The 57,671-nt window shown below is 68.4% G+C and carries 50 protein-coding genes (1 of these 50 running past the window's edge); 15 read left to right on the plus strand and 35 right to left on the minus strand.

The genetic code is table 11. From position 1 onward, the window contains the following. Positions 1-193: 193 nt before the first annotated feature. Entirely contained in the window at positions 194-2,332 is a 2,139-nt protein-coding gene (locus tag VFQ05_02055) for a glycosyltransferase family 39 protein (GenBank protein HET9325535.1), read from the minus strand. A gap of 170 nt (positions 2,333-2,502) precedes the next feature. Between VFQ05_02055 and mutM the strand changes: the two genes are divergently transcribed. Together mutM and VFQ05_02065 are read left to right on the plus strand one after the other, a co-directional pair. Then, positions 2,503-3,375, plus strand: a complete 873-nt coding sequence (gene mutM, locus VFQ05_02060; GenBank protein ID HET9325536.1) for a bifunctional DNA-formamidopyrimidine glycosylase/DNA-(apurinic or apyrimidinic site) lyase — start codon at positions 2,503-2,505, stop codon at positions 3,373-3,375. A gap of 49 nt (positions 3,376-3,424) precedes the next feature. Continuing rightward, positions 3,425-4,804 carry a DEAD/DEAH box helicase gene (locus tag VFQ05_02065; GenBank protein ID HET9325537.1) on the plus strand — a complete coding sequence of 460 codons (1,380 nt, stop codon included), beginning with the start codon at positions 3,425-3,427 and terminating at the stop codon, positions 4,802-4,804. Here VFQ05_02065 and VFQ05_02070 read toward each other — a convergent pair. The 3 genes from VFQ05_02070 to VFQ05_02080 all read right to left on the minus strand — a co-directional run bounded on the left by VFQ05_02070 (position 4,801) and on the right by VFQ05_02080 (position 8,115). Then, positions 4,801-6,000, minus strand: a complete 1,200-nt coding sequence (locus tag VFQ05_02070; GenBank protein HET9325538.1) for an alanyl-tRNA editing protein — start codon at positions 5,998-6,000, stop codon at positions 4,801-4,803. The two genes, VFQ05_02065 and VFQ05_02070, sit on opposite strands and share 4 nt — an antisense overlap. 19 nt (positions 6,001-6,019) lie before the next feature. Continuing rightward, positions 6,020-7,096 (minus strand): sigma-54 dependent transcriptional regulator, encoded by a 1,077-nt coding sequence (locus VFQ05_02075; GenBank protein HET9325539.1) that lies wholly within the window; start codon positions 7,094-7,096, stop codon positions 6,020-6,022. Positions 7,097-7,170: 74 nt separating this feature from the next. Next, positions 7,171-8,115 carry a hypothetical protein gene (locus VFQ05_02080; protein ID HET9325540.1) on the minus strand — a complete coding sequence of 315 codons (945 nt, stop codon included), beginning with the start codon at positions 8,113-8,115 and terminating at the stop codon, positions 7,171-7,173. 56 nt (positions 8,116-8,171) lie between these two features. On the opposite strand from VFQ05_02080, the gene moaC reads away from it, so the two are divergent. Genes moaC through VFQ05_02095 form a run of 3 tightly spaced genes read left to right on the plus strand, consistent with a single transcriptional unit; the run spans position 8,172 to position 11,957 of the window. Beyond that, complete coding sequence (gene moaC, locus VFQ05_02085) at positions 8,172-8,654, plus strand: cyclic pyranopterin monophosphate synthase MoaC (protein ID HET9325541.1); 483 nt, start codon at positions 8,172-8,174, stop codon at positions 8,652-8,654. Further along, complete coding sequence (gene glp / locus VFQ05_02090; GenBank protein HET9325542.1) at positions 8,632-9,882, plus strand: gephyrin-like molybdotransferase Glp; 1,251 nt, start codon at positions 8,632-8,634, stop codon at positions 9,880-9,882. Before moaC ends, glp begins: the two co-directional genes overlap by 23 nt. Beyond that, positions 9,879-11,957, plus strand: a complete 2,079-nt coding sequence (locus VFQ05_02095) for a tetratricopeptide repeat protein (GenBank protein HET9325543.1) — start codon at positions 9,879-9,881, stop codon at positions 11,955-11,957. Before glp ends, VFQ05_02095 begins: the two co-directional genes overlap by 4 nt. A 14-nt stretch (positions 11,958-11,971) precedes the next feature. Here VFQ05_02095 and VFQ05_02100 read toward each other — a convergent pair whose 3' ends face one another. The 18 genes from VFQ05_02100 to VFQ05_02185 form a co-directional block, all read right to left on the minus strand. Further along, positions 11,972-13,435 carry an NADH-quinone oxidoreductase subunit N gene (locus VFQ05_02100; GenBank protein ID HET9325544.1) on the minus strand — a complete coding sequence of 488 codons (1,464 nt, stop codon included), beginning with the start codon at positions 13,433-13,435 and terminating at the stop codon, positions 11,972-11,974. After that, complete coding sequence (locus VFQ05_02105) at positions 13,432-15,009, minus strand: NADH-quinone oxidoreductase subunit M (GenBank protein ID HET9325545.1); 1,578 nt, start codon at positions 15,007-15,009, stop codon at positions 13,432-13,434. Before VFQ05_02105 ends, VFQ05_02100 begins: the two co-directional genes overlap by 4 nt. Positions 15,010-15,013: 4 nt before the next feature. Then, a complete protein-coding gene (gene nuoL, locus VFQ05_02110) occupies positions 15,014-16,960 on the minus strand; it encodes an NADH-quinone oxidoreductase subunit L (protein ID HET9325546.1) in 1,947 nt (648 codons plus the stop codon). Next, positions 16,961-17,278, minus strand: a complete 318-nt coding sequence (nuoK, locus tag VFQ05_02115; GenBank protein ID HET9325547.1) for an NADH-quinone oxidoreductase subunit NuoK — start codon at positions 17,276-17,278, stop codon at positions 16,961-16,963. Further along, positions 17,275-17,805 (minus strand): NADH-quinone oxidoreductase subunit J, encoded by a 531-nt coding sequence (locus VFQ05_02120; GenBank protein HET9325548.1) that lies wholly within the window; start codon positions 17,803-17,805, stop codon positions 17,275-17,277. The genes nuoK and VFQ05_02120 overlap by 4 nt, the downstream gene beginning before the upstream one ends. Beyond that, positions 17,802-18,803, minus strand: coding sequence for an NADH-quinone oxidoreductase subunit NuoH (nuoH, locus tag VFQ05_02125; protein HET9325549.1), 1,002 nt, complete (start codon positions 18,801-18,803; stop codon positions 17,802-17,804). The genes VFQ05_02120 and nuoH overlap by 4 nt, the downstream gene beginning before the upstream one ends. A 5-nt stretch (positions 18,804-18,808) precedes the next feature. Further along, positions 18,809-21,490 carry an NADH-quinone oxidoreductase subunit NuoG gene (nuoG, locus tag VFQ05_02130; protein HET9325550.1) on the minus strand — a complete coding sequence of 894 codons (2,682 nt, stop codon included), beginning with the start codon at positions 21,488-21,490 and terminating at the stop codon, positions 18,809-18,811. Continuing rightward, positions 21,487-22,806, minus strand: coding sequence for an NADH-quinone oxidoreductase subunit NuoF (gene nuoF / locus VFQ05_02135; protein ID HET9325551.1), 1,320 nt, complete (start codon positions 22,804-22,806; stop codon positions 21,487-21,489). Before nuoF ends, nuoG begins: the two co-directional genes overlap by 4 nt. Continuing rightward, positions 22,803-23,312 carry an NADH-quinone oxidoreductase subunit NuoE gene (gene nuoE / locus VFQ05_02140; protein ID HET9325552.1) on the minus strand — a complete coding sequence of 170 codons (510 nt, stop codon included), beginning with the start codon at positions 23,310-23,312 and terminating at the stop codon, positions 22,803-22,805. The genes nuoF and nuoE overlap by 4 nt, the downstream gene beginning before the upstream one ends. After that, entirely contained in the window at positions 23,309-24,478 is a 1,170-nt protein-coding gene (gene nuoD / locus VFQ05_02145) for an NADH dehydrogenase (quinone) subunit D (GenBank protein HET9325553.1), read from the minus strand. The genes nuoE and nuoD overlap by 4 nt, the downstream gene beginning before the upstream one ends. A gap of 4 nt (positions 24,479-24,482) precedes the next feature. Further along, entirely contained in the window at positions 24,483-25,064 is a 582-nt protein-coding gene (locus VFQ05_02150; protein HET9325554.1) for an NADH-quinone oxidoreductase subunit C, read from the minus strand. Continuing rightward, positions 25,064-25,714: an NADH-quinone oxidoreductase subunit B family protein gene (locus VFQ05_02155; GenBank protein ID HET9325555.1), complete on the minus strand. Its 651-nt coding sequence runs from the start codon at positions 25,712-25,714 to the stop codon at positions 25,064-25,066. Before VFQ05_02155 ends, VFQ05_02150 begins: the two co-directional genes overlap by 1 nt. 37 nt (positions 25,715-25,751) lie before the next feature. Continuing rightward, positions 25,752-26,105 (minus strand): NADH-quinone oxidoreductase subunit A, encoded by a 354-nt coding sequence (ndhC, locus tag VFQ05_02160; protein ID HET9325556.1) that lies wholly within the window; start codon positions 26,103-26,105, stop codon positions 25,752-25,754. Positions 26,106-26,108: 3 nt separating this feature from the next. Next, entirely contained in the window at positions 26,109-27,089 is a 981-nt protein-coding gene (locus tag VFQ05_02165) for an electron transfer flavoprotein subunit alpha/FixB family protein (GenBank protein HET9325557.1), read from the minus strand. Continuing rightward, positions 27,089-27,841, minus strand: coding sequence for an electron transfer flavoprotein subunit beta/FixA family protein (locus VFQ05_02170; GenBank protein HET9325558.1), 753 nt, complete (start codon positions 27,839-27,841; stop codon positions 27,089-27,091). Before VFQ05_02170 ends, VFQ05_02165 begins: the two co-directional genes overlap by 1 nt. Before the next feature lie 235 nt (positions 27,842-28,076). After that, positions 28,077-29,345 (minus strand): diaminopimelate decarboxylase, encoded by a 1,269-nt coding sequence (gene lysA / locus VFQ05_02175; GenBank protein ID HET9325559.1) that lies wholly within the window; start codon positions 29,343-29,345, stop codon positions 28,077-28,079. After that, complete coding sequence (locus VFQ05_02180; protein ID HET9325560.1) at positions 29,342-29,959, minus strand: molybdenum cofactor guanylyltransferase; 618 nt, start codon at positions 29,957-29,959, stop codon at positions 29,342-29,344. Before VFQ05_02180 ends, lysA begins: the two co-directional genes overlap by 4 nt. After that, positions 29,960-30,949, minus strand: coding sequence for a D-2-hydroxyacid dehydrogenase (locus VFQ05_02185; GenBank protein HET9325561.1), 990 nt, complete (start codon positions 30,947-30,949; stop codon positions 29,960-29,962). 153 nt (positions 30,950-31,102) lie between these two features. On the opposite strand from VFQ05_02185, the gene VFQ05_02190 reads away from it, so the two are divergent. From VFQ05_02190 to VFQ05_02210, 5 genes are all read left to right on the plus strand, one after another. Continuing rightward, positions 31,103-32,047 carry a hypothetical protein gene (locus tag VFQ05_02190; GenBank protein ID HET9325562.1) on the plus strand — a complete coding sequence of 315 codons (945 nt, stop codon included), beginning with the start codon at positions 31,103-31,105 and terminating at the stop codon, positions 32,045-32,047. A 72-nt stretch (positions 32,048-32,119) separates the two neighbouring features. Beyond that, positions 32,120-33,841 (plus strand): ABC transporter ATP-binding protein, encoded by a 1,722-nt coding sequence (locus tag VFQ05_02195; protein HET9325563.1) that lies wholly within the window; start codon positions 32,120-32,122, stop codon positions 33,839-33,841. Further along, positions 33,838-35,697: an ABC transporter ATP-binding protein gene (locus VFQ05_02200; GenBank protein HET9325564.1), complete on the plus strand. Its 1,860-nt coding sequence runs from the start codon at positions 33,838-33,840 to the stop codon at positions 35,695-35,697. The genes VFQ05_02195 and VFQ05_02200 overlap by 4 nt, the downstream gene beginning before the upstream one ends. A gap of 162 nt (positions 35,698-35,859) precedes the next feature. Continuing rightward, entirely contained in the window at positions 35,860-37,155 is a 1,296-nt protein-coding gene (locus VFQ05_02205; protein HET9325565.1) for an MFS transporter, read from the plus strand. 130 nt (positions 37,156-37,285) lie between these two features. Further along, positions 37,286-37,651, plus strand: coding sequence for a hypothetical protein (locus tag VFQ05_02210; protein HET9325566.1), 366 nt, complete (start codon positions 37,286-37,288; stop codon positions 37,649-37,651). A 5-nt stretch (positions 37,652-37,656) separates the two neighbouring features. Here the strand turns inward: VFQ05_02210 and VFQ05_02215 are convergent, their stop codons facing one another. The 9 genes from VFQ05_02215 to VFQ05_02255 form a co-directional block, all read right to left on the minus strand. Continuing rightward, positions 37,657-39,396: an AMP-binding protein gene (locus VFQ05_02215; GenBank protein HET9325567.1), complete on the minus strand. Its 1,740-nt coding sequence runs from the start codon at positions 39,394-39,396 to the stop codon at positions 37,657-37,659. A gap of 55 nt (positions 39,397-39,451) precedes the next feature. After that, entirely contained in the window at positions 39,452-40,144 is a 693-nt protein-coding gene (locus VFQ05_02220; protein HET9325568.1) for a class I SAM-dependent methyltransferase, read from the minus strand. Next, on the minus strand, positions 40,141-41,403 hold the full coding sequence (locus tag VFQ05_02225; GenBank protein ID HET9325569.1) for a hypothetical protein: 1,263 nt from the start codon (positions 41,401-41,403) through the stop codon (positions 40,141-40,143). The genes VFQ05_02220 and VFQ05_02225 overlap by 4 nt, the downstream gene beginning before the upstream one ends. A 19-nt stretch (positions 41,404-41,422) precedes the next feature. Next, positions 41,423-42,073 carry an alpha/beta fold hydrolase gene (locus VFQ05_02230; protein HET9325570.1) on the minus strand — a complete coding sequence of 217 codons (651 nt, stop codon included), beginning with the start codon at positions 42,071-42,073 and terminating at the stop codon, positions 41,423-41,425. Positions 42,074-42,085: 12 nt separating this feature from the next. Next, entirely contained in the window at positions 42,086-42,574 is a 489-nt protein-coding gene (locus VFQ05_02235) for a hypothetical protein (protein HET9325571.1), read from the minus strand. A gap of 83 nt (positions 42,575-42,657) precedes the next feature. Then, a complete protein-coding gene (locus VFQ05_02240) occupies positions 42,658-44,739 on the minus strand; it encodes an Nramp family divalent metal transporter (protein ID HET9325572.1) in 2,082 nt (693 codons plus the stop codon). Continuing rightward, entirely contained in the window at positions 44,732-45,409 is a 678-nt protein-coding gene (locus VFQ05_02245) for a metal-dependent transcriptional regulator (GenBank protein ID HET9325573.1), read from the minus strand. Before VFQ05_02245 ends, VFQ05_02240 begins: the two co-directional genes overlap by 8 nt. 9 nt (positions 45,410-45,418) lie before the next feature. Beyond that, positions 45,419-46,597 carry a hypothetical protein gene (locus VFQ05_02250; GenBank protein HET9325574.1) on the minus strand — a complete coding sequence of 393 codons (1,179 nt, stop codon included), beginning with the start codon at positions 46,595-46,597 and terminating at the stop codon, positions 45,419-45,421. Continuing rightward, positions 46,594-48,450 (minus strand): di-heme oxidoredictase family protein, encoded by a 1,857-nt coding sequence (locus VFQ05_02255; GenBank protein HET9325575.1) that lies wholly within the window; start codon positions 48,448-48,450, stop codon positions 46,594-46,596. The genes VFQ05_02250 and VFQ05_02255 overlap by 4 nt, the downstream gene beginning before the upstream one ends. A gap of 157 nt (positions 48,451-48,607) precedes the next feature. On the opposite strand from VFQ05_02255, the gene VFQ05_02260 reads away from it, so the two are divergent. From VFQ05_02260 to VFQ05_02275, 4 genes are read left to right on the plus strand one after another with little or no spacing between them, the layout of a single operon-like run. After that, positions 48,608-49,582, plus strand: coding sequence for an alpha-ketoacid dehydrogenase subunit beta (locus VFQ05_02260; GenBank protein HET9325576.1), 975 nt, complete (start codon positions 48,608-48,610; stop codon positions 49,580-49,582). A 4-nt stretch (positions 49,583-49,586) separates the two neighbouring features. Continuing rightward, positions 49,587-49,889: an antibiotic biosynthesis monooxygenase gene (locus tag VFQ05_02265; GenBank protein ID HET9325577.1), complete on the plus strand. Its 303-nt coding sequence runs from the start codon at positions 49,587-49,589 to the stop codon at positions 49,887-49,889. Positions 49,890-49,920: 31 nt separating this feature from the next. Then, positions 49,921-51,144: a dihydrolipoamide acetyltransferase family protein gene (locus VFQ05_02270; protein HET9325578.1), complete on the plus strand. Its 1,224-nt coding sequence runs from the start codon at positions 49,921-49,923 to the stop codon at positions 51,142-51,144. Continuing rightward, a complete protein-coding gene (locus VFQ05_02275; GenBank protein HET9325579.1) occupies positions 51,141-52,241 on the plus strand; it encodes a thiamine pyrophosphate-dependent dehydrogenase E1 component subunit alpha in 1,101 nt (366 codons plus the stop codon). Before VFQ05_02270 ends, VFQ05_02275 begins: the two co-directional genes overlap by 4 nt. A gap of 14 nt (positions 52,242-52,255) precedes the next feature. Here VFQ05_02275 and VFQ05_02280 read toward each other — a convergent pair whose 3' ends face one another. The 4 genes from VFQ05_02280 to VFQ05_02295 form a co-directional block, all read right to left on the minus strand. Beyond that, positions 52,256-53,428: a glycosyltransferase family 9 protein gene (locus tag VFQ05_02280; GenBank protein HET9325580.1), complete on the minus strand. Its 1,173-nt coding sequence runs from the start codon at positions 53,426-53,428 to the stop codon at positions 52,256-52,258. 67 nt (positions 53,429-53,495) lie between these two features. Continuing rightward, a complete protein-coding gene (locus VFQ05_02285) occupies positions 53,496-54,563 on the minus strand; it encodes a PorV/PorQ family protein (protein ID HET9325581.1) in 1,068 nt (355 codons plus the stop codon). Continuing rightward, entirely contained in the window at positions 54,560-55,570 is a 1,011-nt protein-coding gene (locus VFQ05_02290) for a FlgD immunoglobulin-like domain containing protein (GenBank protein HET9325582.1), read from the minus strand. Before VFQ05_02290 ends, VFQ05_02285 begins: the two co-directional genes overlap by 4 nt. An 8-nt stretch (positions 55,571-55,578) precedes the next feature. Next, entirely contained in the window at positions 55,579-56,421 is an 843-nt protein-coding gene (locus VFQ05_02295; GenBank protein HET9325583.1) for a fibronectin type III domain-containing protein, read from the minus strand. Between the two features lie 886 nt (positions 56,422-57,307). Between VFQ05_02295 and VFQ05_02300 the strand changes: the two genes are divergently transcribed. Next, a protein-coding gene (locus VFQ05_02300) for a PilT/PilU family type 4a pilus ATPase (GenBank protein ID HET9325584.1) crosses the window boundary here: on the plus strand, positions 57,308-57,671 show its start. The gene runs 761 nt beyond the window's last position; only the first 364 of its 1,125 coding nucleotides appear in the window; it begins with the start codon at positions 57,308-57,310; its stop codon lies beyond the right edge, outside the window.

Consider the following 57,671-nt stretch of genomic DNA (forward strand, 5'->3'; position numbering starts at 1 on the left):
CTTGGCCAGGACGAGGAAACGACCGATCTTGCGACCGACCACGGCGCAACTCTCCGAGATGGGAGGCTGCAGATGACGGTCGGCCTGAAGACCGAGAACGCGACGCCGCCCACGAACGGATCGGGGGTGAATTCCAGGGCAGTGACGCTACTTCCGGCGTGCCGCGGGGTCAATATCCCTGGCGGGGCGGACCCTACAGCGGTCCCATGCGCCTCACGCGGGCCACGAGCGGGGCCTGGCGCTGGTGCGCCGGCGGGATACCAGCCGTTGGCCGGTCCTTCTCGAGCCGGGGCTCGCGCTCGATCCGCTGGATCTCGCTCCGAATGCTGCGAACACCCGAAGAGTCGGCCACGGCGCCGAGCAGCCGCGAGATTTCGTCCAGAGTCCGTACGTCCTCCGCCGCACGGGCGGCTGCGCGCCACAGGTGCATGGCCTCGACCGGATTGCCCGAAGCCAGCTCGATCCGTCCGAGTCCGATCTTGGCCGCGGGGTCCGACGGGTCGAGCTCGATCGCGCGCACGAAGGCAACCCGGGCTTCTTCGGCGCGCGAAAGGCGTCTCAGCGCTTCACCCCGGACCGCCCACGCCAGCGCGTGGCTTGGATCGGTCTCGGTGACACGGCTCGAGTGGTGGAGCGCGACGGTCCATTCCTTTCCCAGCAGAGCGTCGATCGCGAGCACGGCGAGATGAGACGCCGGTGTCCCCTCGCGCTGCACACGCTCGATCGCGCGCGCCAGGTGAACGGATCTCTGGAACTCGTTGGCGATCCAGTCGGGCGCGCGGCCGAAATCGGGTCCGATGCGGTAGAGGATCGCCGGCTTCTCGTCGCTGGAATGGATCACCGTCAGTCCGGGAATCGCGGCCGTCGGGTCGAGGAGATAGGCCAGCTCGGGCCGCATCTGAGTCTCGAACCACGAGAAGTAGATGTACTCCGCGCGCTGGCGCCGCGCGTAGTCGGCGAGCTCGCGCAGGCTGTGCACGCGGGGGAACGGCGCGACGGGATGGCCGGAGTAATAGCCGATGTGCCCCTTGCGTGCGATCACGGTGGAGCCTGACGCCGCGACTCGCTGAAGCGTCTGTCCAGCCGCGATCACCTCGCGCGGGGCTTCCCGGAGCAGCGCGAGCTGGGATTTCACGGCGGTGACGAGCGTGAGTCCAATGGCCGCGATCCCGATTCCGGCGACCGACCACCGCGCCGCTCCTGCGCTGCCCGCAAGCCTGAGCGCAGAGAGACCTGCAGCGGCGCTCGCGTAGAAGAGCACCATGGGCAGCGAGTAGCGTGTGCTGTGAAACGCCGCCAGCAACGAAACGAAGCAGAGGACGCCCGCGATCGCCAGAGGAAGCAGCCTTCGCTCGAGACGATGACGCCACAGCAGAGCGAGGCCGAGCAGGGCGGCGATCGCGGCCGGCCAGCCAAGCAGGTCTCGCGCGTCGCCGCGCAGGTGGACGGAAACCTGCCGCAGTCGATTCCACACGAAGGCCTTCGGGTCTCTCCCGATCACGGACCTCAAGCTGGGGATCGTCGCCGACGCATTTCCGAAATCACTCACGTCGTCCTGCACGTTCCAGTCGCCGTGATCATTTGCATAGAAGGCGTACCCGCGTACCAGCCCTTCGCCCGGGATCACTCCCTGCCCGACGGAGAAAGCTGCCCATGGCGCGACGACGAGCAGGAATCCCGCTGCGGAGGCCATCGCTCGTCTCACCCAGGATCCTGGCTCGTCACGCCGCCAGAGTTGGGCGACCACCAAGATGGGGACGAGATAGAGACTGCTGTAGCGCGTGAGCACGGCCGCGCCGGCCAGGGCGCCGGAGAGGAGCGGCGCCTGCCGCCCGCGGGCCCCCAGCGCCGTGAAGAGACAAACGGCCTGAAGGAAGACCGCGAGCATGTCGGTCGATGCGGCGGTGCCGTATCGGAGGAACGTGGGGTTGATCAGCACGAACGCCACGACCCAGAGGCCCGCAACCGGCCCGATCAGGCGAGTCAGCAGCGCGAACCAGAACGCCGCGGCCCCGGTCGCGGCCGCGACCGAGATCAGCTTGGCGCCGGTGAAGAAGTCCCGCGCCACGCCGCCGACCATCGCGAGAGCGACCTCGTAGCCGGGGCCCACGACGACGTAACGCCGGGCATCCCAAACGCCCTGCTGAATGCCCCGCGCGCCTTCGGCGTAGCCGCCGTAGAAGTCGCTTTCAGCCCCGTAGTCCCCGACGGTGTGGTGGAACAAGGAGAGCCAGGTGAGAACGAGGGCGAACAGGCCGATCGCCGTCCATCCGACGAGCGAGGCCTTGGAGAATGAGCGAGATGAGAGCGAGGTGCCGGGGGCGCGATTCATGCCTGGAGTGTTCGATCGTCCACGCCCGGCGCGTGTGGCATGAACCTTAGAGCCCGCGATGGACCGACCCAAGGCGCGCGGGACGAATGCGGAGTCGTGCGAGACGAATGCCCGATTTCGAGCGACGAAGCCGGGTGACGAGTTCCAGGCGGTGCCTGTAGGCTCGTCCGATGCCCGAGTTGCCAGAAGTGGAGACCGTTCGACGCAACCTGGAAGCCACGATCCTCAGGCGGACGATCACGAGCGCGCGTCTATCTGGAAAGAAGCTGCGCGATCCCATCTCCAGGCAACTCCCCCGCCGCATCCAGGGACGGCGGATTGAATCGGTCCACCGCCATGGGAAGTTCCTGCTGATCCACCTGGACCATGACCTGACGCTGATCTCGCACCTCGGGATGAGCGGCCGCTGGCTGTTCTTCGAGAGGGCCACGAGCTCGCTGCCTCATGTCCACGTGGTCGTCACCTTTCGGGATGGCTCCGAGCTGTGGTTCCAGGATCCGCGCCGCTTCGGATTGATTCGGCTGACTCCGACCTCGCGCTTGTCGCGGGACCCGGCTCTGATGGATCTGGGTCCGGACCCGGTGGCCACTCCGCTGCGCGGCGACTGGCTGTTCGAGCGGTCTCGCGGCGCGCGCGCTCCGATCAAGAGCTACCTGCTCGACCAGAAGCGCATCGCCGGGATCGGCAACATCTACGCGAGCGAGATCCTTCATCGAGCCGGCGTGAGCCCGCGCCGCCAGGCCGGCTCTTTGACTGCTCGCGAGTGGGACGCGGTCGCGGCCGAGACCTCGCGTGTTCTGGGCGAGGCCATCGACCGTATGGGGACGACGTTCAGCATGTACCGCACGCTGTGGAACGAACCGGGCACGTACGGAGACCAATTGCTCGTCTACGACCGGGCCGGCGAGCCCTGCCGCCGATGCGGCGGCGTCATCCGGCGCATCGTGCAGGGACAGCGCTCCACCTTCTATTGTCCCCGCTGCCAGAGCGTTCGCCGTCGTCGTCCCGCTTTATCCATTGCCCGCGGCCAGTCCGGCGCTTAATCTACCGGGCTCGATACGTCATTCACTGGTCACCGGGCGAGCCCGATCCATGCCGACTGATTCCGATCTTCGAAATTCCGTGCCGTTCGCGACCCTGGGGATCCCCCCGGTGTTGCTCAAAGGCGTGAGAGCCGCCGGCTTCGGCGAGCCCACTCCGCTCCAGCGCAAGGCCATCCCGATCATTCTCAAGGGCAACGACCTGATCGGCGTGGCGCAGTCCGGAACCGGCAAGACCGCCTCGTACCTCCTCCCCACGCTCACGCGTCTGCTCGAGGGTCCGCGTCGCCTGCGCGCCTTGGTCCTGGTTCCGACCCGCGAGCTGGCGACGCAGGTGGAGACGACCGCGAGGCTGTTCAGCCGGTTCACCGATCTGCGCGTCGCGGCGGTGTTCCCCGGGGTGCCGATGGCGCCGCAGGAGCGCGTGGTGCGCGAGGAAGGTGTCGGGCTCCTCATCGCCACGCCGATCCGCCTGCTCGAGCTTCACAGCCGCCAGGCGCTCAACTTCGAGGATGTCGAGATCCTGGTGCTCGACGAAGCCGACCGCATGGTCGACACCGGACTCGCCACGGATCTGCGTCGCATTCTCAAGGCGCTGCCCGAGACCCGCCAGACCCTGCTCTACTGCGCCACGCTTCCGCCCGAGCTCAACCGGCTCGCGAAGGAAGCGCTGGTCGAGCCGCTGCGCGTCGATCTCGCGCCGCCGAGCAAGCCGGCCGCGGGCATCCTGCAGGCGGTCTACCCGGTTCCGCGCGCGCTCAAGGCGGATCTCTTGAACGAGATCCTCACCCGCAACGAAGCGCGCAGCGTGATCGTTTACGCCAACACCCGCCACGCGGCGGACCAGCTCGCGCGCCAGCTCCAGAAGCGCGGCCACACGGTGGCGTCACTGCACGACAGCGACAATCAGATGCAGCGCGAGCGCGCGGTGAACGACCTGAAGCGCGGGCGCATCCACATCCTGGTCGCGACCGACGTGGCTTCGCGCGGCATCGGCATGGACGGGATTTCCCATGTCGTCAACTTCGACGTTCCGAGCCGACCGGAGGATTACCTCCACCGTATCGGGCACTCCACGCATGCCCACGCCGGCGGCGACGCGTTCACGCTGATGAGCCCGGAGGAGGGCATGCACGTCGCGGCCATCGAGCGCTATCTCGGACGCACCGTGCCGCGCGTGCTGCTGCCGGACTTCGACTACCGGATGAAGCCCACCGAGATCAAGCAGGTGGTCGGCTACCCCAATCGTGATCTCTCGATGCCCGTCAAGCCGCAGCACAAACCGGCGAGCAAGCCCGCCCCGAAGCCCGCGGCCAAGCCCGCCGCGAAGTCGGCCACGCGTCCCGGGAAGGCGAGCCGGCCATTGCGCCCGGGAACCCGAACGCGTCTCAAGCCGGCCCCGAAGCGCAAAGAGACCGCGAAGCGCCGCTAGAGGCTGCTGCCGATCTTCTCCACCGCCCACCGCCATGCGGCTTCGGCGCGCTGGGCATCGGCGGCCGAGGCCTGCACGAGGTCGGGGCTCCCGCCTCCCTTGCCGCCCGTGCGCTCGAGCAGATCGGGGACCATCGTCTTGAGATCGAGCGCCAGTGTCTTGGCTCGGCCGATCACCACCACCGGCTCGGGTGACCCGGCGGCAATCGCCACCCACGGCGCACCGGCCTCGAGGCACTTGATCGCGAATCGCCGCGCTTCCTCGCGCGTCCGCCGCTCCGCGAAGTCGGTCACTGGACGCGCGGGATCTCCGACTCGGTCCCGCGCCTCGGTGAGCAGCAGGCGCTCGGAGAGCTCGTCGAGCCGCTTGCGCAACTCGTCCCGCTCCGCAGCGGCCTTCTCGAGATGCGCCAGCAGCTCACGGTCCTTGAGCGTTCGCCGCTTAGCGCCTTCGACCAGCGCCTCGGTGCGCCACGCGTGATCCTCGAGCGCGCGCGCGCCGCAGACGAAATCGAACCGCAGGTTGCCGCGCACCTTCTCCCACCGCAGGACCTTGATGACCCCGACCTCGCCGGTGCGCCGCGTGTGAGTGCCTCCGCACGCCGATACGTCCCAGTCCGGAATCTCGACGATGCGGATGCGCCCACCGCTTCCCCGGCGCTCGGCCGGCGGAGGCTTGCGCAGCGAGAACCGCGCGAGGTCTCTCTCCTCCACCCAGTGCCGCTCGATCGGCCGGTCTTCCCACACGATGCGGTTGGCTGCGGCCTCGATCTCACCGACCCTCGGCCAGCCGATCTCGCCGAGCTCGACCTCGATGCTGCTGCGCTCCTCGCCCAGATGGGACGAGATGGTGGCCGCGCGGGCGGCACGCTCGAAGGCCGCGGACAGGATGTGCTGTCCGGTGTGCTGCTGCATGGAGTCGAAACGGCGGGTCCAGTCCACTTCGGCGGCCAGCGCGTCACCGCTCGGCTCCGCGTCGACCACGTGCCACACCCGGCCTTCGTCGTCGGCCTGGACGTCCACCACCCTCGAGCCGCCGAGGATGCCGCGGTCTGCGAGCTGCCCGCCGCTCTCTGGATAGAAGTAGGTGGATTGCAGCTCGACTGCGGGCCGGCCCTGATGCTCGCCGTGCCGCGCTGTGCTGGCCGTGAAATGCGTGGTGTACGAGTCGTCGTAGTAGAGGCGCTCGGAAGCCATGCGATGGATGTCGAGACGGCTACGTGGGACGGCGCTGGAGCCCGTACTGCCGGAGCTTGCGCCACAGCGTGGTGCGTGAAATGCCGAGCTGCTTCGCGGCGCTGGTCGCGTTCCCCTTGTGGAGCGTGAGCACGCGGCGGATGTGCTCCTTCTCGACGTCGGCGAGTGACCATGCATCACGGTTCTCCGAAAGCGCGGCGCTCGGATGGCCGACATCGCGGACCGTGCTGCCTCCCGCGGCCGATCCGGGCTCTCCGTGAGTCGGCAGCATGCGCGGCGTGCGCAGCGCGGTCGGCAGATCGGCGGGGCGGATGAGGCGGCCTTCGGAGAGGGCGACGGCGTGCTCGATGGCGTTCTCGAGCTCACGCACATTGCCGGGATAATCGTAGCGCTCCACGATCTCCATGGCCTCGGGCGAGAATTGGAGCCCGTTCCGGTCCATGCGCTCCGCGATGCGGGTGAGGAAATACGAGGCGAGCAGCCCGATGTCCTCACGCCGGTCGCGAAGCGGAGGCAGCTCGATCTGAACGACGTTGAGCCGGTAGTAGAGGTCCTCGCGGAAACGGCCTTCATCCACCAGCGCGCGCAGGTTCCGGTGCGTCGCCGCCACCACCCGGAGATCGACGAGGCGCGTGACGTTGTCCCCGAGCCGGCGGACCTCGTTGCTCTCGAGAGTGCGCAGGAGCTTGACCTGCGCCTGCACCGGCATGTCGGCGATCTCGTCCAGGAACAAGGTGCCGCCATCGGCCTCCTCGACCAGCCCGGCGCGCTCGACGGCGGCCCCGGTGAAGGCGCCCCGGGCATAGCCGAACAGCTCGCTCTCGACCAGCCCGTCCGGAATCGCCCCCACGTTCACCGGGACGAAAGGGCCCCGGGCACGGCGCGACTGGACGTGGATCGAGCGGGCGATCAGCTCCTTGCCGGTCCCGCTCTCCCCGAGGAGCAGCACGGTGCTGTCCGTGGGGGCCACCCGGGAGACCAGGCGCAGGATGCGCTGCATCCGGGGGCTGGCTCCGACGATGTCCTTGTAGAGGGAATCGGACGGAATGCCGCCCTTGGCGGACTTACGAACCGGGCGCAGCGTGGAAATCGACATCGTAGGGGACCTTCCGACGGGACTGTTTCAACGTGCCACGACCCATCCACAGGGTCAAGACAAAGACCCCGGCGCTATCTCGAGGCGCCGTTCGGCCCCCCTGCAGGCTTCTCGGGAAGGCTCGCGACCGGCTCGGCAGGACCGGGCTTGCTGGCCTGCCCCTCGACCTTGGCGTAGAGGGGGCCCACCTCGATCATGGGCGTATCGATCTCGACGAGGCGCAGGTAGAAGAAGGTCCACGCATACTGAATGATCGGCGTGGCGCCGATGACCATCAGCCAGAAGAGCGAAACCTGGGCGGCGTCGTTCATCGACGGGATCAGGACCCCGAGGATGGCGATCACCATCGCGAGCGCGAGCACGAGCGCCCCGGAGGCGGCGACCAGCTCGAACCAGCGCTCGAAGTGGCCTTTCATCATGTGAAAGGAGCGCTGAAAGGCGCCTGCCAGATCGTGCTCGTCCAGCACCACCGACTCGGTGGCCACACCGAGCCTGAAGCCGAGGAACAGGGTCGGCACCAGCAGCGAAAGCGCGACCGCGAGCTGAAGGAAATTGTGCGAGAGGTCCTGAAAGAAGTCCTCGGGACTGAGGCGCAGGTACGCGGTGGGCAGGAAGGTGCAATAGGCGGCGAGGCCGAGCACCACGTTGCGCACCCCCTCCGTGGTCAGCAGCCATGGGATGCGCCGGAGGCCGCGCGCGTAGCACTCGCCGGCCGGAGCGGGCCGCGCCGAGGCCGGCCGGTTGAACACCGAGCGCGCGCGAAAGCGCAGCATCGCGCCGATCACGAGCAGCGTGATGAAGTCTCCGAGCAGCGCGAGGCTGCCGATCGCCAGCACCGGCGAGAGATCGTCGACGGTGTCGAGCGGAGGCAGCAACGCGAGCGCGATCGCCCACGGCGCACGCATCAGCACGGGAAGGACCAGCGAGTGGAGCGGGTCGCGGCGAACGGCGAGGTCGAAGGCGAGAGCGATTGCCCTGCGGGTCGAGATGGGCGGGCTGCGGTGGGCTCGGTCTGGCATGGCAAGTGTTTGTCCTGTTTGACACTAGGAAGCGCGCCTCCCTACTGTCAAGCGCCATGCGGCGCAAGCTCAGTCACCTCGATGCCGCGGGGCGCGTTCGGATGGTCGACGTGAGCCGCAAGTCCATCACGCGTCGCCGCGCCATCGCGCGGGGCCGGGTGTTCATGCAGGCCGCCACGCTTCGCCTCCTGGTGAAAGGCGGGCACCCCAAGGGCGACGCGCTCGCCACCGCCCACGTGGCCGGCGTCATGGCCGCCAAACGGGCGAGCGAGCTGATCCCGCTGGCCCATCCCCTCCCGCTCGACGGGATCGACCTCTCGTTCGCTCCCGACCCGGCGACGTCGTCGGTCGGGATCGAGGCGCGGGTCTCGACCCGGGCGCGCACCGGCGTCGAGATGGAAGCGCTCACCGCGGTCTCGGTCGCCGCGCTCGCGCTCTACGACATGCTCAAGTCGGCGGATCGCACCATGGTGATCGGCGACATCGCGTTGTGGGAGAAGCGCGGAGGCAGGAGCGGTGTCTACCGTCGCCGCCCCTGAAGCGATCGGCTACGCGGAAGCGCGCGAGCGCGTGCTGGCGGCCGCGGCCCCGTTGCCTCCTGAACCGGTTCCGCTGAGTGGCGTGCGCGGACGCGCACTGCGCCAGGACGTTCGCGCGAGCCACGACCTTCCCTCCTTCCGCAACGCCTCCATGGACGGGATCGCCGTGCGCTCGGGCGACACCGAGCGGGCTTCGGCCGCGGCGCCACTCGCGCTGCGGGTCGTCGGCGAGATCTCCGCGGGGACCGCGCCGGCTCGCGCGCTCCGCGAGGGCGAGTGCATGTGGATCATGACCGGCGCCATGGTGCCGGAGGGCGCCGACGCGGTGGTTCCGGTCGAGGAGCTCGCGAGGTCCGAATCCGATTCCGAGGTGCTCCTGCCCGTCCGCGCGACGCCGGGCCAGAACCTTCGCGACGCCGGCGCGGATGCCCGGTCCGGAGAGATCGTCCTGTCCGCGGGCCGCGAGCTCTCCGCCCACGATCTCGCCGTGCTGGCTTCCTTTGCCGTGGCGCGGCCCATGGTCGGAAGGTCGCCACGCGTGGTCGCGTTGTCGACCGGCGATGAGCTGCTGGACCTGGACGAGCCGCCTCGGGAGGGCGCGATTCGCGACACCAACCTCCCGATGCTGGTCGCACTCCTCGAAGAGGCGGGCGCCACGCTGGCTGCGGCGAGCCGGCTCCCCGATGACGTGGAGGCGGTGGCGAGCGGCATCGCGGGCGGTTTCGTGACCGGCGACGTCGTGATCACGCTCGGCGGAGTCTCGGCCGGCCGCCACGACCCGGTGAAAGTCGCGCTCGCGCGCTTCGGAGGCATTGCCCGATGGCGCGTCGCCATGAAGCCTGGGCGCCCGCAGGCGTTCGGTGCGCACGACGGGCGGCTCTTCTTCGGGCTTCCGGGGAATCCCGCGTCGGTGGCGTGCGTGTTCGAGGTCCTGGTTCGCCCCGCGCTGCGGAAGCTTCAGGGCTTCTCGGTGCTCGACCGGCCACGACTCGAGGTCGAGGCGGCGCATCGCATCGAGTCGCGCCGTGGTCGCACCGACTTCGTGCGAGTCACGCTCGAGCGTCGCGGCGACTCATGGGTGGCGAAAGAGGCGGGAGCGCAGATCTCGGGTCATGTCCTTCCGCAATCCCGCGCGCACGCGCTGCTCGTGGTGCCGGAGGCGCGCGAGCGCATCGACGCCGGAGGGACCGCCGAGGCGATACTCCTTCGCTGGCCCGATCAGGGATGAAGCGCGGGACCGAGCGCCGATCGCCGAAGCGAAAGCCCCCGCAGTCCTCGCCGGGTCGCGTCACTCCACCGCCGGACCGGATGCGCACGGCGCCCCTCCCGCTCGGTCATCCCGCCTGGCTCCTGGCCTTGGCTGCCGCGGCGACCGCCGTGCTCGTCTCGGTGACCTTCGTCATCTACGAGAAGGACTTCTGGCAGCACGTCGCCGTCGGCCGCGCGCTGTGGCGCCTCGGCCACGTGCCGGACACGCAGATCTGGACCTGGCCCACGTACGGCGAGCCGGCGATGACGCCTTCCTGGGGCTTTCGCCTCCTGATCTGGCCGGTGTGGCAGGCCGGCGGGGTCTTGGGCCTCTACGGCTGGCGCTGGCTGACCACGCTCCTGGTGTTCGGACTGGCCTTCGTCACCGCGCGGCGCATGGGCGCGCGGGGCATGGCGCCGGTGATCGTCCTCGTGCTGTGCGCGCTCACCTATCGGCAGCGCTCCCAGATCCGCCCCGAGACGCTGGCTTCGGTATGGCTCGCGTGCACCATCGCTCTGCTCGAGTGGCGGCGCGTGTGCTTCAGCGCGGAGCGGTTGCGCGCGCTTCAGGCCTGGCGCGATCCGGCGCTCCTGCTGGCGCCGCTCCTCTGGGTGTGGATCAACACCCACCTTTCCTATCCGCTCGGCTTCGTGGTCGCGCTCGCCTACGTGGTCGATGCGCAGCGCACGCGGCGACCGGGCTCGCTCGCGCTGTGGCGCGCCATCGCGCTGGCCACGCTCGTCATCTTCCTCAATCCCTACGGAGTCGCCTCCGTGCTCGAGCCCTTCCGCTTCTTCACCGGACAGCGTGACGAGCCCATCTTTCGCATCATCCCCGAGCTGCTGCCGCTCGACCTCGGCCGCAATCTCACCAACCTCCTCCCGCTCGTCCTCTTCGGATGGCCGGCGCTCCAGATTGCGCGCCTCGTCCGGCGGCGAGGAGACCTCGCCGAAGGCATTCTCGCGGTGTTCTTCATCGCGCTGGCCTTCAGCTCGCAGCGCTTCCTCGCCTTCGCCATGGTGGTGGCCGCGCCGTTCATGGCCCGGGACCTCGACGCCTGGCTCGCGCCGCGCCGCCTGCCGGGCGCGCTCGCCTCGCCCACGCTGCGCGCGGTGCTCACCGCCGCTCTTTGCCTCGCGCTGGGTCTGGCCGACTGGCGCCGGCCCGAGTTCCCGATCGGCATCGGCCTCAGGAACGTCGAATACCCGATCGCGGCCTGCGATTTCATCGCGCGCGAAGGTGTGCGCGGGAGGAGCTTCAACCACTTCTACCTCGGCGGCTACCTGCTCGAGCGGTTCTGGCCGGACCGCGCGCGGCTGCCTTTCATGGACATCCATCAGACCGGCGCGCGCGAGGACCGCGACCTCTACGCCTTCGCGATGAACGACCTCGCCGCCTGGCGCGAGCTGGACCGCCGTCATCGCTTCGAGTGGGTGCTGCTCCGGCGCACGGCCTATGCGGGCGATCTCATCGTCGAGCACCTGGACGCCGACACGTCGTTCGCGCTGGTCTTCATGGACGACGCCGCCGCGCTGTGGGTGCGCAAGGCCGGCGCGCTGTCGGCGCTGGCCGCGCGCTTCGCCTATCGCGAGCTGTCCGCCGGCACCGCGCGGCTCGCGGCGCTCGGCGCGGCCGCGACCAGCGATTCCACGCGGCGTGCTTCCATCGTGGCCGAGCTCGAGCGTGAAGCCGCGGGCTCTCCCTATCACGCGCAGGCCCTCGGCCGGCTGGGCAGTCTGGATCTGGCGGTGGGCGACCTCGCGGCCGCCGAGAAGCACCTGCGCGGCGCACTCGCCTCCGATCCCTTCGCGCCGCGTGCGCACGAGCGGCTCGGACTGGTGGCGCTGGCGCTCGGACGGCCGAAGGAAGCGCTCGAGCACTTCGAGCTCGAGCGGCGCAATGGCCCATTCCCTCGCGAACAGCTCGCGTTGGGACGGGCCTGGCAGGCCCTCGGCGATCGCGAGCGGGCCCGGACCCACTATCGCCGCGAGCTGGAGCAGGACCCGGGGAACGCCGAGGCGAGCGACTCGCTCGCGGCGCTCGATCGCCGCTAGGTTTCCTGAACCAATCAGAGCATTCCGAGGACGCTCTTCTGCGCCTGGACGAGCAAGCCCTGAGCCTGCACACCCCACCACAAGGTGAGCGCCAGCGCGATCAGGACCCCGACGGCGGCCGGCACGGTCCACGACACCGGCACCGGCTCTCCGCGTGGCTCCTGCATGTACATCGCCACCGTGACGCGCAGGTAGTAGAAGACGGAGACCACCGAGTTCACGACGCCGACGATCACGAGCGGGATGAGATCGGCTTTCACCGCGACGCTGAACAGGTAGAGCTTGCCCATGAAGCCCGCCGTCGGAGGGATTCCGCCGAGCGAGATCATGAAGATCGCCATCGCCAGGCCCAGCATCGGTTGCCGGAAGCCGAGTCCCGCGAGATCGGAGATCAGCACGCGCTCATCGGCCCCCCGGCCCATCAGGGCCAGCACTCCGAAAGCTCCGAGGTTCATGAGCGAGTAGACCGCCAGATAGAAGAGCGCCGCCGACGCGCCGTCGCGCCCGCCGGCGACGAGCGCGATGAGCACGTATCCGGCGTGAGCGATGCTGGAATAGGCCAGCATGCGCTTGAGGTTGTTCTGGAGGAGCGCGGTCACGTTGCCCACGGTCATGGTCAGGATGGCGAGCCAGGTGAGGATGGGCTTCCAGTCGGTCTGCAGATCGGCCAGGGCCAGGAGCACCACGCGCAGCAACGCGGCGAAGCCGGCGGCCTTGGCGCCCACCGACATGTAGCCGGTCACCGTGGTCGGCGCGCCTTCGTACGCGTCGGGCGTCCACATGTGGAAGGGCACCAGCGCCACTTTGAAGGCGAAGCCCACGAGCAGCAGCAGCGAGCCGGCGACGAGCAAGGGATTGGAGAGCAGCGGCGAGCCCGCGAGGAAGGCCGCCATGCGGCCCAGGTTCGTGGTCCCGGTCGCGCCGTAGAGCAGTGCGATGCCGTAGAGCAGGAAGCCGCTGGCGAAGGCGCCGAGCAGGAAATACTTCATCGCGGCTTCGTTCGAATCCAAACGGTTCCGCTGGAAGCCCACCAGCACGTAGAGCGCGAGCGACATCAGCTCGAGGCCGAGGAAGATGGTGATGAGATCGTTCGACGCCGACATGATGATCATGCCCAGGGTCGACGAAAGCAGCAGGGCGTAGTACTCGGACTGGTTGATGCGCATTCGCTTGACGTAGTCCCACGACAGGAGCACCGCGATCGCGGCGATACCCAGGAACATCAGGGTGAAGAACACCGTGAATCCGTCATGGATGAGCATTCCGTCGAACAGCGCCCGCTTGGCGTCGCGCACGCGGAACACGGCGTAGGCGGCCGCGCCCAAGACGAGGAGCGACAGCACGGCCGAGCGGCTCGAGTCCGGCTTGGCGGGAATGAACTCGAGCAGGAGCAGAAGCAGCACGCCGACGGAGAGCGCGATCACCGCGCCCATCGCCCACCAGTCCACGTTCAGGAACACCGGAGGCTCGAGGATCATCGTCCGGATCCTTCCTTCTGGACGGGCGGCTGAAGCAGGGGCGCAACGTCCGGAAGCTGGTTGGCGGCGCTCATCTTGCCGCTGGCGACAGCTCGCGCGCGCATCAGCGCGAGCGTGCGCTCGAGCGCGGGCTGGGTGCGGTCGATGAACGGCTGCGGCGCGACCCCCATCCAGAAGATCAGGATCAGGATCGGCGCGAACACCAGCCGCTCGCGCCACGAGAGGTCCTTGAGGTTCTCGTTCTCCGCGTGGGTCACGGGTCCGAACACGACGCGCTGGAACATCCACAGCATGTAGACCGCGGACAGGATCACGCCGACCGCGGCCAGCGCAGCCCACCACGGGTTGGTGCGGAAGGCGCCGAGCAGGACCAGGAACTCACCCACGAACCCGTTGGTGCCGGGCAGGCCGATCGACGAGAGCATCACCACCAGGAAGACCGTGGCGAACACCGGCAGCGGCTTCCACAGTCCGCCGAAGTCCGAGATCAGGCGCGTATGCCGGCGCTCGTAGATGACGCCGACCAGGAGGAACAAAGCGCCCGTCGAGACCCCGTGGTTCAGCATCTGCAGCAGCGAGCCGGTCAGTCCCTGCGTGTTCATGGCGAAGAGTCCCAGCATGCAGAACCCGAGATGGCTCACCGAGGAGTAGGCCACGAGCTTCTTGAGATCGGGCTGCACCATGGCCACCAGCGCGCCGTACCAGATGCCGATGATCGAGAGCCCGATGATCCACGGCGTCAGCTCGACCGAGGCGATCGGGAACAGCGGCATCGCGAAGCGCACGAAGCCGTAGGTGCCCATCTTGAGCAGCACGGCGGCGAGGATCACCGATCCCGCGGTGGGCGCCTCGACGTGCGCGTCGGGCAGCCATGTGTGGAACGGGAACATCGGCACCTTGATCGCGAACGCCACCGCGAAGGCGAGGAACAGCCAGGTCTGCACGACCGGCGCGATCGGCATCTGGTAGAAGGCGTCGAGCGCGAAGCTCGGCACGCCGCTGAACGAGCGCTGGAGGAAGTAGAGCCACAGGATCGCCACCAGCATCAGGACGCTGCCGGCCATGGTGTAGAGGAAGAACTTGATCGCGGCGTACACGCGACGCGGGCCGCCCCAGACTCCGATCAGGAGGTACATGGGCACCAGCATCGCTTCCCAGAAGACGTAGAAGAGCAACACGTCGGTGGCCAGGAAGGTCCCGAGCATCCCGGCTTCGAGCGCCAGCACGCACGCGTAGAACTCGCGGGCCCGCTTCTCGACCGCGGAGTAGGCGCCGACGACGGCGATCGCGGTGAGCACGACGGTCAGCAGGACCAGCAGCACCGACACGCCGTCGACGCCCAGCGAATAGCGAGCCCCGAACGCGGGCAGCCAGCTCGTCGACTCGGCGAACTGCCACCCCGGCAGGCGGGGATCGAGGCGCCACCACAGCGGCAGCGCGATCGCGAACTCGGCGAGCGCGACCAGGGTGGCCCAGGTGCGGATCAGGCCTTCGCGGCGCGCCGGCAGGAGCACGATGACGGCCGCCCCCACGAGCGGGAAGAAGACGATGGTGGAGAGCCAGGGCAGCGTCATCGGATCAGCGCCTCAGGAAGTGGAGCACGAGCGCGGCGGCGCCGATCGCGATGAACAGCGCGTAGGTGCCGACGAATCCCGTCTGGGCGAGCCGCAGGACCGCCGAAGCTCCCTCGAAGACGTACGCGACCCCGTTCACGGCGCCGTCGACCACCTTCACGTCCCAGAACCGCCAGAGTTGTTCGCTGGCACGGTGGACCGGAGCGACCACGACGCGGTCGTACAGCTCGTCGACCCAGTACTTGTTGAGGAGCAGGCGGTGGAGCGCTGACAACCGCTGCTGCAGCCGGGTGGCCAGGCCAGGATCCTCCAGATACGCGCGGAACGCGAGTGCGATGCCGGCGCCGGCGACCGCGACGGACAACCCCATCAGGGCGATCTCCACCGTCGGGCTCACCGCGTGCTCGGCAGCGCCGTGCGCCGCGTCGCCCAGAGCGTGGGCCACCGGGTCGGGTGCGAAGACCGGGGCCAGCCAGCGCTCGAGCAGATGGCCGCCCTTCTGGAAGGGCAGTCCGACCCAGCCACCGATGACGGACAGCACCGCGAGCACGACCAGCGGAATCGTCATGCTGGGCGGCGATTCGTGGAGATGGTGCTCCGCGTCGTGCGTGAGCCGTGACGGCCCGCGGAAGGCGAGCACGTACAGCCGGAACATGTAGAACGCGGTGAGGAAGGCGCCCAGGAGCCCCACCGCCCACACCCCGTAGTGGCCGCTCGCGAACGCGTGATGGAGGATCTCGTCCTTGCTGAAGAAGCCCGCGAACGGCGGAATCCCGGCGATCGCGATCGTGGCCACCAGCATGGTGCCGTGCGTCCAGGGCAGCCTCGGGGCCAGGCCTCCCATGCGGCGCAGGTCCTGCTCGTCCGAGAGCGCATGGATCACCGAGCCCGCGCCGAGGAACAGCAGCGCCTTGAAGAAGGCGTGCGTCATGAGGTGGAAGATCCCCGAGCTGAAGCCCCCGACACCGCAGGCGAAGAACATGTACCCGAGCTGGCTCACGGTCGAGTAAGCGAGCACGCGCTTGATGTCGGTCTGGGCGAGGCCGATGGTCGCGGCGAGCAGCGCCGTGGCCGCGCCGATCACGGCCACCACCTCCATGGAGATCGGCGCCATCTGGAACAGCGAGTGACAGCGGGCCACCATGTAGACGCCGGCGGTTACCATGGTCGCGGCATGAATCAGCGCCGACACCGGCGTGGGCCCTTCCATGGCGTCGGGGAGCCAGGTGTAGAGCGGAATCTGGGCGCTCTTCCCGGTGGCGCCGAGGAACAGCAGCAAGGTGGCGGTGGTGATGATCGCGCCTCCGGCGGCGAAGACGTGCGGCGCGATCGCGAACAGGCGGTCGAACTGGATGCTGCCTCCCCATGCGAACAGCGTGAGCATGCCGAGAAGGAATCCGAAGTCGCCGATGCGGTTGACGATGAACGCCTTCTTGCCTGCTTCGGCCGCCGAGGGCTTCGTGTACCAGAACCCGATGAGCAGGTACGAGCAGAGCCCGACGCCTTCCCAGCCGACGAACATGAGCAGGAAGTTGTCGGCGAGCACGAGCGTGAGCATCGAGAACATGAAGAGATTGAGGTACAGGAAGAAGCGGCGGAACGAGGCGTCGTGCGCCATGTAACCCACCGAGTAGACATGGATCAGGAATCCCACTCCGGTCACGACCAGCACCATGACCGCGGAGAGCGGGTCGAGCAGGAACCCCACGTCGGCCGAGAAGTCCCCGACCTGCATCCAGCGGTAGGCCAGCTCGCTGATCGCGCGATCGTCCTCGGGCCGCCCTGCCAGCAGCATGACGGCTCGAACCGCGGCCAGGAACGCGAGCCACACCGCGCCGCAACCGAGCCACGCGGTGCCGCGCTTGCCGAGCTTGTCGCCGATCAGGAGGTTCAGGAGCACGGCCGCGAGCGGCAGCGCCGGGATGATCCACAGGACGGGGAAAGCGCTCATCTATCCCTTGAGCAGATTGATCTCATCGACGTACACCGTCTCCTTGAGCCGGAACACGTTGACGATGATGGCCAGTCCGATCGCCACTTCCGCGGCGGCGACGGTCATGACGAAGAACACGAACACCTGGCCGTCCAGCGACTGGAGATCGCGGGCGAAGGCCACGAACGCCAGGTTCGCGGCGTTGAGCATGAGCTCGATGGACATGAAGATGACCAGCGCGTTGCGCCGCACCAGCACGCCCACCACGCCGATCGTGAACAGCACGGCGCTGAGGATCAGAAACCAGGACACCGGGACGGTGGCCGGCAGGCTCATGGCGTCGTTCCTTCCTGGCGCGTGACAGGCGCCGCGCGGCCGCGGCCGATCAGCACCGCTCCGAGAATGGCCACGATCAGCAGGATCGACGTGATCTCGAACGGGAAGAGATAGCGCGAGTACAGGAGCTGGCCAATCGCCGCCGTGTTGCCCACCGCCTCGGTGGGCTCGGGCACCGTGGCGCCCATCGCCCAGCGCTTGCCGAAGTAGATCGCGCCTTCCAGGAGGAGCAGCGCCCCGATCCCCCAGCCCACGAAGCGGCGCAGGACGTGCGGCATTCCGTCCTCCACGTCGCGCTTGAGATTGAGGTACATGATCACGAACAGGAACAGCACCATGATCGCTCCGGCGTACACGATGACCTGCACCATGGCGAGGAACTCGGCCTGGAGGAGCAGGTAGATGCCGGCCAGCGAGCAGAACGCGAGCACGAGGAACAGCGCGCTGGTGACCGGGCTCTTGTGCAGGATCACCATCAGGCTGCAGCCGACCAGCAGGGCCGCGAAGGCCAGGAAGAGCAGAGTCATGCGTTCTGCCGCCAGAAGATCACCAGCGCGGTGACCAGGATGTTGAGGATGGACACCGGCAGCAGGACCTTCCATCCCAGGTTCATGAGCTGGTCGTAGCGCAGCCTCGGATAGGTCCACCGCACCCAGATGAAGAAGAACACCAGCACCCCGAGCTTGGCGAAGAACCACAGGAACTTGAGCGAGTCGGGCAGCCACGGCCCGTTCCAGCCGCCAAGGAACAAGGTCGTGGCGATACAGCAGATGGAGAGCACGTTGGCGAACTCGCCGAGGAAGAACAGGCCGAATTTCATGCTCGAGTACTCGGTGTGGAACCCGGCGACCAGCTCGGCCTCGGCTTCGGGAAGATCGAAAGGCGCGCGGTTGGTCTCGGCCAGCGCGGTGATCATGAAGATCGCGAAGGCCACCGGCTGATAGACCACGAACCACATCGACTCCTGCGACTTCACGATGTCGACCAGCGAGAGCGATCCGGAGAGCAGCAGCACGCCGATCGTCGAGAGGCCCATCGCCAGCTCGTAGGAGATCATCTGAGCCGACGAGCGCAGCCCTCCGAGCAGCGCGTACTTGTTGTTCGAGGACCACCCGCCGAGCGTGATCGAGTAGACGCCGAGGCTGGACAGAGCGAGGAACAGCAACAGTCCGACGTTGATGTCGGTGACCCGGAACGCGTCGGTCGGGCCGAACGGGACCACCGAGAAGGTGACCAGCGCCGGGATCACCGCCAGCATGGGCGCGATATGGAAGATGACCTTGTTGGCGCCGTCGGGAATGAACTCTTCCTTGAAGAAGAGCTTCAGCACGTCGGCGACGGGCTGGAACAGCCCGAGCGGACCCACGCGATTGGGGCCGGTGCGCGCCTGCATGTGGCCTGCGACCTTTCGCTCGGCGTAGATGAGGTACGAGACCACGCCGAGCATGGCGTGGAGGATGACCAGGATCTTGACCAGCGCCCAGAAGACGAACTGGAAGTCGGGATGACTCCAGAGTGCGGCCAGATCGCTCACGCGCTCACCATCGCGGCCTTGCGGGCCTTGACCCGGAGTCCTTCGCCCGCCGGCGTGCCCAGACGGTTGAGCTCGACTTCGGCGTAGGCGTAAGGAATGAAGACGCTTCCGCGCGGCACGTCGGCGTCGATGCGCGCGGCCACCCGGATGGTGCCGGCCTGCCCCTCGAGCTCGAGGGTCTCCCCGTCTTCGATCGAGAGTCTCTGCGCGTCGTCCGGATGGAGTCGCGCGCGCGCCTCCTTCGCCAGCTTCGGCAGCAGCTCGCCGTGGTGCGAGAGGCTCCCCTGCAGGAACAGCACGCCGCCCGAGAGCAGCCAGAGCGCGTCGCCATTCGTCTCGGGAGGCATCGGAGACGCGAACGGCGCCGGCGCTTCCTCGACCAGCGGACGCTCGCTCGCCCACGTGAGGCCGCCGCCGAGCAGGGCGCCCCAGCTCATGGCGCGATAGGCCGGAACCAGGCGCGCGATCTCGCGGAACACGTCCTCCGCCGTCCGGTAGGACCATTTGGCGCCCATCGCATGCGCCACGGCCTGGAAGATCTCCCAGTCGGTGCGGGCGCCGCGGCGCGGATTGAGCGCGCGGACGCTCCGTTGCAGCCGCCGCTCGCAGTTGACGACCACCCCTTCCTTCTCCGCGAAGGACACCGCGGGGAAGACGACGTGCGCTCGTTCGGCGGTCCCGGTGAGGAAGAGATCGCTCACGATCAGGAGCTCGAGCTTGCCGAGCGCGGCTTCGACCAGGGACCGATCAGGCGCGCTGCGCAGCCAGTGGTCGCTCACCACCCACAGCGCCTTGATGCGCCCCTCGGCGGCGGCCTTCAGGATCTCCGGCGCCGAGAGCCCGCGCGACGAGGGAAGCGTCGCGCCCCATGAGGGCTCGAAGACCTGCCGGGCGGCCGCATCGGAAGCCGGCGCGTAGCCCGGCAGCCGGTCGGGTGTGAGGCCCATGTCGAGCGCGCCCTGCGAGTCGTTGTTGGGCCCCGCATACATGACGCTCGATCGCGAGGCTTCGAGAGCGCCGGTGGCCCAGCCCAGAGCTTCGACCGCCTGCAGCAGCTGCGCCGCGGCCGGATGCTCCGTGAGGCCGCGTCCGAAGACGATGGCCTTGCGCTCGGCCTCGCGTAATCTCCGCGCGGCGGCTTCGATGGCGGCGAATGGGATGCCCGTGCGCTTCTGCACCTGCTCGGGGGTCCACGCCTCGAGCGAGCGGCGCAGGCCATCGAGCCCGCCCCGCATCTCCTCGCTCGGGTTCGGCGGATCGCCGAGCGCCAGCGCCGCGCGCGTGAGCCCGGCGAGCAGCGCGTGTTCGCTGCCGGGCCGGTACGCCAGCCAGTCACCGCCGAACTTCTCCCACGCCAGCTTCACCCGCCGCGGGTGCGCAATCGTCAGGTGCAATCCGCGATGGTGCTGGCCACGCACGAGCTGAGCCTGGATGAACGGCGACTCGCCCTGAAGGTCCTCTCCGAGGACCAGCACTTCCTGGGTCCTCGTCAGCTCACCGAGCGTGATGAGCGGACGTCCGCCGCCGGTGGCCTGGAGGATCGCGGCGCCATCGACTCGGGACGTGAAGCGCGTGCGCGCGTCCACATGCGGCGTGCCCACCACGCCGCGCGCCAGCTTCTGGAACAGGTACTGCTCCTCCACCAGAAGCTTCTCTCCGCCGAGGAACGCCACGGCCTCGGGTCCGTGCACGGCGGCGATCTCGCGCAGGCGCGTGGCGGCGAGCGTGACGGCTTCGTCGAACCGCGCCGGTGAAAGCGCCCCGCTCACGCGGACGAGCGGGGTGCTGAGCCGCTCATTCCGGTTCACGAACTCGTATCCGAAGCGGCCGCGCACGCACAGGTACTCCTGGTTCACGCCGCGGAACTCGGTGCCCCGGGCGCGCAGCACGGCGTCGCCGCGCACGCCGAGACGCACCGAGCAGCCGTTGCTGCAGTAGGGACAGATCGTGATGTGCTGCCGCAGGTCCCAGGGCCGCGCCTTGAACCGGTAAGGCAGCGCCGTCAGCGCGCCCACCGGGCAGACCTCGATGCAGTTCCCGCACTGCTCGCACTCGAGCGGCTGGCGGTTGAACGAGGAGATCTCCGTCCACACGCCGCGCTGGTGCGCGGTGAGCGCATCATCACCCATGATCTCGTCGCAGTAGCGCACGCACCGCATGCAGACGATGCAGCGGTTGGCTTCCTTCTTCACCACCGGACCGAGGTCCTCGGACTCGAAGGTTCGCTTCGCTTCGTCCATGCGCGAGAAGTCCTGGCCGAAGGCGAAGGCGAGATCCTGGAGCTGGCACTCGCCGCCTTCGTCGCACACCGGACAGTCCAGCGGATGGTTGACGAGCAGGAATTCCATCACGCCCTTGCGCGCCTTGACCGCCACCGGGGACTCGGTGCGCACGTGCATGCCGTCGCTGACGTAGGTGGTGCAGCCGGTCTGCACCTTCGGCATCCAGGCGATCTCGGGCTGGCCGTCGGGCCCGAACACCGGCTGCTTGTCGGCGCCGAGGCGCGGCGTGCCGATCTCGACCACGCAGATCCGGCAGGCGCCGAGTGGCGGCAGCTTGGCGTGCGAACAGAAGATCGGGACGTGGATCTCGGCCGCGCGGGCGGCGTCGGTGACGAGCGTCCCCGCCGGCACCTCGACCGTCCTGCCGTTGATCGTGACCTTGCAGGTCTTGCTCACGCGCTCACCGCCTGGAAGGTCTCGATCTCTTCACGGCGCCGGTTGACGAGACACCGCTTGTGGGTCACGTGATGCTCGAACTCCTCGCGGAAGTGCTTGATCGCGCCGAGCACCGGCATGGCGGCCGCGTCGCCGAGCGCGCAGAAGCTCTTGCCCATGATGTTGTCCGACACGTCCCACAGGAGGTCGATGTCCTTCTCCCGTCCATGGCCGGTCTCGAGCCGCTCGAAGATCTCGCTCATCCAGTAGGTGCCTTCGCGGCAGGGCGTGCACTTGCCGCACGACTCGTGCTCGTAGAAGCGTGTGATGTTGTACAGCGCATCCACGATGCAGGTGCGATCGTCGATCACGATCACGCCGCCCGAGCCCAGCAGCGTGCCCGCCGCCGCCATCGCTTCGAAGTCGAGCCCCGTGCTCAGCATCGAGGCGGGAAGCAGCGGCACCGACGAGCCCCCCGGGATCACCGCCTTCACCCGCACGCCTTCCTTCATGCCGCCGCAATATTCGTCGAGGAGCTGGGACAGCGGCATGCCGAGCGGCACTTCGTAGTTCCCGGGCCGCTTCACCGGCCCCGACACCGAGAAGATCTTCGTGCCCGGGCTCTTCTCCGTGCCCCACTGGCGGAACCACTGCGCGCCGTGTCTCAGGATGGGCGGCACGTTCATCAGCGTCTCGACGTTGTTCACGATCGTCGGACAGGCGTAGAGACCCTCGACCGCGGGGAACGGCGGCTTGAGCCGCGGCTGGCCACGGAACCCCTCGAGCGAGCTGAGCAGCGCCGTCTCCTCGCCACAGATGTAGGCTCCGGCGCCGAGATGGGTATGGAGCTGGAAACCGAAGTCGCTGCCGGCGACCTTGTCACCGATCATCCCGCCGGCGCGAGCTTCGCCGATCGCCTTGTCGAGGATGCGCTGGATGGTCTCGAACTCGCCGCGCAGGTAGATGTAGCCCGTCTTCGCCTTGATCGCGTAGGCGGAGAGGATCATGCCCTCGATGAGGAGATGAGGGTTCTTCTCCATCAGCTCGCGATCCTTGAAGGTTCCGGGCTCGCTCTCGTCGGCGTTGCAAACCAGGTAGCGCGGCTTCGGGCTGTCCTTGGGCACGAAGCTCCACTTGAGTCCGGTCGGGAATCCGGCGCCGCCGCGCCCGCGCAGTCCCGACGCCTTCACCACCTCGGTGCATTCCTCGGGCGACTTCCGGCCGCCGATCCAGGACTGCACCATCTCGTAGCCGCCGCCCTTGCGGTAGGTGTCGATCGAGCGGAGCCCCTCCGTCTCGATGTCCGAGAAGAGCAGAGGACCGCGCGGCGCGCTCACTTGAGCTTCTCCAGCAAGGCGTCCACCTTGGCCTCGTCGAGGTTCTCGTGATAGTCGAAGTTCACCTGCATGCACGGCGCCCCGCCGCACGCGGCCAGGCACTCGACGCGCCGCAGCGTGAAGCGGCCGTCCTCGGTGGTCTCACCGTGACCGATCCCGAGCTTGCGCTCGAGGTGACGGAAGAGCCGGTCGGCGCCCATCAGCGAGCACGAGAGCGTGAGGCAGACCTGAAGGTGGTGCCGGCCCACCGGCTTCAGGTTGAACATCGTGTAGAACGTGGCGATGCCGAACACCTCGGGCTCGGGCAGGCCGACGGTGGCCGCCACGAGTCTCAACGCGGAGGGCGAGACCCAGCCCCAGTGGCGCTGCGCCACCCAGAGCACGGGAAGCACCGCGGAACGCGCGTTGGGATAGCGGCCGAGCGCCTCCTGCACCGCGGCTTTGCACGAGTCCGGCCACTCGATCCGCGGCGGCGACTCGACCGGCATGACCGGCGCGTGGCTCAACGGTCGATCTCTCCCAGCACGATGTCGAGACTCCCGATCGCGGTGATCACGTCGGCCACCAGGCGTCCCTCGACCATCGTCGGAAGGCTCTGCAGATTGACGAAGGAGGGCGAGCGCACCTTCATGCGCCACGGCCGCGGCGTCCCGTCGGACACGAAGTAGAAGCCAAGCTCTCCCTTCGGCGCCTCGATCGCCGCGTACGCCTCTCCCACCGGCGGGAAGAATCCGTGCGCCACGATCTTGAAGTGATGGATCAGAGCCTCCATCGACGTCTTCACTTCTTCCTTCGGCGGCAGCACGTACTTGTAATCGCGCAGGCGGTACTCGCCCTGCTCTCCCATTTCCCGGATCTTCTGGATGGCCTGCTTGGCGATGCGCGTGGCCTGCCGGATCTCGCTCACGCGGACGAGATAGCGGTCGTAGGCGTCCCCGCCACCGACGCCGACCGGCACGTCGAACTCGTACTGGTCGTAACCCGAATAGGGCTGATCCTTGCGCAGATCCCACGAGACGCCCGAGCCGCGCAGCGTGGGCCCCGTGGCCCCGAGCGCCACGGCCTGCGCGGCCGTGAGCGGCGCGACGCCCTGCGTGCGCGCCAGCCAGATGGGATTCTTGCTGAGCAGGGTCTCGTACTCGTCGGTGTGCGCCGGCATCTCGTCGACGAACTTCTCGCACTTGTCGAGCAGACCGACCGGGATGTCCGACGCAAGTCCGCCGACGCGGAAGTAGGATGCGGTCATGCGGGCCCCGCACACCATGTCGTAGATCGACAGCACCTTCTCGCGCTCGCGGAAGCAGTAGAAGAAGACCGTCATCGCACCGATGTCCAGCGCGTGCGTGCCGAGCCAGACGCAGTGGGCGCTGATCCGGGTGAGCTCGGTGAGCATGACTCGGATCGCCTGCACGCGCGGAGGAGGCTCGATCCCGAGCAGCTTTTCCGCAGCCAGACACAAGGCGAGGTTGTTGGAGAGCGGCGCCAGGTAGTCCATCCGGTCGGTCTGCGGGATGGACTGCGTGTAGGTCTTGTACTCCGCCTGCTTCTCCATCCCGGTGTGGAGATAGCCGATGATCGGCTTGGCCTTCAGCACCGTCTCCCCATCGAGCTCGAGCACCACTCGGAGCACCCCGTGCGTCGACGGATGCTGCGGACCCATGTTCAGGGTCATGGTCTCAGTGCGCACGGTATTTCACCTTCTTCGGCGCGAGCTTCTTGAGATCGGGGTCCGGCTTCTCGCGGTCGGGCGTGTTGTGGGTGAAGGCGACCTCCTGGTAGCCGAGCGGCGAATCCTTGCGCAGCGGCCAGCCCACCCACTCCTCGGGAAGCAGGATGCGGACGAGATCCGGATGTCCGGTGAACACGATGCCGTAGAAATCGTAGGTCTCGCGCTCGAGCCAGTTGGCCGTCGGCCACACACCGGTCACCGTCGGGACCTTGGGGTCGTCCTCGCGCACCTGCACCTTGAGGACGAACCGGCTGTTGTTCGGAATCGAGAGCAGGTGATAGACCACCTCGAAGCGAGGATCCTGCGGCAGGTAGTCCACGCCGCTGATCGAAACCAGCATCGTGAAGGCGAGCTCGGGATCGTCCCGAAGATGGGTGCACACTTCGACCAGGCGCTCCGCAGGCAGGTAGAGCGTGTGGTCGCGCACCGCCTCGCCCTCGTGGCGGCGGAAGGGGACGTCCGGAAAACGCTCGCGCAGCTTCTGCTCGACCACCCCCGAGGACAGACCCTGGGGACGCGCGTCCGCCATCAAGCCGCTCCCTTTCGGCTCTTCTTCTTGGGCTGCGCCGCCTTCGGATGGAAGGTCATCGTGCCGACCTCGACCGGCGACGCCAGGATCTTCTCCTGGAGCTTCATGATGCCGTGGATGAGGCCTTCGGGACGCGGCGGACAACCCGGCACATAGATGTCGACCGGCACGATCTTGTCCACGCCCTGCACGATCGCGTAGTTGTTGAACATGCCGCCGCACGACGCGCACGCTCCCATCGAGATCACCCACTTGGGATCGGGCATCTGGTCGTAGAGCTGGCGCACCACCGGCGCCATCTTCACGCTGACGCGACCGGCGACGATCATGAGGTCGGCCTGGCGCGGCGAAGCCCGGAACACCTCGGCGCCGAAGCGCGAGATGTCGAAGCGTGGACCGACGATCGCCATCATCTCGATCGCGCAGCAGGCGAGGCCGAATCCCAACGGCCAGATGGCGTTGGCGCGGGCCTGATTGACCGCCCAGTTCACCATGCCGCCCACGGTGGTGAACAACACGCCCCGCTCGACTTCTTCGCGGATCGATTGCTGCAGCTCGGCCGGTGTGCCGGTGACCGGAGCCACGGCCGACTCGGACGCCGGCTGCGGCGTCAGGACCCGGAACGGATTCTCGTTTTTGGGTTCGCCCATGCTCACGCTCCTGCCGCGCGCCCTCGGCGCGGCATCACTATTCCCAGTCCAGAGCTTTCTTCTTGAGGACGTATAGGTAGCCCACCAGCAGGACCACGATGAACAACACCATCTCGATCAGCCCGTAGAGTCCCAGCTGCCGGAAGGCGACGGCCCACGGATAGAGAAACACGGCCTCGATGTCGAACAGAATGAAGAGCACCGCAACGAGATAGAACTTGATGGAGAACCGGTCCCGCGCCGATCCCACCGGGTCGACGCCGCACTCGTAGGGCGACATCTTCACCCGGTTGCTGCGCCGCGGCACGATCAGGCTCGAAACCAGGATGGTCCCGCCCGCGAACGCGATCGCCACCAGCAGAAAGAGCAGGATGGGCAGGTACTCTTTCAACGGTCACCCCTGAGCATTGAGCTTCTGGATGGCTTCGGTGAGCGCCGGCACGATCTCGAACGCGTCACCGACGATGCCGTAATCCGCGACCTTGAAGATGGGAGCGTCCTTGTCCTTGTTGATGGCCACGATGCAACGCGAGGAGGACATGCCGGCCAGGTGCTGGATCGCGCCGGAGATCGCCACCGCCACGTAGAGCTTGGGTGAGACCGTCTTTCCGGTCTGACCCACCTGATCGGCGTGCGGACGCCACCCCGCGTCGACGACGGCGCGCGACGCGCCGACCGTCCCGCCGAGGGCCGTGGCCAGCCCTTCGACCAGATGGAAGTTCTCGGGGCCCTTCAGGCCGCGTCCGCCTGAGACGATGATCTCGGCCTCGGTCAGATCCGCCTTGCCGGCAGATGTCGCCTTCACGTCCACGATCCGGGCGCGCGTCTTTTCCGAATCGTAGGACACCGTGAGCGGCGTGACCTTGGCGGCGCCGCCGTTGCCGGCATGCGGCGCGAACACCTTGGGCCGCAGCGAGACCATCGCCGGAGCGCGCGTGAAGCCCACCTTTTGCGTGGCCTTCCCAGCGTAGATCGGCCGCGTTGCGACCAGTTTTCCGCTCTCGACGGCGAGCACCGTGCAATCGGTGGCGAGACCAACGTCGAGCTTCGCGGCGACACGGGGCGCCAGATCGCGCCCCATCGCCGAGCCCGCGAACAGCACCGCGACGGGCTTGGTCTGCTCCACCGCGGCCGCGACGGCCTGCGTGTACCCGGCGGGCTCGTAGCGGCCGAAGCGCTCGTGGGTCGCCAGCAGCACTTCGGACGCGCCGGCCTCTCCGAGTCCCGCCAGCCCGGGATCCGACGTCGCGGCACAGACGCCGACCACCGGTCCAGGCAGCCCCGCGGCGACGAGGCGCGCCGCCTCGCCCAGCGCTTCGCGCGACACCGCGCGGATCTGGCCGTCGCGCTGCTCGATGAACACCATCACCGCCATCAGATCACCTTCGCTTCTTCGCGCAGCAGCCGCACCAGCTCCGGCACCGCCCCCGGGCCTTCACCGACGATCCGCCCCGCGGCGCGCCCTGCGGGGAGAGCCATCGAAAGGATCTCGAGCCCCGGCTCCGCAAGGCTCGCGGGCTTTTCCTCGATCGGCTTCTTCTTCGCGGCCATGATGCCTTTGAGCGAGGCGTAACGAGGTTCGTTCAGGCCCTTGTCCGCAGCCAGCACGGCCGGCAGCTCGACCTCGATCACTTCGCGGCCGCCTTCGATCTCTCGCTCGACGACGGCCTTGTTCCCGCTCATCTCCATCTTGGCCACCACCGTCACGCACGGCCACGACAGGATCTCGCCCACCATCGGCCCCACCTGCGCCTGGTCGTCGTCGACCGCCTGCTTACCGAGCCAGACGATCTGAGGCGAGAGCGCCTGGATCTCGCTCGCCAGCGCCTTGGCCACGATCAGCGGGTCCGGCGCCACCCGATCGGTCTTGAGGTGGATCGCGCGGTCCGCTCCCATCGCCAGCGCGTTACGGATCGTGGTCTGCGCCTGGGCGCCTCCCAGCGAGATCACGACCACTTCTCCGGCGCCTGCGGACTCCTTGATCCTCAATGCCTGCTCGAGCGCGAACTCGTCGTAGGGATTGAGGATCCAGGTCACTCCGGCGGGATCGAGCACCTTGCCGTCGGCCGCGACTTTGACACGCGTCTCCGTGTCGGCGACCTGCTTGATACACACCACCTGCAGCACGCGAAGGACCTCACGCCGGGGGACGGTTGCCTTCCGGAAAGAGCCGGCGCTGGCTTGAGAGAACTTTCACAAACGAGCCCGCAACTTCAACATTTTCAGATGCAATGCGGGCGCAGGAGTGTCAGAACGCCGCAGTCTCGCCCCTGGTCCGGGTGATGTCAAGCCTGCCGCCCGTAAGACGTGGCTCGCAACCAGCATGGTGCTTCAGAGAGGCATGGCCACCATCGAACCGCGATCAGCCTCGCGCTGGAAGCGGCAGCGGAGCGGGCGAGAACGACGGCTCCGTCACCGGATGGCCCGGCCGCGCGAGAATCAGCCCTCCGTCGCTCACCACGAGCTCCGGCAGGCGAGGCCGCCCGTTGTAATGAGACGCCATGCTCGCGCCGTACGCTCCGACGTCGAGGATCGCGAGCAGATCGCCGGGCTCGAGCGGAGGCAGCGCCGCGGACGGATCGAACACGTCCGCGCTCTCGCACACCGGGCCGACCACCGCGGCGGGAGTCCGCGGCCCCGGCCGCGCGTCCACCGCGACGATCCGGTGCCGCGCCCCGTACAGCGCGGGCCTCAGGAAGTCGTTCATCCCGGCGGCGAGCACGATGAAGCGTCTGCCGTCGCGCTCCTTGACCCAGAGCACCTCGGCGACCAGCACGCCAGCCGTGGCGACCAGCCATCTTCCAGGCTCGAAGGCCAGATCCAGGTTCGCGCCGCGCAACCGCTCGGTCACGGTCCCGCCGAATTGCTCGAGCGGAAACTCACGCGCGCCTTCGTAGTCGATGCCGAACCCCCCGCCGAGGTTGATGAGCGACAGCCGCGCACCGCGGCGCGCCGCCTCGTCGCGTAGCGCCAGCGCCGCCTCGAGCGCCCGCTCGAGCGGTGCGGGCTCGAGCAGCTGGGAGCCGACGTGGAGATGCAGTCCGTCCACCGTCAGATGAGGCCAGCGCGCGCCGGCCTTCTCCCACGCGGCGAGCGCCTCGCTCGGCGCAATGCCGAACTTGGCTTCGTCGTCTCCGGTGGCCACGTAGCGGTGCCCAGGAGTCTCGATTCCCGGATTGACCCTCAGCGCCACTCGCACCACGCGTTCTCGCGCCGCGGCGACTCGCTCGAGCACGTCGAGCTCGGCGACATGATCGGCGTTGAGCGCCCACACTCCGTGACGCGCCGCCCAATCCAGCTCCTCCGGCGTCTTGCCGTTCCCGTTCAGAACCCGATGCTCCGCGTCGAATCCGGCGGCTTTCGCGATCTCCAGCTCGCCGAGCGACGCGGCGTCCGCCGCGAGCCCCATGCGCGCCAGCGGCTCGAGCAGCGACGGCAGCGCATTCGCCTTGAGCGCATAGGCGATGCGCGGGGCCAACCCGGCGACCGCCTTCTGGAAGCGCGCCGCGCGCTCGATCACCACGCCGAGGTCGTAGAGATAGAAGGCGCGCGCATCGGGTTGCACGCTCCGCAGCGCCGCCAGCGCGCTCGAGAGCGATACTCCTCCTACAAACGCCGGCGAAGAGCTCATGGCTGCAGCGTGCTGGCGGCGATGCGCCGCGCGGCCTCGGTCAGATCTTCGGGCGTGTTGAGATTGAAGAACGCTTCGGCGCCGCCTTCGAGGGCGGCGATCTCTTCATCGCTCAGGACGGTCGGCGCGAGCCGCTCGACCGCCTTCACGATCGAGCGCTCTCCGCTCTCGAACGCCGCGACGAGCCTGGACGTGAACTCGCGCCGATACGCCGCCGCCAGCGGCTGGAGCCGGCCTCCCGGCGCCGGGACGACCGCCTCCACGTCCGGCGCCACGCCGAGCCGCGCCACGATCGCCTCGAGCGTGGCCGCTCTCATGAGCGGAAAGTCGATGCCCAGCACCACCGCCACGTCGAAGGCCCGGTCTTCGAGTGCGGCGACGATCCCCGCCAAGGGGCCTTTGCCTTCGGCGCGATCGAAGACGCGGCGCGCGCGGGGAGAATCCGGCAGGCGCAGATTCATGCGCTCGGGTGCGGCGACCACGATCTCGCCGGCCACGGCGCTGATCGCGTCGAGCGCGCGCTGGAGCAGGGTCACCCCGGCGATCGCCACGCGCGCCTTGGAAGCTCCGAGACGCCGGCCGCTTCCTCCCGCGACCAGGATGCCGCGCACCATTCAGTAGCCCGCCTTCTTGTCCACGAGGTTCTCGAGCGGACGGCCTTCCTGGAATGCCTCGAGGTTGCGCGCGAAGAGATCCATCGCTCGCTCCCACAGCCGGGGGCCGAGACCCGAGATGTGCGGGGTCACGATCACCTGCGGGAGATCCCAGAATGGGCTGTTCGCCGGAAGCGGCTCCTGATCGAAGACATCGAGCGCCGCCCCGGCCAGGGTTCCGCGACGCAGCGCCTCGAGGAGCGCCGGCTCGTCGACCAGAGGACCGCGCCCGAGATTGACGAGCACCGCGCCCTCCGGCATTCGGGCGAGCTCGCGCGCGCCGATCATGCCGCGCGTCTGCGCGGTCAGCGGCGGCGCGAGCACGAGCCACTCGGCGCGCTCGAGCAGCTCCGGCAGTCGCTCGACCGGCCATTGCTCTCGGGCCGGCGACGGATCGGCGGCGGGATGACGGCGCACGGCGATCACGTGCATCCCGAGCACGGCCGCGCGCTGGGCCACCGCGCGTCCGATCGTGCCGAATCCCACCATCCCCAGCGTCGCGCCATTCAGCGACCGGAACGGAGCGCCCGATCCCAGCTCGGTCTGCACCCATTGCCGCGACCGCTGGGCGTCGCGCGCGAGATGCAGCTTGCGAGCGAACATCAGGATCACGGCGATCGTGTGATCCGCCATCGCTTCCGACCAGAGACCGCGTCCATTGGTCACCCTCACCGGGCTCTCGACCAGCTCGGGGAAGAGAAGGCCGGCGACGCTCGCGGCCGTCACCTGGATCCATTGGAGGCGGCGCGTGAGGTGGAAGTTGCCGGGCTTCACGGCCCAGCCGAGCACGATGTCCGCGTCGGGCAGAAGCCGGTCGGCCTCGGCCTGATCGCGAGGCGAATCGATCGTGACTTCGGGGAAACGCCCGCGCAGATGGTCCACCAGAGGCCGTGGCAGGTTCCAGACCGGATCGGCGTGGCGAATGAACTCCAAGACTCGGAGCGATGCCATGGGCCGAGCATGGTGCCACAGGCCCCGGGTGGCGGCGAGAGCGCGTGCCCGCGGCCGGATCGCACGCGCCGAACCTCCTTGATCGACTAGGGCCTCGCGGATACTCTCTCGCGCTCGCTGCCCGGGATACCCATGGAGGTTGCACTGCCGCACATGAGCGCGCGCACGCGTTGGTCCGTCCTCTCGACCTTGTTGCTCTCGTTGACCGTGGGTGCTCGAGCCCACGCCGGTCCCTGGAGTCTCGCCCCCGGCGAGTTCTATACCGAGCTCCGCGGAGGATGGTTCTCGGCCGACACCTACCACCCTCCGGATGGCGGTCGTCTGTTCCTCGCCGGCGGCGGACTCTGGGAGCAGCGCTCGCTGACCTCTCACACGGAATTCGGCTGGAAGCCGCGGCTCAATTTCGTCTTCGGCATCCCGATCCTGAGCGTGAGCCGGACGCTGGACCCCGACCGGCGCGACCTCTTCACCCAGACGGGTCTGGGCGACGCGCAGATTGGACTCCGCTACAAGATATTCAGCGGCTCCGCAGCCGCCGCCTTTCAGGTGGACTGGAAGGCTCCGCTCAGCTACGAGCGCAGCGGGTTCCTGAGCCACGCCGATTCGGTGGCGGCCGGAGACGCCAGCGGCGACGGGGACTCACTGGACGCCAACGTCGCCCGGCAGCTCGGCTCGCCCGTGCTCGGGGACGGCCAGCAGGACATCACGTTCTCGCTGCTCTACGGGGGCCCCCTGACGAAGAGCGGGTTCTTCCAGGTGTCCGGCGGCTACAAGTACCGATTCGAGAAGCCGAAGGACCAGATCGTGCTCGCGGCCGACGTGGGCTATTGGGTGACCGGCTCGATCCTTCTGGCGGGACGGTACCAGGGCGAGATGGCGGGGAACGGAGATCGCCCGACCGACGAGCCGGACGTGCAACGGGTCGGCCCGTGGCTGGTGTATCGTATCGACGACCACATGGACCTCTTCGCCGGCTCGCTGAGCACGTTCTCGGCGACCAACTCGCTCCACTACGACGAGATCCAGGTGGGGTTCGCGTTCCGGCAGACGAAGCTCAACCGGCTCCAGGGCTATTTCGGAGGGACCGCCGCGCCCTAAGGGCCCTCGACTCGACCGCTTCGCCTCGATGCGAACGGGGAGAGCCTCATCCGAGTCCTGATCACACGGCTGCTGCCCTACCTCGGGCGCTATCGCACGGGTCTCGCGTGGGGCCTGACGTGCGTTCTCCTCACCAACTGGATCTCGCTGGCGCAGCCGCAGGTCCTCCGTTTCGCCGTCGACGATCTCTACCGCGGCGTCACGGCCGCGAAGCTCGGGCGTTACGCGCTCATCCTGTTCGCCATCGCGCTGGTCGGCGGCGGATTCAAGTACCTGATGCGCCACCTGGTGATCGGGATCTCGCGTCACATCGAGTTCGATCTTCGCAACGACCTGTTCGCGCACCTCCTCAGACTCCCGGTGCAGTACTTCCAGCGCCACCGAACCGGCGAGCTGATGTCGCGTGCCACCAACGACCTCGCGGCCGTGCGCATGATGCTGGGCCCCGGCCTCATGTATCTGGTCAACACGGTGGCGGTGGGCAGCGCGGCGGTGTTCCTCATGCTCGCGATCAGCCCGCGGCTCACGCTCTACGCGCTCCTGCCTCTCCCCATCATGTCGCTCTCCGTGTGGTTCTTCGGCGATCGCATCCACCGGGGGTTCGAAGCCGTGCAGGCGCAGTTCGCGCAGATCTCCGCGCGGGTTCAGGAGAACCTCTCCGGAGTGCGCGTGGTCCGCTCGTTCGCGCGCGAGGATCGCGAGCTCGAAGAGTTCGCCTCGCTCAATCAGCAGTATCTCGAGAAGAACTTCGGCCTGATCCGCACCTGGGGCTTCTTCCATCCGTGGCTGGCCTTCCTCTCGGGTCTCGCGGCCTTGCTGGCGCTCTACGTCGGCGGGCGCGAGGTGATCCGAGGGAGGATCACGCTCGGAGAGTTCGTCGCCTTCACGGTCTATCTCGCGATGCTCAACTGGCCGATGTACGCGCTCGGCTGGGTGGTGAACCTGTGGCAGCGTGGCATGGCCTCGCTGCAGCGCCTCGATGACATCCTCCGTATCGAGCCCGCGATCCACAGTGCGCCGGACGCGATTACGCCGGCCCGTTGCATCGGAACGATCGAGTTCCGGCACCTCACCTTCACCTATCCGGGCGCCGACCGGCCGGCGCTGATCGACGTGTCGCTCGAGGTTCCGGCGGGCAGCACGGTCGCGATCGTCGGCCGCACCGGGGCCGGGAAGAGCACGCTGCTGAGCCTCCTGCCGAGACTCTTCGATCCACCACCCGGCACGGTGTTCCTCGACGGCATCGACATCCTCCGTTACGACCTCGACTGGCTGCGCGCGCACCTCGCGATCGTTCCGCAGGAGACCTTCCTGTTCTCGGCGACCCTCGAGGAGAACATCGCCATGGGTGTCGAGAAGGCCAACCTGGAGTCCGTGGTCCAGGCTGCCCGCGTCGCGCGCCTCGACGGCGACGTGCGTGACTTTCCCCAGGGTTACCAGACCATGATCGGGGAGCGGGGCCTCACGCTCTCCGGCGGCCAGCGGCAGCGCTCCGCGATCGCCCGTGCGCTGATGCGAGACGCGCCGGTCGTGCTCCTGGACGACTGCCTCTCGAGCGTCGACGCCCAGACCGAGGAGGGCATCCTCGATGGCCTGCGCGCCGAGACGCGGGACCGCACCACGCTGCTGGTCTCGCATCGGGTGAATGCGCTGAGGCACGCCGACTCGATCGTGGTCCTCGATGAAGGCCGCATCGTCGAGCGCGGCACGCACGACACGCTGCTCGCGCTGAACGGTCGCTACGCGGAGCTCGAGCGCCGGCAGCAGCTCGAGGAAGAGCTGGAAGCGTCGTGAGCGCCCACGAGGAGGACGCGCTCGGCCGGAGCTACGACCGCCGCCTGATGCGCCGGCTGCTCGGCTATCTGGCGCCCTACCGCCGCTACGTCGCGCTGGCCATCGTCATCGCGCTGGCGGGGTCGCTGGTCCATCTCGCGGGTCCCTACCTCACCAAGGAAGCGATCGACTTCGGCATCCGCCACCGCGACCTCGGGCATCTGGACAAGGTCGCTCTGCTCTACGTGCTGGCGCTCGTGCTCGGCCTGGCGCTCGGATACATCGAGACCCAGCTGATGCAGAAGGTGGGGCAGCGCATCATGCTCGACCTCCGCATGGCGCTCTTCCGGCACCTGCAGCGCCTTCCGGTCTCCTACTTCGACCGGCATCCGGTGGGCCGGGTCCTGACGCGCGTGACCAACGACGTCGATGTGCTCAACGAGCTCTTCACGACCGGGCTCGTGTCGTTCATCGGCGACGTCTTCCTGCTGCTCGGCATCTTGGTCGCGATGGTGCAGCTCAATGCCGAGCTGATGGGCGTGGCGTTCTCGGTCTTTCCGTTGATCGTGATCTTGACGCTCTTCCTGCGCAGCCGCGTGCGCAGGAGCTTCAGGGACATTCGCACCCGCTTCGCCCGGCTCAATGCCTTCCTCAACGAGCAGCTGGGCGCCATCGGCACGGTCCAGATCCTCAATCGCGAGCGCCAGAGCCGGAAGGAGTTCAGCGACCGGAACGCCGATCACCGGGACGCCAATCTCAAGGCGGTGAGGTACAACGCGCTGATCTTCCCGGTCCTCGAGCTGATCGGCGCCCTCGCGGTCTCGCTGATCGTCTGGTACGGCGGCCGGCAGGTGATGTGGACCGGCATCACGCTGGGCACGCTGGTCGCGTTCATCCAGTACACGCAGCGGTTCTTCCGCCCGATCTCGGACCTGAGCGAGAAGTACAACCTGCTGCAGCAGGCCATGGCGTCCGCCGAGCGCATCTTCACGCTGCTCGATACGCCGCCCGATCCCAGCATGGCGAACGGGGTTCCGGTCGATCGCCGTCCGCGGGTCGAAAAGCGCCTCCAGGGCGGGCTCCAGCTCGACCACGTCTGGTTCGCCTATCGCGACGAGGACTGGGTGCTCGAGGACGTGTCGCTGGAGGTGGCGCCCGGCGAAAAGGTGGCGCTGGTCGGCGCCACGGGTTCGGGAAAGACCACGATCGCCAGTCTTCTGATGCGCTTCTACGACCCGCAGCGCGGCACGGTGCGCGTGGACGGCCAGGACCTGCGGGCGCTCGACATCCGCGCCGTGCGTTCACGGATGGGGCTGGTGCTGCAGGACACCTTCCTGTTCTCGGGCACCATCGAGAGCAATCTTCGGCTGTCCGACGGGGACATCGCGCGCGAAGCCATCGAGCGCGCGGTGCGGGACGTCAACGCGCGAGGATTCATCGACCAGCTCCCGCGCGGGTTCGATGCGGAGGTGCGCGAGCGCGGAGCGACGCTCTCGGTCGGCCAGAAGCAGCTGCTGGCCTTCGCGCGGACCCTGGCAGCCGATCCCGACGTGCTGCTGCTCGACGAGGCGACGGCCAACGTCGATAGCCAGACGGAAGCGTTGATCCAGCAGGCGCTTCATCGCCTCATGCAAGGCCGCACCTCGCTGGTGATCGCGCACCGGCTCTCCACCATCCAGAACGTCGACCGCATCATCGTCCTGCACCACGGTCGGGTGCGCGAGATGGGAACTCACGCGCAGCTCCTGGAGCAGAAGGGGATCTACTACCGGCTCTATCAGCTCCAGTACTTCGGTGGACGCCCGCGCCGTCCCTCGGCGGGCGTCGAGCCCTGGACGCCGGATCCCGTGGTCGGCTCGCGGCTGGACTTCGCTTAGGCTGAGCTGCCGGACTCGGGGGCCCGGTCAGACGACTCCAGCACGCGGTCGCGTTTCGGACTGTCCTTCACCGCGACCGCGTGCTTGAGTCGTCAGCCCTCGCCATGACCGACCTCGCCGTCGTTCGACCGGCCGACCGCCGTTCGCGTAACTTGCGGCCGCATGAGTCCGATGGCCGCGGTATGGCGCGATTACCGGGACGCGTTCGGATCGTTCTCGCGTCCCGCCCGCCTCTTCCTCGTCCACATCGCGCTGGGATGGGCGGGGTACGGCGTCAACACCGTCCTCTTCAATCTCTACCTGGTCGAAGGCCGCTACCAGGAGAGCTTCATCGGCGGTGTCATCTCCATCAACGCGCTCGGCCTGGCGCTGGCAGCGCTGCCGTCCGGATGGCTCGCCGAGCGCTGGGGCCGGCGTCCCTGTCTCCTGCTCGGCGCCGCGCTCTACGGAGCCGGACATCTGTCCCGGGCGCTGGTGCTCTCTCCGTTTGCCATCTATGCCGGCAGCATGCTGTCCGGCGTCGGGCAATCGCTGGTGGCGATCTCCGCGGCGCCGTTCCTCACCGAGCACTCCACGCCCAAGGAACGCACGCACCTCTTCAGCGCGTTCTTCGCCATCGAGCTGTTGGCCGGCGTGGTGGGCAGCCTGATCGGCGGCTGGCTCCCCAACGCCCTGCTGGAGATGCCGGCGCCGATCTCGCCTTCGCTGCTGGAGGCCTACCGTTGGACGCTGATCGTCGGCGCCGGGCTCGACTTCGCCTCCATGCTTCCACTGCTGCGGCTGCGCGGGCTCCAGGAAGCGCCGCTCGCGCACGAGCGCGCGCGGCTCGATCCCCGGGAGCAGTGGCGCCTCCTGCCCATCGCCGTCAACGCCGCCATGCTCGGGGCCGGAGCGGGTCTCTTCATTCCATTCATGAACCTCTACTTCAAGACACGCTTCGACTGCTCGAGCGCGCAGATCGGCGTCTTCTTCTCGGTGGCCCAGGTGATGACGGCGGCGGCGATGATGATCGGCCCGGCGGTGGCCCGGCGATACGGGAAGCTCCGTACCGCCACCGCCTCGCAGCTCCTCTCCCTCCCCTTCCTGGTCACGCTGGGAATCGAGCGCCGACTGGAGACCGCCGTGGGCGCGTTCTGGATGCGGGCGATCTTCATGCAGGCCTCCACGCCTCTGATCGGGACGTTCGTGATGGAGGCGCTGCCTCCGGCCCTGCGTGCGCGCTCGGCCAGCTTCACCAATCTGGTGTGGAACATGGGATGGGCGGTGAGCGCGACACTCAGCGGCGTGCTGATCGTGCGCTTCGGATACGCCGTGCCGTTCTACGTCACGGCCGTGCTCTACATGGGAGCGGCACTATGGCTGTATCGATCGTTTCGCCATGTCCCGGAGGTCGGCCGCGAGCCCGCGCTGAGCGAGGAAGCGAAGGGACTTCGCGGCGAAGGCCCGCTGACCGAGTGATGTCCGAGTTCCAGACGGCACGAATCCTTGCAGCGAGTCGTGCGGCGGGTTAGCGTGCGTCGGGCGCTCAGCCAGGCAGCGGCGCCTCGTCCATCGGGAGGATGGACGAAGAAGAAAGGACGGATCCTGAGTGCGACTCTTCCTCATCCTCATCCTGGCCGCGGCCATCTGGTACGGGTGGAAGCAGTACCCGAAGATGGTCGAGCGGCGCCCCGCCCACGAAGCCGTGATCGAGAACCAGACAGGCGGGGACATCGAGCGCATCCGGCTCAAGGTCGGAGACCAGACGCTGGTCAAGGAGACGCTCGCCAATGGTGAGCGCGCCGTGCTGCCCTTCCGGGTCAATCAGGACGCGGCGTTCAGCCTCGCCTGGAACACGCGAGCCGGCGAGCTCAACTGGTCGGGAGGCATGGTCCCCGCCGGACCCATGGTGCAGCGCCACGAATTCCTCATCGACCACGAGAACCAGGTGCTCTACCGGGCGGTGAACAAGTAGCCGGCTCAGGCGCTCGCGCGGCTCTTGCGGCCGGCTTCATCCTCTCCCACGCCGTGGCGATGGATCTTTCCGGTCGTGGTCTTGGAGAACTCGTCGCGGCGCACGATCACGCGCTTCGCCCGCTTGTAGGGCGCGAGCGCCTGTCCGCGCACTTCGACTTCCCGGCGCAGGGTGCGCTCGATGAAGGCGTCGTCGAACACCACGCCCTCGAGTCGGGCCTGGGCCTCCAGGCGCGCCAGGTCGGGAAAGACGTGCGCATGCACTTCCTCGCGCTCGCCGCTCGCGTCCCTCCCGCCCACCACCACCACCTCGGTGATGAAGGGTGAGTTCGCGAGCTGCGCCTCGACTTCCTCCGGATAGATCTTCTTGCCGGCGGCGGTCGCGATCATGTTCTTGAGTCTTCCGGAGATCCGCAGCCTTCCATCGGGCAGGAAGTGGCCAAGATCGCCGGTCGAGAACCAGCCGTCCTGCAGCACGGCGGCGGTGAGCTCGGGATCGCGGAAGTAGCCCTTCATCACGTTGGGCCCTTTCACCATGATCTCTCCGTCGCCGTCCTCGTCCGGATCGTTGATGCGCACGGTCACCCCGGGCAACGGCCATCCGACAGCGCCGGGATTGGGCCGGGGAGGCCGGTTGGCCGCCACCACCGGCGAGCACTCGGTGAGACCGTAGCCCTCGAGGATCGGCAGCCCCAGATCCACGAATCCCCAGAACACGTCGCCGGGAAGCGCGGCGGCGCCTGAGACGAGCAGCCGCAAGTGGTCGAGACCCGCGCGCCGCCGCAGCGCGCCGATCAGCGTGTGGCCGATCCTGCGCCCCGTCGCCTTGCGCACCCACCGTGTCACCGCGATCAGCGTCTGCGCCAGAGCGCGCCGCGGTTGCGGCGCCTGGGAGACGCCGCGATGAATGCCGGCCAGCAGCTTCTCGTAGAGCAACGGCACGCCGAGCAGCAACGTCGCCTTCGACGTCGACAGATCTTCGCGAAGCTCGTTCGACTTCAGGCCGCGCGCGTATGCCACGCTGGCGCCGACTCGCAGCGGGCAGAGAAAGCCGCCGGTGCTCTCGAACGTGTGATGGAGTGGCAGCACCGAGAGGAAGCGATCCGCGGGACCGAACTCGAAGGCCTGGACCACCGCCTCCACGTTGTTCAGCAGATTCGCGTGCGTGAGCATCACGCCCTTGGCGCGCCCCGTCGTGCCCGACGTGAAGAGCAGCGCGGCGACATCGTCCGGGCTTCCAAGCTCGGGCAGCGGGCCTGCGTCCGGAAACCGCCGCTGGGCCGCGGACCACGAATCTTCGTCCGTTCCATCGAGATCCACCCGCTCGAGCTGTGCGAGGCGCGCCCGTCGCGCCGTCTCCATCGTGTTCCGCGATCGCTCCGACACGATCGCGTGGGTCGCGCCGGCGGTGGAGAGGATCTCTCCGGTCTCCTCGGACGTGAGCTGCATGTCGAGCGGGACGACCGTCGCGCCGGTCTCGAGCACCGCCAGGTAGGCCAGGCCCCACTCCGGCCGGTTCTCACTCTGGAGACCGACGCGGCTGCCGGGCGTGACTCCAGTCGCCTGGAGCAGCCGCGCGAAGGCGTGAACCGCGTGCGCCGCGTCCCGATACGTCACCGCCTCCCATCCCGCCGGAGCCCAGCGCAGCAGGAAAGGGGCGTCGCCGAACTCCTGGGCAGCCCGATCGATCAGCTGATGGATACGCGCCACGACCGGTGCATGAGCGGTCAGAGGTGGAGGATGCACGAGATCGACGGTAGCACCGGCCTCGAGGCGCTCACAATCCCCGAGAATGCCGGCGCTAACGCTTGCGCGCCACCATCAGGTGCGCGATGACCTCGCGCGGCTCGAACCAGACGCGATCGAGCACGTCGAATCCGAGCTGGAGCACGACGTAGAGCAAGCGGATGGGAATCTCGGTCAGAACACGCAGGGGTCCGTGATTGACGCGGTTGAGCACAGCGATGGCCGAGAGGCCGACGCGCGCCATCAGGCCGCCGATCGGGATCGCGTCCACCACCTCGAATCCCTCCTCCTCGAGCAGCATGGCGGCCGCCGTTTTCGTGAAGCGGAAGTAGTCCGGAGCCCAGGGGTCGTGCGGAAGCATCTGCGTGAAGTCGAGGAGCGCCATCCCGCCGCTTCGCAGCACCCGCCGGCTTTCCGCCAGGAAGGCTCGCGGCTCCGGCAGGTAGTTGAGCAGCGAGAGTGACAGCAGCGTGTCGAACGACTCGTCGCGGAAGGGCAGCGCCTCGGCGCGCGCGAAAGCCTCAGGCTGACGATCGGGAGTGCGGGAGAGATCCCGCGAGCCGGGAAGATCGACGCCGATGTAGGACGCCACTCTCCCAGCCAGGACCGAAGCGAACGGCTTGGAGCCGCAGCCGACGTCCAGCAGCCTTCCGCGCGCGTGCGGACGCGCACGCTCGAGCGCCGCCACGATGCGGTGGCGCACCAGCCAGTTGAACCTCCAGAACGCCCATTTGCCCGCGCCCTTCAATGCTGCCACTCCAGGAGGTACTCGCCGGGATCGAGCGCGGCCACGGCGTGGCCCTCTTCGAGCCGCAGATCGACTCCGGAGGTGGAGCCCTCGCGGACGACCGCGCGCCGTGCCGCGGCTGGCATCGGCACGCGCACCGAAGACCGGCCAGGTCCGTAGCTTCTGACCAGGGCGCCGCGGCTGCCGATCGGGCGTGACGACCATCCCCGCTCCGACAGCGCGCGCACCTCGGCGTCGGTGAGGAACGTCGCGCCGTCGGCCATGAGCCGGGACAGCAGGTCGCGCAAAGCGCCGCGACCCGCTTCGGACCAGGCCGCGTCGAGGTGCGCGTAGTTGACGCGGTGGGTGCTGATGACCGCAGGCTGACCGCGACTCCAGGCGGCGCGGGCCCCCGCATGCGCGCGCACGGCGCCCACCGGCGATCGGACGTCCGTACCACCACGAGGCTCGAAGGCGATGCGAGCCGGCATGTAGAAGCGCGTTCCGCTGGGATCCGGCCAGCGCGTCTGGTGAAACCACCGGCGCGCGCGCGCGAAGCTTCCCGCTTGCTCCCCGAGACCCTGGACGATGCGTATGCCGAGCCTCTCCGCGTCGGCTTCGAGCGACTCGTCCCACCGGTAGTCGGGAGGACAGATCGACGCGGGATCACGCTTGAAGAGCACTCGGAAGTGCTCGACCGCGCGCACCAGGTTCCTCACTCGAACGTCCTTCGGCTCGCTGGGATCGTATTCGCCGCTCGTCTCCACCGCCTGGCACACCAGGACTTCGTTCTGATGCGCGCGCCGCGCGTCGGCGCTTCCGTGTCGCAACGCCTGAAGCCACGCGGTGACCGGCAGGTGATGCAATCCGTGCAGCTCGCCCCACCAGACGCCCGCCTCCTGCGCCTTCTGGACCTCTTGCCACAGTCCCGGCCGGCGCCAGCGCGGCGGGAATTCGGGGAGCATCACCATCGGCAGCTCATCGACCTCGAACCGTGGAGGCGCGAGCCGGGCGTAGTCGGGAGCACCCATGATGGTGTTGGCCTGCCACACGGGCGGAAAGCCATCGCCGCCGCGAAACTCGAGCAAGGTCTGGGCGAGGCGGGCGACATCCGCGGCACTCTCGAGCGTGGACCGCCCGTAGTGACGGCCGGCGGTGGAGCGCCACGCCGGCGTGTCGGCCATCGCGCGGTACGCCTGGTCGTCGGGAACCCATGCGCAGAGTCCCCAGTCGTCGCTCTCGAAGACGACCGCCTTCAGGCGGCCCCAGTCCACCTTCACCCGCGGATTCCGCTGGTCGTCATCGAGCCGTCCCGCGAGCCGCTTCGCCCAGGGCCTGTTCGAGGGCGTGGCCCAGCGCGCGCAGCTGCCGGTCGAAGAAGTGCGACGCGTCGGGAATCCGGATCAGCGTCTTGGGATCGGCCCAGCTCGGGAATTCCCGCTCGAGATCGCCGGGAGGACACGTGGCATCGGCCAGTCCCTGGATCACGAGCTTGGGCACCGGGCAATGACGCAGAACTTCGAAACCCGAGCGTTTGACGGGTGGAGCGACGAGGATCAGGCGCTCGATCGCCGGGTCCGATGCGGCGAGCCGCGCGGCCACCCACGAGCCGAACGAGAACCCGGCCAGCCATGTGCGCGCTCCGGGAAAACGCTCACGCATCCAGCGGACCGCGGCGCGCGCGTCCTCGAGCTCGCCGCGGCCTTCGTCGTAGGCGCCCTCGCTGCTCCCGACGCCGCGGAAATTGAAGCGCAGCACTTCCGCGCCCAGCTCGTGCAGCGTGGACGCGACGCGGTGCACCACCTTGTTGTGCAGCGTGCCGCCGTAACTCGGGTGCGGATGGCAGACCACGGCGGTGAGCGCATGGGGTCTGCCTTCACGTTCCTGGAGCGCGCCTTCGAGCGCTCCCGCCGGACCCGCGATCGTCAGCTGCCTGAGGCGAGTGACCATGCCACGCCCGGGCTAGCGCCGGGCTTTGGAGGCAGGGAACCGCGCGCGCAAATTCTCCGCAAGCTGCGAGTCGAGGGTCGCGAAGTTGAGTCCCCGGCCTTCGCCGAGCGCCAGCAGGCAGCCCGAGTCCACCATCCACTCCTCGAGACCGAGCGGGGTGGTCTCTTCGAAGTCCACCAGATCGGACGAGATGCGGCCCGGGAAGACTTCGAACTCGTCGTTCCACTCGGTGACCAGATAGAGCTCGTCCTGTCCGCCGAACAATCCGAGCGACGAGAAGCGGTCCAGCTCTCCGGGCGTGAGCAGCAGCGCCCCGCGATGGGTCATGTAGCGGATGCCCTCGGCGCGCAGGCGGCGGCGAGTCATCGGCACCTCCCCGGGGCGCTCGTTTCCATCGAGCACCGCCAGGGCCGCGAGCTGGAAATCGGGCAGCAGATCGACGGTGTCGAGCACGTCGGGGATGGAGACCGTGAGCCGGCCACTGGCGATTCGATCCGTCACGAGCGGGGTTCCATAGGGTTCGTCATGGATGGCGCCGGCGCGTAGCGTACCACGGGAGCCGCGCGTCGAGACGCGCCGTCCTTTCACCACGAGCGTCCCGACCCGGAGGACGGCGGCGTGACGGAGGGCGGCGAGCCCCCGGGAGGAACCGTGAGCACCGGACAGCTCACGCGGTGCCGAAGCCCCGAGGAGGTCGCTCCAAAGACCAGGTCCTGCAGCAGACCGTGGCCGTGCGAGCCCGTGATGAGCAGATCGGCCTCGGTTTGCCTGACCAGGCGCGCCAGCTCCGACTTCACGTCGCCGAAGCCGAGGTGAGTCTCGGTGTCGAATCCGTGCGAACGGAAGTCCTGGGCGAGCTTCTCGAGCGCGGCATGGTCGCCTCGGCTCTCGAGGTCCGAGCTCTCGTCGCCCAGATAGCGTCCCGCCGCGCTCTCCACGACGTGGAGCAGGATCAGCTTGAGATTGGGACCGCCAAGATGCGCGCGCACGTGCCGGAGCACGGCCTCGTCGGCCGCTCCCATCTCGAGCGCGACCGCCACGCGCCGGTACGTGTCGCTCACCACGGCCGGCGCCACCGCCGGCGCCATCGGCTCATCGGTCCCGATCCGTCGCGATCCGGCGGCGACCACGGTGGCCGGCTCGAGCGCGGGACGAAGCCATCCTGGCCGGAAGCGGCGCACGAGCGGCTCGGCGATCACGTAGAGCAGGAGCAGAGCCAGCGCCAGGACCACGGGAACCACCACCAACCTGAGCATCCACGCGTTGGGACCCGCGGCTTCGAACCAGCCGGAGACTTCCTGAACGACGAGATTGACGTTGAGGCCCACGATGATGGTCGCGGCGAGGACGGCCAGCACGATGACCCACGGCCGGTTGGCGAACTCGCCCATCTTCTCCTTGTCGCTGGTGAAGGCGATGAGCGGGATGACCGCGAACGAGAGCTGCAGGCTCAGCACCACCTGCGAGAGGACCAGCAAGTCGTCGACCGAGTCGGTGCCTTTGATCACGATGAAGAGCACCGCGGGAATGATCGCGAGCCCGCGGCTGATCAGCCGGCGCAGCCACGGTTGGATGCGGATCCGGAGGAAGCCTTCCATGACGATCTGCCCGGCGAGCGTCCCGGTGATGGTGCTGGACTGCCCGGAGCACAGCAGCGCCACCGCGAAGAGCACCGAGGCCAGCGAGGTCCCGAGCAGCGGCGCCAGCAGGCGATGCGCGTCCTCGAGCCGCGCCACCTCCTGGTGGCCGCTGTGATGAAAGACCGCTGCGGCCAGGATGAGGATCCCGGCGTTGACGAAGAGCGCGCAGTTCAGCGCGACCACCGAGTCCACCAGGTTCATGCGGCAGGCTTCGCGCTTGCCGGCCACCGAGTTCTGCACCGCGCGACTCTGCACGAGCGCGCTGTGGAGGTAGAGGTTGTGAGGCATCACCGTGGCGCCCAGGATGCCCATGGCGATGTAGAGCGACGTCCCGTCGAGGCCGAGCGCGCGGATTCCTCCTCCCGGCGCGCGCTCGAACAGGCTCGGCTGGCCCAGCTCGTTGCGCGGAATGAAGCCCGAGAGAATCGCCGCGATCGAAGGCTTGGAGAGCAGCATCTCGATCGCGAAGCAGACGCCGATCGTGGCCACCAGCGTGATGATGAAAGCTTCCATCCGCCGCATGCCGAGCCGCGAGAGCGCGAGCAGGAGCAACACGTCGAGCGCGGTGATGGTCACGCCCCACAGCAGCGGAAGGCCGAACAGCAGCTTGAGGCCGATCGCCGCCCCGAGCACCTCGGCGAGGTCGCAGGCCACGATCGCGATCTCGCACAGGATCCAGAGCGGGAATGCCATGAACGACGGGTAGTAGTCCCGGCACGCCTGCGCCAGGTCCTTGCCGGTCACCACGCCGAGACGCGCCGAGAGCGTCTGCAGCAGGACCGCCATCAGGTTGCTCATCAGCAGGACCCAGATCAGCTGATAGCCGAACTTGGCGCCGCCCGCGAGGTCGGTCGCCCAGTTTCCGGGGTCCATGTAGCCCACGCTCACCAGGTACGCGGGACCGGCGAACGCGAAGAGCCGCCGGATCCAGGTGCCGGTCGGCACCTGCACCGTGCGATGGACCTCGGACAGAGAGACGTTCTGCCCGGCATCGTCGCTGGTGCGCCGCCGCTTCGGATCACGCATCGCGCTCTCCCTTCACACGGTCGACCATGACGCCGTCGAGACCCTGGCCTCCCATCGCGAAGCGCCTGCGCGCCACCTCGACCTCGAACAGGTCGTCATGCATCCGCACCGCGCGCATGCGCACCGTGGCCCCTGGAACGAGACCGACCTCCTTCCAGCGCGCCATGCGCTGCGGGTCGGCGTCGCGAATCTCCCGCACCCGGGCCGATTCGCCCGCGCCCAGCGAGGCCAGAGGACGCAGCGAGCGGCGGCGCAGGCGTCCGTGGCGATCGGGAATCGGGTGCCCGTGCGGGTCCTCCTGCGGATGCCCGGCCACGCGATCCATGGCGCGCAGCACGCGGTCGCTCACGTGGTGCTCGAGGATCTCCGCATCCTCGTGCACTTCCGACCAGTCGAAGCCCAGCACCTTCACGAGAAACGACTCGAGGATGCGATGCCGTCGCACCAGATCGAGCGCCAGGCGCCGGCCCGCCGCGGTGAGCCGTGCGCCACGGCCCGGCAGCAACGTCACCAGTCCGTCGCCGGCGAGACGACGCAGCATGTTGGTCGTGGACGGCGCCGAGACGCCGAGCCGCGAGGCCACACTCGACGTCGCGACCACCGTCCCTTCTCCCCCGAGCGCGTACAGGGCCTTCACGTAGTCCTGCCGCGCGCGTGTCGACTTTTTCATTCCATCTCCTCAGAAGTACGAAGCGAGGCCGAGCTGCACCTGGCCGACGTTGGAGAGATTGTTGAAGCGGTCTCGCGACTCGCCGCGCATCCAGGCGAGCTTGATCACCGATGACGCCAGAGGCCGGAAGTTGAGTCCCAGCGTGATGCTGCGGAAGGAGTCCCCGGCCAGGTCCCGGTCGAAGTCGACGGCATCGACCCGCGCGGCCGCGGTGAACCACGAATCCGGAAGGCCGGGGATCAGGGCGCGGCCGAATCCGTGACTGGCTTCCGCGTAGAACCCGTACTGCCGGGACGCGAACAACCCGGTGAGACCGTCCGGCACGTCCACCTCGACCAAAGCGCCTTCGGCGGACAGCGCGAATCCGAACGCCTTGGCGTACGCATCGAGAACCCCCGCGGTCAGGTCCTGCCGCTCCTCGACCTCGACCCCTTCGATCCGCCAGCTGTTCCATGCGCCGTGGTAGCCGGAGAGTCCGATCCCGAGCTTCTCCGAGGGACTCCACTCCGTCCTGCCCACGAAGGCGGGCGACGCGTTCGCATCCTCGAAGTTCCTGCGACCGGCGGACAGGCGGGTTCCTTCGGGAGACTCCAATATCACGCCGTCGCGAAAACCCGTGACCGTGTAGAGCTCGTAGGTCTGGCGCGAGCCTCCCGGCATCGTGAAGTCCCCGAACGCGCCGAGGCCAGGCTGCGACAGCACCACGCCGAGCAGCTCGGTGGGCGCGACCGGCCGCCGCGGGAGCTCGTTTCTCGGGCCGTCGTGAGTCAGGTTGTAGCGGCCGAGCGGCAGCAGCAGGAGCCCGCCGCGCAGGTTGACCGCCCGGTGCAGGAGCAGGTCGAGCTGCGCCAGCTCCACGATCACTTCTTCGCCGCCTTCCTCGAACTCGACTTCGCTGAACACCCTCACGCGATCGCTCAGCGACGTGGACGCGAGCAGATTCCAGCGGGTCAGCTCGAAGCCGAGCTCGGTGGTGGCGCCGTCCTCACGCTCCCAGGTTCCGTTCGCCTCGAGATAGCCACCCAGCGCGATCCGCCCGAAGAGTCCGGTGAGGCGCGAGCGATCGTCGGCGCCGCCCGCCACCAGCGGCCGCACGTCCGCGCTGTCGGACTGGGCCATCACGTGAGGTGCCATGACCAGACCCATGACCACCGCCATCATGGTCACTCGGGCGCGGCCGGGGATCATCGCGACTCCACGAAGTCCAGCAGTGCCTTGCGGTCGCTCTCGGGAAGCGCGATGAACCCGTCGCGCGCCGCCTGGGCCTCCCCGCCGTGCAGCCGGATGGCCTGGTCGACGCTGCGCGCCCGGCCATCGTGGAGCAGGAACGCCTCGCCGTTCAGGAACTCGCGCATGACTCGCAAGCCCCACAGCGGCGTGGTGCGCCATTCCCGCCCGTCGGCGCTTCCATCCGGGCGGTAGTCGGCGAGACCATCTCCCATGTCGTGGAGGAGCAGGTCGGAGTAGAGCGCGACGTCACGGTTGGCCAGCGCGCGGATCTTGCTGGGACCGGTGCGCAACACCGGCACGTGGCAGCTTGCGCAGCCGACCGACGCGAACACCGTGCGCCCTCGCTCGCGGGATGCGTTCATCGCACCGGGCGCCGGGGGCGCTAAGAGTCGCAGATAGGTCACCACCGCGATCACGTCCGCCGCCGGCAGCTCCGGATCGCTCACCCGATCGGCCGCAGCGTTGGCGGGTGAGGCGAGCGGGTCGTAGTTCTCGACCGTTCGGAAGTCGGACGTGATGCCGATGTCTTCCGCGTAGGCCGCGACCGTCTGCTCGATCAGGCTCGAGACCTGGGCCTTGCGGCTGAACCGTCCGAGCTGCGGGCCGGTCCCTCCTCCCGGCTCGTGCGCCGGCACGAACTCGGCGGGCTGAACCCAATTGGGCCGGCCCGAGATGCCGTCCCCGTTCGCATCGGCTTCGTCGGCGTGGGCCAGCACATCCGCGACAGGGATCGCCTCGATCAGCCCCACGCCGAAGACCGGCGGCGGAAGCCGGCGCGACCACTCGACGCCGCCCGGAAGCTGCTCGGCGTACGCGCCGGGAATCGCGCGCTCCTGGAGCTGAGGCCCGCCCATGTGGTGCACGGGATCGCCGCCCATGCTGAAGCGCGTGAGCATGTTCTCCGGCCGGCCGCGGCCGTCCCCGCTGTGGCAGGCGGCGCACGAGACGTTGTTGAAGATCGGACCCAGTCCATCGGCGATCGCGAACGGCTTCCCGAACTGCGCGTCCCCGGTGGCGAACGCGGCGAGCTCTTCCTTCGTCAGGCCGTCGAGCGGCCCGTCCATCACGTCGCCGGGGTCCGGAGCCGTGGTCATCAGCGTCCCGCACGCGTTGAGCAGAGCCGCGCCGACCAGGATCCAGGACCAGACGCCGGGAAGCAGCCGATAGCGCACGCGCCTCGAGTAGTCCTCGTAGCCGTCGAGGTGCTGACGGAGGAAGCGGTCTTCATGCGAGGTGCGGCGAAGGAAGAGGATCGCGACCATCGTGGCGGGCACGAGCGCCAGCCACGAGCCGAGCGCCAGGGGACAGGCGGGAGCTCCGAGCACCATGCCCAGATAGCCCGGGTGGCGCACGTGAGCGTAAGGCCCGGCATCCACCACGCGATGGCCGCGGTCACTCTGGATGCGCACCACGGGAACGAAGAAGCGGTTGGCGCGGACCGAGAGGAGCGTCCACAGGAACGAAGCGGCGACCACCGCGAGCGCCGCCCATTGCAGCGGTCGCGGCACGGTGTCGGACCAATGGAACCGGCCCACGTCGAGCAGGGCGATCACGAACGTGGCCAGGAACAGCAGCCGGATCAGCAGGAGCCGCACCGGGTCTTCGCCGCGCTGATCCCGGCGCATGCGCTCCCGGGCCATTTCTTCGTCGACGATGAGGACGGCCATCAGCGTGAGAGCCGAGAGCAAGGCAAAGAAAGCCCACACCATGGGAAGATCGAGGCGGCCCGCGATGGCGAACAAGATGGCGCCCAGAGGAAGGGTGAACAGCAGCCATCGGAGGAAGCGCTTCACGACCATCGACGCGTTCATGAATTCCTCGAGTCCGCGCAGCACCGGGTTAGCCTAGGCTAATTTTCGGCTTTGGCAAGGCTAATCTCGAGCCCGTTTTGGGCCCGGGGCGCAGCGCGTTGCCCGGCCTCCGGCCCTTGAGTAGACTGCGCCGCTCCACTCTCTCCGGAGACACTTCGTGCCCCAGATGACGATGGTGCAGGCGATCCAGGACGCGCTCCGGATCGCGCTTCGCGAGGACCCGCGTGTGGTGCTGATGGGTGAGGACGTCGGCAAGAACGGCGGCGTCTTTCGCGTGACCGAAGGCCTGCAGGCGGAGTTCGGGGCCGAGCGCGTGGCCGACACGCCGCTGGCCGAGAACGGCATCGTCGGCGGCGCGATCGGCATGGCGCTCTACGGCATGAAGCCGGTCGCCGAGATCCAGTTCGTCGACTTCATCTACCCGGCGTTCGACCAGATCGTCTCCGAGCTGGCCAAGATGCGCTGGCGCTCCGCCGGCCAGTACGCGTGTCCGGTCGTGGTGCGCGCCCCCTACGGCGGTGGCATTCGCGGCGGTCTCTACCACTCGCAGAGCCCGGAAGCGTACTTCTGCCACACCGCGGGGCTCACGGTGGTGATCCCTGCCACACCGACCGAAGCCAAAGGCCTCCTCCTCTCCGCCATCGCGGGCGAGGACCCGGTGATCTTCCTCGAGCCCAAGCGTCTCTATCGCACCCTGAAGGAAGACGTTCCGGAGGGCCGCTTCACCACGCCCCTCTCCAAGGCGGAGGTGGTCCGGGAGGGCACGGAGTGCACGGTGATCGCCTACGGCGCGATGGTGCCGGTGGCGCTCGAGGCCGCGAAGGAAGCCGAGTCGCGCGGCGTCTCGGTCGAGGTCGTGAATCTGCGCACGCTGGTTCCACTCGATGCCGACACCATGCTGGAGAGCGTGCGCAAGACCGGTCGCGTGGTGATCCTCCACGAGGCGCCGCGCACCTGCGGATTCGGCGCCGAGCTGTCGGCGCTGATCGCCGAGCAGGCGCTGACCTCCCTGCAGGCCCCGGTCCTCAGGGTCACCGGCTACGACACGCCGTTCCCCTACACGCTCGAGCACGCCTATCTCCCGGATGCCGCCCGGGTGCTGCGCGCGCTCGAGCACGTGATGCGCTACTAGACGCATGCTGGTCGTGGTGTGGGAGTATCGCGCCAAGCCCGAGCGGGTCGATGACTTCGAGTCCTTCTATCGTCCGGATGGCCCATGGGGCGAGCTGTTCCGCCAGTCGCCCGCGTTCGTCAGCACCACGTTGATGAAGGACCTGCGCGACGCGCAGCGGTTCGTGGTCGCCGATCGCTGGACCAGCGAGATCGTGTACGAGGAGTTCAAGCGCGAGCGCGCGGAGGAGTACAACTCACTCTCGGAGCGGGGCGCGCGGCTCTACGAGCACGAGCGGGAGATCGGTCGGTTCGACTTCCTGGATTGACCGCGCCCATGCCGGCGCGAGCGAGGGAGACATGGCTTTCGAGGTGAAACTTCCCGACATCGGTGAAGGCGTGGCCGAGGGGGAGATCGTGCGCTGGATGGTGAAGCCGGGAGACGCGGTGAAGGAGCACCAGCCGATGGTCGAGGTCATGACCGACAAGGCCAGCGTCGAAATTCCGGCGCCGCGCACCGGGACGATCAAAGCACTCCACGCGCAGGAGGGCGAGGTCGTGCCGGTCGGCACGGTCATCGTCTCGATCGATGTGGACGGCGCGGACGCCCCGGCCGCCGTGGCGGCCCCCGAGCATGCGGCCGGCGCCGCGAAGGCCACGACCGCCGCGGCGGTCAGAGCGACCTCGGCCGCGCGCACCCGTGTCCAGGCGACGCCTGCGGTCCGGCAGCTCGCCCAGCAGCTCGGCGTGGCGCTCGAAGGCATCGCGGGCAGCGGCCCCGAGGGGGCGGTTACGGCCGACGACGTTCGCCGGGCGGCGGAAGGCGGTCCCGCGAAGGCCGCCGCTCCAGCGAAGACCGCACCGGCGACCCCGTCCGGCGAGACCCGCGTGCCCCTGCGGGGTCTGCGCCGCAAGATCGCCGAGCACATGCGGCATTCGCTCGACACCGCCGCGCACTTCACGTTCGTGGCCGAGTGCGACATGACCGCGGTCGTCGAGCATCGCGAGTGGCTCCTCCCCCGCGCCCGCAAGGCGGGCGTCCCGCTCACCTACCTGGCGTATCTGGTGAAAGCGCTGATCGAGCCTCTGCGCAAGTACCCTCTGCTCAACGCGAGCCTCGACGACGAGAAAGGCGAGGTCGTGATCAAGCCCGACATCCACGTCGGCATCGCCACCGCCACCGAGGAGGGATTGATGGTGCCGGTGATCCACGAGGCCGACCGCCGCACGCTGCTCGAGATCGCGGTCGAGATCCATCGCCTGGCGCGCGGCGCGCGCGAAGGCAAGCTCGAGGTGCGCGAGCTCCAGGGCGGGACGTTCACCGTGACCAGCACCGGGGCCCGCGGAGGCCTCCTCGCCACGCCCATCCTTCATCACCCTCAAGTGGCGATCCTCGGGGTCCACGAGGTGAAGAAGAAGCCCGCGGTGGTGGACGGCCAGATCGTTGCGCGCGACATGACGAACCTGTCGCTCTCGCTCGACCATCGCGTCGTCGACGGCGCGGTCGGCGCGGACTTCCTCTACGAAGTGATCGCCCGGCTCCAGCATCCCGAAGCCTGGCTCACGCCGGAGGCCATCGGATGAGCGCTCCGCTGCTGCAGACGCTCGATCTGGAGGGGCGCGCGACCGGACCGGCGCCGGACGTGCCTGCCGAGGACCTGGTCCGCCTCTTCCGGCACATGCTGATGATGCGGGTGCTCGATCAGCGCATGCTCTCGCTGCAGCGTCAGGGTCGCATCGGATTCTATGGGACCGCGGCGGGGCAGGAAGCCGCCGTGACCGGATCGGCTTACGCCCTGCGCGAAACCGACTGGGTGTTCCCCGCGCTGCGGGAGATGGGCGTCGCGCTGTGGCGCGGCACGTCGTTCAGGGACATCGTCTGCCAGCTGATCGGCAACTCCGGCGACGTGCTCATCGGACGGCAGATGCCTTGCCACTTCAGCGACCGCAAGGTGCTGACGGTCGCCTGGTCCTCGGTGATCGCCACCCAGCTTCCGCACGCGATGGGCGCCGCGTGGGCCGCCAAGCTCCAGGGCCACGACACGGTCATGATGGGCTACCTCGGCGACGGCGCGACCTCGACGGGGGACTTCCATGCGGCCGCCAACTTCGCCGGCGTGCTGAAGGCGCCGGTAGTGTTCTTCATCCAGAACAACCAATGGGCGATCTCGGTGCCGCTGTCACGGCAGACCGCTTCCGAGACCTTGGCGATCAAGGCGCAGTCGTACGGATTCCCCGGCGTTCGCGTGGACGGCAACGACATCCTCGCGGTGATCGCCGCGACCCGCGCCGCGGTGGAGCGCGCGCGGGCGGGTGAGGGACCGACGCTGATCGAAGCGGTCACGTTCCGCATGGGCGGCCATTCCTCGAGCGACGATCCGACGCGCTACCGCGAAGGCGCCCTGGTCGAGGAATGGCAGCGTCGCGATCCCGTCGTGCGTTTCCGTGGCTACCTCCGAGGTCTTGGGCTCGTGAAGGATGGAGACGAGGAGCGCTGGAACGCGGAGGCCGACGAGGCCATCGCCACCGCCGTCCGCGAAGCCGAGGCGCTTCCTCCGCCTCCGATCGAGAGCATGTTCAGCGACGTCTACAAGGACATGCCCCGGCACATCCAGGAGCAGATGCGTTACGCCGCGGCCATGGGCGCCGGCGGCAAGAACGAAGGCGCGTTTCCGCTGTAGTCGGGTGTGGCGCTTCAGGACGTGGAAGGGAGCGCCAGCGAGACGCGCACGCCCTCGATCGCGGCGCTCAGCGGGATCGCCGCGATCCCGTTCGGCGCGTAGAACGCGATCGATCGATCGTGCCGCGGCGCCCACTCCCTGGGATCCCCGAGGGAATGGAACGAGACCGTGGGAATGCCCACGGCGGCCGCGATGTGCATCACGCCCGAGTCGTTGCACGCCAGCAAGTCGAGGGCGGAGCAGGCGGCGGCGAACTCGCCGATCCCACCCGCCGGCACGAGACCCGCGGTCACGCCGCGCGCGGCAAGCCCGGCGACCACCGCAGCGGCTCGTCCACGCTCGCGCGGAGAATCGAACACCACGAGCCAAAGGCGATCTCGAGCGCCGGCGAGCTCGGCGCCGAGTTCGACGAACGACTCCAGCGGCCAGCACTTGAGCTCGTTGGCCGCGCCGGGGTGGAGCCCCACGATGCGTCCGGGGCCATCGACATCGCCGAGCCCGCGCAGCGCTTCCTCGATCCGCGCGCGACCCGCCGCGCGATCGTTCTCCGAAAGCTCGAGATGGGTGAGTGGTCGCTCGTTCGTTGGCGCGCACCAGCGGACCAGGTCCAGCAGCCGCTCGGCTTGTGCCGTGGAATGGAGTCCCACGTCGACGTCGACGTCGTACAGCGGATCGGTCGATTCCGCCGCGAGCGCTCGCGCTCCGGGATCCTCGGGAGCGTCCGGTGAGATCGGCCCGGCGAACACGCGGCTTCTTCCCACGATCAGCCGGGCGCCCGACCAGAATGCGAATCCATCCGCGGACTTCGAGCGTGACACGCTGTTCATCACGAAGGCCACGTCGGGACGAAAGCGCATCACGCTCGAGGTGACCGAAGCCAGGTGCGCGATCGAGGCGAGGTCCGAGACGCGGGGCAGGACCCAGACGTCGTCGATGTCCTTCACTCGCCGGGCCAGCGGCGCCAGGAACTCACGGGTCAGCACCGCCAGACGCGCTCGCGGGTAGCGCGCCCGCAGCGCGCGAAGCGCCGGCGTCGTCAGCACGAAATCGCCGAGCTGGTCGTGCGGCTTGATGACGAGGATCCGGGTGGCGTTGGCGGCGATCGCGATGCGATCTCGCGCGGCGGGCCGCTTTCGCAGGGATGCCAGCGCGCGAATCGCGCCGCCGGGATGCTGGACTTTCGACATCGAAGCGGCACGCTAGCATCCGGCCGCGGAGCGCCGCCAGCCGGGAACTGCTCGAGGAGAGCGGCCGCTACTTCTTCTTCAGTCCAGGAGGGACCGGAGGCCCGATCAGAGGCACCTTCTTCACGGGCTTCTCGTCGAACGTGTCCGGAATCTCACCCTGACCGTAGGGGTCGCTGCCGAGCCCACCCCAGCTGCTCGGGAAGAACGTGATCGCCACGCGATGCTGCCCGTCCTGGTTGCCCGAGATCAGGTAGCCGTAGTCGAGCCAGAAGCCGTTCGTGCCGGCGCCGAGACCGAAGCTGGGACCGCTCAGCGGATCGTCGGGCTGCTCCGACATCTCGTGACGGTAGCCGGCGCGCAGCGCGAGCATGTCCTTGTAGCGCCACTCGGCGCCCGCGCGGACATCGTTGGCGTACGCGTACGGGAAGTTGGCGTCGACCGCGAGGCTGAGGCCCGTTCCCGGATGCGCGACCGCGAGGCCGAATCCGTAGTTGGACGGGAAGGGATAGACCGCCCCCGAATAGCTCATGTGTCCGCCCAGGTTCTGGAAGGCGAAGCCGCCGGAGAGGATCCCATGGCGATACATCAAGCCACCGTCGAACGTCGTCCCGACACCCGACACGTCGCCGAGCTGCTCCATCACGGTTTTCACGCCGAAGCCGACCGTGAGCCGCCCGATCTGCTGAGCGAGGTGCCCTCCGGCGGCGAATCCGGAGACGGTGAACGCGCCGGTGGGGTTGTTGGAGGCATCGCGGCCCTCGAACGAGCCGTCTCCCTGATAGAGACCGGAGATCGACCAGCGGGTTCCAGCGTTGCCGAGCTTGCCGCCCATGGCGGCCCACTCCTGCAGGCTCGCATTGTCGAGACCGGAGTGAGACAGGACGATGGTCCCTTGATCCATCCAGCCGAGCGCGGCGGGATTCCACGAGCTGGCGGCGAGGTCGGTGCCGAGACCGATGGTCGCGCCGCCCATTCCGAGGATGCGCGGGCCAGCGCCCAGGCTCAGGAAGCTCGCGGCGGTCGTGCCGGCGTTGTCCTCGCTGGCGCCCGCGAAGCCCGCCGCCACGATCGCCATGGCGAGCATCGCCCCCAGACACAGGAGCAGGATCCGTTTGATCTGACGGGGTGCGCTCATGGCTGCCTCACGAGCTTGACGCTCAAACGCTGACCGGTGCTGATCAGCCAGGCTGTGTAGACACCCGGCGCGGCAGAGCCGCCGGCGTCGTTGCGGCCGTCCCAGACCACGGTCTGCGGACCTCCGGTGAGACCCGCGAGCGAGAGGCTGCGGATGCGCCGCCCGCCGGAATCCATGATGAACAGCTCGGCGCCGCCTCCAGCGGCGGGAATGTTGACCGGGATGTTGACCATGGTCGAGACGCGGCTGGGATTGGGATAGACCGGGCTCAGCTCGAAGACCGTGGTGATCGCGGCGCCGCCGAAATTCAGCGTGACCGTCGCGCTGCGCGCGCTCTCATTGCCGGTCACGTCGCGAGCGCTGATCTGGTACCAGACCTGATTCGTGCCCGCGGGAATCGCGGTGTCCAGGAACTGGGTGGCATTGAATCCGGCGGGACTGATGGCCTGCCATGCGCCACCCGACGTGAGCCGTCGATAGACCGTGTAGCCCGCGAGGTCGGCTTCGGAGTTGGCCGACCAGCGGATTCTCCCCTGCGTGCTGTTCTCGGCCGCGACCGTGACGCCCGAAGGCGCCGACGGCGGCGCGGTGTCGATGATCCAATCCCACCGCACCACGTTGGAGAGCGCCGACGTGTTGCCGGCGTCATCGACCGCCTTGATCGCGAAGTAGTAGGTCGTGCCGCGCGAAATGCCGCGCACGATCAAGCTCTGCCGCTGGCCAGCCGGGAGCGGCGCCGGTGCGGCACCGATCAGCCAGGCCGAATCCCAGTTGCTGTCGTTGATCGGCGACGTCGAGAGGCGGACTTCATAGTGGTCGGCGGTGCCCGCCAGGCCGTCGTCGCCCGGAGCGGTCCACACGAGCATCAGCGTGTCGGCTCCGGTTCCCTGCGCCGCGGCCATCTGGGGCGTGAGCACCCACCCGAGCCCCAAGGACAGCAGGAGGGCCGGGAGATATCCCCGGCCCTTCAGACTGGGGGTCCGGCGGCGCGAAAGTCGGGCTTCCATGCCGACTCCTACCGGCCCCCACGATTGCGATTCGTGCGCAGTGCCACACCCGTCGAGCGATCGACATCGGGCACGCTGGTCCGCCAGCTGAACCACGCGAGTCCGACCGCGAGGTCACGCACGGCGGCGGGAGCGGTCTGGTCCGGCGTCGTCGTATTGACCACGTTGGACAGGGCCGACGGGTTGCCGGCGTTGTCGATCACCTTCACCGCGAAGTAGTAGGTGGTTTGCCGGGTCAAGCCGGTGACGGTGAAGTTGGTCACCGTGTTCGGAGCCGCGGGCACCGGCTCGCCGCTCGCCTGGGTGGCCGAGCCCCAGTTGGCGGCGGTGATCGGCGTCGTCGAGTAGCGCACGTCGTAAGTGGTCGCGGTGCCGGTGAGGCTGTCGTCACCGGTCGCGTTCCAGCGCAGGCTCACGGTGGTCTCGGTCGAGCCGGTCACGCTCACGTTGGCGAGCGGCGCGGGCCGGACGGTGTCGGGGGCCGAGAGCGTGGTGCGCGAGATCACGTTGGAGAGCCCCGACCAGTTGGGGACCTCGTCGGCGGTCTTGAGGGCGAAGTAGTAGGTGGTATTCGAATTGAGACCCGTGACCGTGATGGTCTGACGGGTGCCGGCGGCGGTCGGAACCGGAGTTCCGGTGAAGCGCGCCGCGCTGGCGAAGTTGGCTGCGGTGATGGCAGACGTCGAATAGCGCAAGTCGTACTGCGCTGCGGTACCCGTCAAACTGTCATCTCCAGGCGCGGTCCACGACAGCTGCACGCTGTTGAACGTGACGGTCTGCGCCATGCCGATGCTGGGCACGACACTGACGCCAATGACCGCGATCAAGACCAGAGCGATGGCTGAGCGCATCGGATCTCCCTCCACGCCGCCGCCCCGGACCAGAGGGTTGGCGACCTCCGCGAACGAATGGCTGGATGCAGCGTGCGGCGCCGGACGAGGGGTGTCGGGGGCCTGTCACCGCAGATCACACGGACGCATTCCTCATGAACGCGAACCGCGCAACCGCGTGCCGCCACAGCAGGAAGCATGCCCTGCAGTGGGTCACGACGGGCCACCGACCGGCCTCGCCAGAACCAGCGGAAAGGGCCAGCTTTTCACCCAGGAACGAAGCTAGGATTCGGGTCCCGTGGGGAGACCGGGCGGAGAACAGCATTGAATTCCGCAACTGCTGTCGGCCCGACTGCAATGCGAGGGCGACCTTCCCTGCTCGCAGAAGAGCCAGAGTCTGGCTCGGAGACTCATCCCTGATGCGCGTTCCGAGGGGTCCGGTCAGTCCTCGATCACACGCGGACGGGAAACTGCCACATGGGCATCGCGACGATCCAGGGAATTCTCGGGGGAAGATGCATCGCGACCGCGTCGAATACCCCTTCCATCGAGGTTGGTTCCTCCAGAATCGGGCGCAAGAGTTTTTTCGCCTCGTCGATGACGGTGGCGAACGGACCTCGTTGAGCAATGCAGATCGCATGATTCCGCAACGCGATGAGTCCTCCTCTCGGAGAAACCGCTCGAAGTGCCGGGATCGTTGACACCCCGCCCCTAACGCCCTAAGATCACTGCGCTTCCGTCACATCGGGAAGCTCGAGACGCCCGCCTCTCCGATGCCCGCCCCGCGGCCCTTTATTGGGCCCGACCCTTAGAATCGTTCGGGCTGACTCGTATACCGATGCTGCGGCTTTGGAATGACGTCGTGCCTGCCCTTGCCGGCATGACGTCGGTGGATCGGTTGGAGGTCATGAGCGCGATCACACTCGAGAGAGACGCGGTGTTGCGGAAGGCGGTCGAGCTCGGCTCGTCCGACCTCATCATCACCGTCGATCAACCGGTGATGGTGACGATCGGAGGCGTGCTGCAGCCCTTGCCCGGCTCGCCTCCGGTGACCTCCGCCGACTCCCGTCGCCTCGCCGAGAGCTTCCTGACTCCCGCGCTCCACGAGAAGTTCCTCCGCGACCAGGAGCTGGACACGCGCTACCACTTTCCCGGGGTGGCGAACTTCCGCGTCAATCTCTACGTCCAGCGCGGACACTGGGGCACCGCGATCCGGATCGTGCCGCTCACCATTCCCCTGCCGAGCGAGATCGGCCTCTCGCCTCACGTCG

This window comes from Candidatus Eisenbacteria bacterium (genome assembly GCA_035712145.1).
Lineage (GTDB): Bacteria > Eisenbacteria > RBG-16-71-46 > RBG-16-71-46 > RBG-16-71-46 > DASTBI01.

Coding starts and splice junctions, on each gene's coding strand:
- VFQ05_02055 (HET9325535.1), bottom strand. CDS start 2,332: ATGAATCGCGCCCCCGGCACCTCGCTCTCATCTCGCTCATTCTCCAAG.
- mutM (HET9325536.1), top strand. CDS start 2,503: ATGCCCGAGTTGCCAGAAGTGGAGACCGTTCGACGCAACCTGGAAGCC.
- VFQ05_02065 (HET9325537.1), top strand. CDS start 3,425: ATGCCGACTGATTCCGATCTTCGAAATTCCGTGCCGTTCGCGACCCTG.
- VFQ05_02070 (HET9325538.1), bottom strand. CDS start 6,000: ATGGCTTCCGAGCGCCTCTACTACGACGACTCGTACACCACGCATTTC.
- VFQ05_02075 (HET9325539.1), bottom strand. CDS start 7,096: ATGTCGATTTCCACGCTGCGCCCGGTTCGTAAGTCCGCCAAGGGCGGC.
- VFQ05_02080 (HET9325540.1), bottom strand. CDS start 8,115: ATGCCAGACCGAGCCCACCGCAGCCCGCCCATCTCGACCCGCAGGGCA.
- moaC (HET9325541.1), top strand. CDS start 8,172: ATGCGGCGCAAGCTCAGTCACCTCGATGCCGCGGGGCGCGTTCGGATG.
- VFQ05_02095 (HET9325543.1), top strand. CDS start 9,879: ATGAAGCGCGGGACCGAGCGCCGATCGCCGAAGCGAAAGCCCCCGCAG.
- VFQ05_02100 (HET9325544.1), bottom strand. CDS start 13,435: ATGATCCTCGAGCCTCCGGTGTTCCTGAACGTGGACTGGTGGGCGATG.
- VFQ05_02105 (HET9325545.1), bottom strand. CDS start 15,009: ATGACGCTGCCCTGGCTCTCCACCATCGTCTTCTTCCCGCTCGTGGGG.
- nuoL (HET9325546.1), bottom strand. CDS start 16,960: ATGAGCGCTTTCCCCGTCCTGTGGATCATCCCGGCGCTGCCGCTCGCG.
- nuoK (HET9325547.1), bottom strand. CDS start 17,278: ATGAGCCTGCCGGCCACCGTCCCGGTGTCCTGGTTTCTGATCCTCAGC.
- VFQ05_02120 (HET9325548.1), bottom strand. CDS start 17,805: ATGACTCTGCTCTTCCTGGCCTTCGCGGCCCTGCTGGTCGGCTGCAGC.
- nuoD (HET9325553.1), bottom strand. CDS start 24,478: ATGACCCTGAACATGGGTCCGCAGCATCCGTCGACGCACGGGGTGCTC.
- VFQ05_02150 (HET9325554.1), bottom strand. CDS start 25,064: ATGGCGGACGCGCGTCCCCAGGGTCTGTCCTCGGGGGTGGTCGAGCAG.
- VFQ05_02155 (HET9325555.1), bottom strand. CDS start 25,714: ATGGGCGAACCCAAAAACGAGAATCCGTTCCGGGTCCTGACGCCGCAG.
- VFQ05_02165 (HET9325557.1), bottom strand. CDS start 27,089: ATGGCGGTGATGGTGTTCATCGAGCAGCGCGACGGCCAGATCCGCGCG.
- lysA (HET9325559.1), bottom strand. CDS start 29,345: ATGAGCTCTTCGCCGGCGTTTGTAGGAGGAGTATCGCTCTCGAGCGCG.
- VFQ05_02180 (HET9325560.1), bottom strand. CDS start 29,959: ATGGTGCGCGGCATCCTGGTCGCGGGAGGAAGCGGCCGGCGTCTCGGA.
- VFQ05_02185 (HET9325561.1), bottom strand. CDS start 30,949: ATGGCATCGCTCCGAGTCTTGGAGTTCATTCGCCACGCCGATCCGGTC.
- VFQ05_02190 (HET9325562.1), top strand. CDS start 31,103: ATGAGCGCGCGCACGCGTTGGTCCGTCCTCTCGACCTTGTTGCTCTCG.
- VFQ05_02205 (HET9325565.1), top strand. CDS start 35,860: ATGAGTCCGATGGCCGCGGTATGGCGCGATTACCGGGACGCGTTCGGA.
- VFQ05_02230 (HET9325570.1), bottom strand. CDS start 42,073: ATGGTCACTCGCCTCAGGCAGCTGACGATCGCGGGTCCGGCGGGAGCG.
- VFQ05_02240 (HET9325572.1), bottom strand. CDS start 44,739: ATGCGTGATCCGAAGCGGCGGCGCACCAGCGACGATGCCGGGCAGAAC.
- VFQ05_02245 (HET9325573.1), bottom strand. CDS start 45,409: ATGAAAAAGTCGACACGCGCGCGGCAGGACTACGTGAAGGCCCTGTAC.
- VFQ05_02250 (HET9325574.1), bottom strand. CDS start 46,597: ATGATCCCCGGCCGCGCCCGAGTGACCATGATGGCGGTGGTCATGGGT.
- VFQ05_02255 (HET9325575.1), bottom strand. CDS start 48,450: ATGAACGCGTCGATGGTCGTGAAGCGCTTCCTCCGATGGCTGCTGTTC.
- VFQ05_02265 (HET9325577.1), top strand. CDS start 49,587: ATGCTGGTCGTGGTGTGGGAGTATCGCGCCAAGCCCGAGCGGGTCGAT.
- VFQ05_02270 (HET9325578.1), top strand. CDS start 49,921: ATGGCTTTCGAGGTGAAACTTCCCGACATCGGTGAAGGCGTGGCCGAG.
- VFQ05_02275 (HET9325579.1), top strand. CDS start 51,141: ATGAGCGCTCCGCTGCTGCAGACGCTCGATCTGGAGGGGCGCGCGACC.
- VFQ05_02280 (HET9325580.1), bottom strand. CDS start 53,428: ATGTCGAAAGTCCAGCATCCCGGCGGCGCGATTCGCGCGCTGGCATCC.
- VFQ05_02285 (HET9325581.1), bottom strand. CDS start 54,563: ATGAGCGCACCCCGTCAGATCAAACGGATCCTGCTCCTGTGTCTGGGG.
- VFQ05_02290 (HET9325582.1), bottom strand. CDS start 55,570: ATGGAAGCCCGACTTTCGCGCCGCCGGACCCCCAGTCTGAAGGGCCGG.
- VFQ05_02295 (HET9325583.1), bottom strand. CDS start 56,421: ATGCGCTCAGCCATCGCTCTGGTCTTGATCGCGGTCATTGGCGTCAGT.